This window comes from Bacillus sp. ISL-39 (assembly GCF_018613295.1).
GTDB lineage: Bacteria > Bacillota > Bacilli > Bacillales > Cytobacillaceae > Mesobacillus.
The window spans coordinates 1-57528 of sequence record NZ_JAGGQM010000011.1 but is presented as its reverse complement, the minus strand read 5'-3'; the positions used below and the strand labels follow the sequence as shown (position 1 = coordinate 57528).

The following is a 57528-nucleotide window of genomic DNA, read 5'->3' as shown; positions in this document are numbered from 1 at the left end:
GACTCACGGTATTTACCGCATTCCTGACAGCTGTCATTGTATCCGTATCCAAAATGCCCATTAAATCAAAGCGGAAGCCGTCAACATGATATTCATTCAGCCAATACATAACAGAATCAACAATGTATTTTCTCGCCATCAGCCTTTCGGAGGCAATATCGTTCCCCACTCCGGTCCCATTTGAAGGAAGGCCGTGTGCATCGTGGCGGAAATAATAGCCGGGAACGATTTTTTCAAAAGGTGACTCCTCGCGGATGTAGACGTGATTATAGACCACGTCCATAATGACGCCCATCCCCTGGAAATGTATGGCATTAATCAACTGTTTCAGCTCGGTGATCCTGTTATAGGGATCTTCGGGGTCAGACGCATAGCTCCCATCTGGTACATTATAATGAACCGGGTTATATCCCCAGTTATAGTCCCTGGCGCGGTCCAGTTCGTCTACTCCCTCAAAATCGTGAAAAGGCAGCAGTTCTATATGCGTGACTCCCAGGTTTTTAATGTAAGAAAGTCCAGTCTCCATTCCGTTAGCACTTTTTGTGTCTGCTTCCGCTGCACCCAGGTATGTCCCTTTCCTGATAGCTCCACTGTGCGGATGCATCGTCAGGTCCCTGATATGGACTTCATAGATGATGGCGTCAACTGGCTGGATTAATTTCGCGACGTCAATATGGGCTGCCTTGGCATTTTCCGTGTCGATGACCACGCCATATTCACCATTGACAGTTAAAGCAGTTGCATATGGGTCAACAGCTTCTCTCCATTCAAGGTTGATACAGACCATGAACGAGTACTTGTAAAGCTCCAGGTTCCGGTCTACCTCAATATGCCATACGCCCTTATCGGCCCGGTTCATATCAAAAAGCTCAGGGGTCTCGTCATCTTCCTTGAAAAGCCTCAGCTTTACTTTTGTAGCGGTCGGAGCCCATAGCTTGAAAATGGTCCTTTCAGCTGTATGGCTGACACCAAGGTCATCCCCGCCGTAAAAAAATAATGAATCAAATTCCTCCGTTCGGATGACTGCTCCGATTTGCAGATCCGTTTGTCCGCCATGCTCATCTAAAATCACATAAGTTTTACCTAACTCAGGCCTGATACTGCATAAGCAAATGTATTTTACTGCATCCTCCAGCAATACCTTCTCCTGGATTGCCAATGGCAAATCAACGCCTTCTCCTTTTAGGCGGAACTCATTGGAGGTTCCTTCAAAATATGAATAAGGAAGCAATACGGTAATAACATCCACTTGATCAAGATAGGCGTTAAATTCCCTTTCAATGGCAATCATTCATTTTCAACTCCTCGGTATGCCCTGGAATGCTTTTTCCAGATAGAATTTTCAAGGCTTTTGGACATGCCTGGATTTTCAGCGGTGTATGTCCGATTGCTTCACCATCTGCATGAGCTAAAACTTTGGCAGTGGATTCAATGGTGATCGATTTACCGGTAAACTGCTCGACCTCCCGGAATTTTGTATGCTTTCCACAGAAGACACTGATGAAAACCATTAACAGCTTCAATCTCGAGATCTGATGCACGACCGTTACGTCGAGAATCCCGTCATCCGGGAGAGCAGCTGGAGCGATCTTCATGCCCCCTCCGTAGTATGGCTGGTTCGAAACGGTGACAAACCAGGCTTTGCTATATTTATACACTTTGCCATCAACCGTCACTTCAACTGGAATCGTCCTGAAAGTGAGCAGTTTTTTAACAAGGATATAAACATAGACCAGCCTTCCTAATGAAAAACGGTTCAGGAGACCTTTCATCCGGGAGTCATTTGAATCCTTTGCGACAGCAGCATCAAAGCCTACTCCCATATTATTCATGAAATAGGTTTCCTGTAATTCATTATGCTGAATTTTTCCGATATCGATTTCCAAGGTGTGGCCATTACTTTTATCAACGATCAAATTTAAGGCATGTACTGACTTTTTCGGTATTTCAAAGCCTCTTGAAAAATCATTCCCTGAACCGCCTGGGATGAACCCGACAGTAATGTTCGAATAGGACGCCGCTCCGTTCACCACTTCATGCAATGTTCCGTCCCCTCCGACTGCCGCAATTACTGCGGGTGTGCCGTCAGTTTTTCGGGCTAAAGACTCTGCCAGCTCCTGCGCATGTCCCGGGTATTCAGTAAAAAAAGCAAGATACGGAATGTCCAGGTCCTCCAGCTCTATCTCTATGTTTCTCCAAATCTCCCGGCAGCTCCCATTTTTCGCATTGGGATTGACGATAAAATAGATCTTCTCCATACGATCAACCTTTATCTAATTAATAGGTCTTTTTATTGTTCGCTCTTCGAATTGTTTTCCCACTCAAGCCTTCTGACTGATGTTGTCTGGCCATATTGCAAAAGAACCTGTGCTGCTTTTAATTGCATATGCTTCAATGGAGATTTCATGCCTCTTAGGGCCATGAACCAGTCCTCGAAGTTTCGTTTTTCAATGAATTGTACGCCATATGGCGGCAGTGGATAGTCGATGAACCCATTCCTGCTGATCAGCAGCTTTTGCACCGGAAGCTCAACACCGTACATATCGAAAAGAGTCTTGACGATTTTCTCTGTCCGGTTTAGTGCAATCAGCGGATTCAGGATTTTCTTTTCCTTATTCCTCGTTTTCTTGATCCAGAAGCGGTCCTTGGACCCGACATAAGCAGCATTCTCTTCGGCTTCGATGAACGCAATGCACATGGCTGCAGCTGGAGTGATGATGATCAGCTCTGCCTCGACCGGCGCTTTTTTTAATAAAAATATAGGCTTATATAAAATGAGAAAGGTATCAGGAAATCGCTGCAGTAAAAATTTCAGGGTCGGATCGCTGACGAATTCTTTTGCAATGAATGACCTTTCCGTCAAGGTCGAGCTGGCCCATTTCAGCTGGAATGGAAGCAATCCGTCGAGGAAATGCTGTTTTAATTCCTCAATTGACTGTAAGTTGCTGATTGAATTCAACATACCGTCATCCATCAGCTGATCCTGATCTTCCCGGAAGCTCTCCTCCTTCATAGGCTCTGGCTGGCGCACCATGCTTTTGAGCTTATGAAGGAAATTATTTGGCTCCTCCTCCTGATGGATATCAAAGTGATTTCCAATAGTTTGTTCAGGACTGTTTTCCCATTTCTCCCTTATGCCCTCCCATTGTTTTTTCTTCAGACGGACATATCTTGAAGGATAAAGGTAAATGTCCTGGGCATATCGTGATACGTAGTCCTGGAGCTTGATTAATTGTGCCATTATTCGACCTGCCTTTAATCCGGCTTCCCATCGCATCAAGAACGGGAAGCAAGCGGGAATAGTGTAATTGGTTCATATTTTGGACTTTTCCCCAAATGAGTCTTGTACAAAACGACCCTCTCAGCTTGAAAAGTTAGTTCTTTCTTAAAAGGGTTGACTGCATCCAGCTGGTCAGCTTTAAAGGCTTCCTCGCCTGCCCACTTCCTTGCCATGGTGATATGTGGGCTGAATGGGCGTGTTTCAAGGGTAAAACCAGCGGCACTGCATGCAGAAAAAACCATTTCTCTTATTTGATTTAATTCGGTGGATTTTTCAAGACCTGCCCAAAAAATCCTTGGAGAATCCTTTCGTCCGAAGGTGCCTAAATGATTGATCTCCAGTTTAAAAGCTGGTGTATTATTCAAATCAAGCACTTCATTCGCTGCCTTTATCATTGCTTCAGGTGCATTTCCGAGGAAAGCAAGCGTAATGTGTAAATCCTGTGGATGAACCCAGGTTTTAAAAGGCATTTTTTCCTTCATGCTGTGGATTGTTTCCTCCAGTATTCCTTTTGTCTTCCCAGGAAGTTCGAGAGCATAGAAATAATGCGTATGCAATCAAATACACCCTTTCTTGTCCACTTGAATTTATTGTAGCAAATGGCATGTAATATTGGCAGAATTTCCTTATAAACATTTCTAATCCATACAAGTTGATAGGAATAGTCTTTTTTTATATGATAAAAAGAAGCTATAATTATTTTTCAGTTGATTATCATCAATTATTCACTTAATTGGAATACTAAAGCAGTCCATCACGATAAAGGAGGCTATCATATGAGAGTCGTTAATAATATCGCGTCATTAATTGGCGAAACGCCGCTTGTAAAATTGAACAAGTTGGCACCCGAGGGTGGAGCATCGGTTTACCTCAAGCTTGAAAACTTCAATCCTAGCAAAAGCGTAAAAGACAGGGCTGCATTCAACATGATTGTTTCAGCTGAAAATGAAGGAAAGCTGAAGCCCGGTTCTACAATCATTGAGCCCACAAGCGGCAACACAGGCATCGGCCTGGCAATGAATGCAGCGGCAAGAGGCTATAAAGCGATCCTGGTCATGCCGGACACGATGACCGAAGAGAGAATCAATTTGTTAAAAGCATATGGAGCAGAAGTCGTGTTAACGCCAGGCGACGACAAAATGCCAGGAGCAATCAAAAAGGCGGAAGAGTTGGTAAAGGAAATTCCCGATAGCTTCATGCCAATGCAGTTTGAAAATGGAGCGAATCCAGACGCCCACAGGCAAACAACAGCAAGAGAAATCGTCGAGGCGATGGAAGAACTGAAAAAGCCTCTCAGCGCGTTCGTCGCTACCGCTGGAACTGGCGGAACGATCACTGGAACTGGCGAAGCCCTGAAAGAAGAATTCCCTGGACTGGCAGTTCACGTTGTTGAACCTGCTGGGTCCCCAGTGCTATCAGGCGGCAAGCCCGGCAAGCACAAACTGGTCGGCACAAGCCCAGGTTTCATCCCTAAAATCCTCAATCAGGATGTTTATGAAAAAATCCATAAAATCGAGGATGAGGACGCCTATGAAACAGCTCGAAGACTGGCCAAAGAAGAAGGCATCCTTGTCGGTCCATCATCCGGAGCCGCCTGCTTTGCAGCCATCAATGTCGCTAAGGACCTAAATCCCGATGAAGTCGTCATCTGTATTGCCTGTGATACAGGAGAAAGGTACCTATCCAGTGACTTATTCAGGTTTGAGGAATAAACTTTAAGAGGACTCGCCATGTGATGGCGAGTTTTTTTATTATATAAGGGATTGGTGCCTTTTTGGAGGTTTCGTACCCTTATAATGCCGATTCCTCTTGCATAAGGGTACCATTCCTACGCCTTCGTACCCTTATGACGCTAATTCCTCTCGCATAAGGGCACCGTTCGGACGTTTTCGTACCCTTATGACGCCGGTTCCTCTTGCATAAGGGTACCGTTCCTACGCTTTCGTACCCTTATGACGCTAATTCCTCTTGCATAAGGGTACCGTTCGGACGTTTTCCTACCCTTATGACGCTAAGTTCTCTTGCATAAGGGTACCGTTCCGACGCTTTCGTACCCTTATGACGCCGGTTCCTCTTGCATAAGGGTACCTTTCTGGCCATCTCCATTCTTTTCTCAAACTATAAAAGACTGCAGACAAACCATGGGCCGTCTGCAGTCTTTGACTTTGAAGTCACACACCTTATTCGTGTTATTCTTCTGTTTCCTCGTCTTCATCTTCAAAGATCGTTCCCGAATGGAGCGTTACTCCGGAAACGATTTCTTCCATTTCTGCCTGGATTCTTTCCGTGATTTCTTCTCGTTCTTCTGGTGAAAGTGATTCCTTGGTATACCCGAAAAGATAATTATCCAAATCGAATTCTCTTAGCTTGCATTTTGTATGGAAGAGGTTTTCCTGATAGACATTGACGTCGACCATATCAAATTGATTTTTGATATTTTCAGGGATATAGTTTTGGATCGAACTGATGTCATGGTCAATGAACAGCTTGTTGCCATCTTTATCCCTCGTAAAGCCCCTGACCTTATAATCCATCGTCATGACATCTGTTTCGAAAGAATGGATCAGATAATTCAATGCTTTCAAAGGTGTAATCTCGCCGCAGGTTGAGACATCGATATCGGCACGGAACGTACTGATTCCTTCATCAGGATGGAACTCCGGGTACGTATGGACGGTGATATGGCTTTTATCTAGCTGCAAAACGACATTGTCAGGCAGCGGTCCCGGCGACTCATCATACGCTTCATCAGGCACCTCGACGACCGGGCCTTCGGAGACCAGGATGGTCACGCTGGCCCCCTGCGGCACATAGTCCTGCTTGGCCACATTCAAGACATGCGCCCCAATGATATCTGAAACATGAGTAAGTATTTTAGTCAGCCGGTCAGCATTATACTGTTCATCAATATAATCAAGATAAGCTTCACGCTCTTCTTTGGTTTTCGTATAACAGATGTCATACATATTAAAACTTAATGATTTCGTAAGATTATTGAATCCATGCAATTCAATATGCTGTTCAGAAGTGAATTTCATTACTGTTCCCCCTGTTCGGTACTCTGCTGTACTGTGTTTGCAATTGAACAAAAGCAGGTATACGGATGATTTAAATATTTTTATGATACCCATTCCCTGCCGAGAAAAAACAAAGCAAGTACGAACCTGGTTATACCTTGGGACAACTTTTCCTTCTCGAGGCTCCATTTTGTCCAAACCTTGCACAACTTTTCTTACTTTGTCCAAATCTGACAGCTCCTCAACTTTGCCCGCCTTTTTGTCCGAACCTGCCTCCTTCAGACTACAATAAGTGTCTTCACAACGAAAAAACCTGCAGCTTTGATAAAAGCTGCAGGTCGAGTATTAAAGCGTGCCGCACTGGCTTTCAATTTCTGCTTTAAAAAGGTTTTGCAGATTCTTTGTAACAGGTCCTGGCTCTCCGTTTCCAACAGGCTTACCATCAACTTCAACAATTGGCATGACTTCGACTGTCGTGCCAGATGAGAAGACTTCGTCGGCAGAGGACAACTCATCAAGCGTATATGCCCGCTCCTCAAAAGCAATGTTCTCATTTCTGCAAATCTCAAGAACCTTTTGTCTTGTGATTCCATTGAGAATCAAATTGTCTGCCTGATGCGTGATGATCACGCCGTCTTTTACGATTGAGATGTTGGAGTGGCTTCCCTCGGTGACTGTTTCTCCCCGATGGAGAATGGCCTCAAAACAGCCGGCCTCTGCTGCCTTTTGCTTCGACAGCAGATTCCCAAGCAAATTCAGGCTTTTGATGTCACAGCGAAGCCATCGGATGTCTTCATCAAGGATGGTACGAACACCTTTTTCCATTGGATCGACAGGGCGTGGAACCTTGCGTGTATAAGCGACGAAGGTTGGTGCCACATCTTCTCCTGGGAAAATATGGTTACGTGGTGAAGTTCCTCTTGTGAACTGCATATACACGATCCCAGTGTCCAATTCGTTTTTTGATATCAGCTCTTCCATTTTTGACTCAAGCTCCTCTGGGCCGTACGGAAGCTTCATCCTGATTTTTTCTGCACTTTCTACTAACCTGTTCAAATGCTCTTTTCCAGTGAACATTTTGCTGTTATAAACCCGGATCACCTCATATACACCATCACCAAATTGATACCCTCTGTCCTCGATGTCTACCTTGGCGACCGCTCTGTCAAGAATCTCGCCGTTAACATTTACATATTCCATTCACTTTTCCCTCCCTAATTTCTTCCTTTATTTTGCCAATTCATAAATTGCCTGCGCATAAATCGCTGTTGCTCTCAGGAGGTCCTCAATTATCATATATTCATCCTTCTGGTGAGCAATGTCAGGCCTTCCTGGGAAAAGCGGTCCAAATGCCACACCAGATTTCAATGACCTTGCATAGGTTCCTCCGCCAATAGAAATAAGTTCGGCTTTTTCACCAACCTGCTCTTCGTATACCTTTTTCAAGGTCTGTACGAGGAAATCTTTCTCATCGACATGATGCGGATTCGAATTTGAGAATTTCTCGATGGTTAGCCCTTCAGCCTCTAACACTTGATTTAAAATTCCCTTTGTCTTCTCAAGGTCGGTCGTTACTGGATAGCGCATGTTTAAACCAGCACGGCCTCCCTTAGCCTTTGAGTAAGATAGCTTGCCGACATTGATCGTCAAGTCTCCGGTAATGTCATCCGCAAAAGCGATGCCCAGCTCTCGGCCGCGTGAATCTTTGCCCAGGTACTTAGAGACGAATTGAAAGAACTTTTCACTGCTTCCATCCAGATTCAATTCAGACAGGAAGCTTGCCATGAGCAGACCTGCGTTCTTGCCATTGTCAGGCTCCATGCCGTGTGCTGATATACCTTCAAGCTCAAGGATTAACTTGCCGCTTTCTACGACAGCTCTGCCATCCAATTCATTGTTCCTTTTGAATTCCTCAAAGCGCTGGACAACATCTGTTTGCCCTTGCTGAACGGCCAGTTCTACCTTCGCAAAATCAGGTACCATATTATAGCGGCGTCCGGAAGAAAACTCGATTATCTCTGCATCAAAATCTTCCTTTGCAAGACCGTCTCCTTTTGATACCAAGTCATAATCGGCAATCCCTTTTTCAGCGTAAATGATCGGAAAATCGGCATCCGGCGCAAAGCCCATCGCTGGCATTTCCTCATGTTCAAAATAATGGTCTACACAGCGCCAGTCGCTTTCCTCATCTGTACCAATGATCATCCTGACACGCTTATTAAGGGGCAAACCCAATTCTTTAACGATTTTCATCGCATAATATGCTGCCATCGTTGGCCCTTTGTCGTCAATCGCTCCGCGGGCAAAGATTTTTCCGTCCCGGATTTCTGCACCGTAAGGATCACTTGTCCAGCCGTCTCCTTCTGGCACTACATCAACATGGCAGAGGACTCCGACGATTTCATCTCCTTGCCCGAATTCAAGGTGACCGGCCAGATTGCCGACATTTTTAGCTGTAAAGCCGTCCTTTTCTCCCAGCTGAAGCATGAAATCCAATGCTTCTCTGACACCCTCGCCAAGCGGTGCTTCAGGTGTGGCATTTTCCTCGTCCAGGACACTCTTGATTTTAAGCAGGTCCTGAGCATCCTTAATTAAATCTGTTTCTCTTTTTTCTACTTCCTTCGTCCAATTGATTGAAGTCATTTTTCCAAACCTCCATATCTAGTTCTATATGTATTTCCCTTAAGGTGTACACTTAAGCAAGCAATGTCATTATTGTACCTCAAAAGTTATGTTGAAAACTTGAATTTTATTTTACTCCTGTTAACCCCAATCCGTAAACAGCGTCATACTTCAGATTTATTCTTAATTTTCAAACATCTGTCATATTTAACCTGTTTAAGACCATATCGTTAAGTATATAAACGATTTGAAGGGAGGCAGTTATCTAATTAATTATTAATTTTTTATAAAAAACAGTGAATAATCTGGAATTTTACATTATTAAAGTGTAAAATAGTCCAAAAGGTAAGACATCTTATGATTGCCTTTTAAAATGGACTCAAAAGGAGCTGTCTGGAAAGAAGAAAACTACATACTTGGGGATTCGTCTTCAATCAATAGTCGGTTGCAGGAATATGACAAAGGGGTTTAAAAAAGGATAGGGAGTGGTTGTTTGAAACCTTCGACTAACCGGATGATAAACCGCATCAAATCCATCTACATGTATATATGTCAGAATGGTACTGTCACAACTCAAGATCTTGTAGAGGAATTCGGAATTACTCCTCGAACCATCCAGAGGGATTTGAATGTCCTGGCTTATAACGACTTAGTGAAAAGTCCGAGCCGAGGTAAATGGACAACGACCCAGAAAAAGGTAAAGATGTCGTCTTAATACGAAAAGCGCAAGCGCCTTGGTCAGCCCCGACATGCGCTGGAGGTCCGGACAGTGAAGTCGTTCTTTGACTTCATTGGCAGGACCGAAGCGTCTCGAGGGGCTAGGCGCTGGAGCTGGACAAGTCTCGAAGTAAATATATGCTTACTAATAATAAAAAAAAAGAAATCGCCTGAGGAGGATCCTCGGCGATTTTTTTATACCTCATAGGTTTGCAGCATTTCCACTTCTTCATCGGTAAGTTCCCTGTATTCGCCGAGCTCCAGCGTTTCATCAAGCTTCAGCGGACCCATCGATAAACGTTTCAGATAAATGACCCTTTTTCCGACAGCTTCGAACATCCGCTTCACCTGATGGAATTTCCCTTCGGTGATCGTCAGCTCAATATCAGACGTTAAGCCAGATTTTAAGATAACAAGTTCACCTGGTTTGGTTTCATAGCCATCATCGAGTGTGACGCCTTTTTTAAAAGCTGTGATATCTTCTTCCGTCACCTCACCCTCAATTACCGCGAAATATGTCTTGGGGACATGTTTTTTTGGCGATAAGAGCCTGTGGGAAAGCTGTCCATCATTTGTGATCAGCAAAAGGCCCTCCGTATCCTTATCAAGCCTCCCTACCGGAAATGGCTCAAATACCTGGTCTTCGATCACAAGCAGGTCGATGACTGTCTCATCATGGTTGTCCTCTGTCGCTGAAATGACACCAGGCGGCTTGTTCATCATTAAATAAATAAATTCTCTATAATGAATTTCTTCACCGTTTAATGTTATCGAATCGTTTTCAGGATCCACATGATGCTTTGCATCTTTGACAATTGCATTATTTACTTTTACATCACCGTCTTTTAAAAGTTTCTTCACGTCTTTCCTGCTTCCGTATCCAAGGTTGGAAAGCACTTTATCGATTCTCATTGCTGAACCTCCTTTATTCATATGGGCAGGTGCCCATTCCCTTTCTTGCTGCCTTACATAGACTAATATCATACTTTAACATGATTATGAGGAGATGACCTGAATGAACCATAGACAACAAGGACAAGGCTTGTACATCCCTATTCCCGGCCTGCCAGGCGGAGGCTTCCCGGGTGGTGGTTACCCTGGTGGAGGATATCCTGGTGGAGGATATCCCGGCGGCGGAGGCGGATTTGACCAAAGACTCGACCGGCTGGAAAGGCAGGTTCAAAGACTGAGCAACCAGATTGACCGGCTGGACCGCAGGGTTGACAGGATTGAACGCCGCCTCAATATCCGCGATAACGACCAGCAGTTCTATTAGGTTGCAGAACAAAAAGCGCAAGCGCCTCGTTAAGCCCCGACAAGCGCTGCCCGCCTATGACGCCACGTCCTCCCAAAAGCTACCGCTTTCGGTCGTGCGATGATTCGCTTCGAAGCTTTCCTTATCCTGTGGCTGGCGGGTCTAGCACATCGTGTGCCTCGGAGGGCCTGACAGTGAAGTTGTTCTTTGACTTCATTGGCAGGACCGAACTCGAAAAGTATAGCCGACTGCTTAGAAACGCAGAAACTGGAGACTCCGACAAAGAAGCGCTTTTTGCTTCTGCCGGCGGAGTTGAAGTTTCGGAGTTTCTAGGAGGCGACACTAGACAATTCGAAAGGAGGAGGCGACTGCCCAACTCCGACAAGCGCTGGAGGGCCTGACAGTGAAGTCGTTCTTTGACTTCATTGGCAGGAACGAAGCGTCTCGAGGAGTTAGGAGCCGCAGCTAGACAAGCGACTCGAGGGGCTAGGCGCTAGAGCTGGATTAAGAAAACTTCAGAGAGTTATCCACAACTCAATAACTTTTATAAATTCCTTAACCATTAAAAATGGCCTTCATAACCGAAGGCCATTTTCCTATTAAACCGGCAGCCTTAATTTGCGCTTGAATTTGGTGACTCGGTCTCCGAATAGCCTGTCTACCAACTTGGTCCGGAATCCAAGGTAAAAATAAACTGCAGCGCCTACCAGTGCTGAGATTCCGATAAGCACAATCGACTGGAACTTTGCAGCCGGTGAAAGAAATTGGACAAGCATTTCATAGAATGCCATCGTTACTCCAGCCATCAAACCGGAGAAAATCAATATCAAACTAATTCTTCTTGCCACAAAGCCCATTGGATATTTGGCATATTTTTTAATGACAATTATGTTAATGATAATTGCCGCTGTATACCCTAACGCTGTCGAAAGGACAGCTCCTTGTGTCTCGAGCAGCTTGATCAACGGGATGTTCAAGGATAGCTTCACCAATAATCCCGTCAGCAAACTCAAAATCGTGAATCGCTGCTCATTGATCCCCTGGAGGATGGCAGCGGTGACGGAGAAGAGTGCGAATAGAATGGCTACTGGAGCGTAAGTTCTTAACACTTCAGTTCCTAAAGGGTCATTTTCAAAGAATACGGTGAACATTGGCTGTGCAAGCAAAGAAATACCTAACGCTGCTGGAACAGTCAGATACATAAGTACCTGGAATGTTTGGTCCAGCTGGCGCCGCATTCCCTTTCGGTCATTATCAGTAAAGGCTTTTGTAATGCTTGGAACCAATGTTAAAGAAAATGCAGTAGCCAATGAAACTGGGATAATCACCAATTTATGCGTCTGGAAATTCAGTACACCAAAAGCTGCCTGGGCTTCTTTATGTACTACGCCAGCAGCACGCATTGCCCTTTCAAATGTCAGCATATCGACGAACTGGAATAATGGATTGGCGATTCCAACAAAAACAAACGGTGCTGCATAAATTAATATTTCCTTATATATTTCTTTCAAGGAAATATCCATTGTCCCCTTGTCTTCTTTAAGCAACTCATCAAGATGAGGTTTACGTTTGAACCAGTACCAGCCAAGTACACCTAAACTTCCAAGTGCCCCAATGAAAGCAGCAAAGGTCGCAACGCTGACAGCTGAAACCATGCTTCCTTTCATGATATAAAGGACAATATATGCACCCGACAGCAAAAAAACAATCCTGACGATCTGCTCAACAACCTGCGATACAGCAGATGGCCCCATCGATTGATGCCCCTGGAAGAAACCTCTGATCAAGCTCATGAATGGAACAACAATCAAGGCAAAACTGACAGCACGTATAACGGTTGTAGCATCCTGCGCACTGATGACAACATCTTCATCATCACCGCTGGAAATAACTATGTCCGCAAGGCCGGGTGCTGTAAAATACATAATCAAGAAGGAAACAAATCCTGTAGCAAGCATGACTATTACACCAGACTTAAATAGTTTCCTGCCGACAGCATATTCCCCTAGCGCGTTATACTTAGCAATGAATTTAGAGACTGCAAGTGGCACGCCCGCTGTTGCCACGCTAATAAAAATCGTATAAGGAATATAAGAATATGAATAAAGTACCGTCCCGTATTTATCGATAATTGCATAAAAAGGGATAATATAAAACAGTCCCAGCACTTTAGATAAAATCGTGCCAAGCGTCAGTATGAACGTCCCTCTTAAAAGCTTTGATGACATAAAATCCCTACTTTTCAATCTATAAGTTAAAAACAGATTACAAACTTGTATTTTACCATAAACACAATTAGACACTATGATATTTATCAATGGATGCAGATATTTCCTGCATCCCCGCTGCAGATATTTCCTGCATCCCCGCTGCAGATATTTCCTGCATCCCCGCTGCAGATATTTCCTGCATTCCCTAGTTTACTCCTTCTCCAGCCCGACTGCCAGTTTTCCGCCAGGGAATTCGTTTGAAGGACATCTTTCAAGGAAATGTTTTTACTGAAGAGTTGCATTATAATAATAAAGGTGTTGAAATGATTAAAAAAAGTGAAACGAAAAGTTGGTGAAGCAATGAACTATGATGTAATCGTCCTTGGCGGCGGTCCGTCTGGCTTGATGGCCGCGATTGCTGCTGGTGAGAAAGGCGCAAAGGTGCTGCTGATTGACAAAGGAGACAAGCTTGGCCGAAAGCTGGCGATATCTGGCGGGGGCCGCTGCAATGTGACCAATCGGCTGCCAGTGGATGAAATCATTAAACATATACCCGGAAATGGGCGCTTTTTATACAGCGCGCTCTCCATTTTTAGCAATGAAGATATCATTTCGTTTTTCGAAGGGCTTGGCATCCAGCTGAAAGAAGAGGATCACGGCCGGATGTTCCCGGTAACGGATAAAGCTCAATCTGTTGTTGATGCCCTTTTATCAAAGCTAAAAGAATTAAAGGTAGAAATCAAGACGAACACTCCTGTTGCCGATGTGCACTACAAGGATGGCAAGGCTGAGTCTGTTGAATTGAAAAATGGTGAAGTGTTTTATGCAGGCAGCGTCATCATTGCTGTCGGCGGAAAATCAGTTCCCCACACCGGATCCACTGGTGATGGGTATGCGTGGGCGGAAAAAGCGGGCCATACAATCACGCAACTATTCCCTACTGAAGTGCCACTTACGTCTGCTGAACCTTTTATAAAAGAAAAGGTCCTCCAGGGGCTTTCGCTGAGGGGAGTCGCACTCAGCGTCCTTAATCCAAAAGGGAAAGCACTGATCACTCACAAAATGGATATGATTTTTACCCATTTTGGCATCAGCGGTCCTGCGGTTCTGCGCTGCAGCCAGTTCGTCGTCAAAGCGATGCAAAAATGGAGTCTTCAAGAAGTCGTCATGTCCCTGGATGCCCTTCCTGATATGAAAGAGGAAGAATTGTTCCAGGAGATCAATAAACTGATCAAAGCCGAGCCGAAAAAAGCGGTGAAGAATTTATTGAAGGGTCTCCTGCCAGAACGGTATCTACTGTTCCTGCTTGAGCTGAATGAGATTGACCCGGCGATGCAGGGCGGACAGCTGGGCCATGAAAAAATCAGGAGTTTTGCCAAGTCAGTCAAACAGTTCGAATTCAAAGTCAACGGCACGCTGCCGCTTGATAAGGCTTTCGTTACTGGCGGAGGAGTGTCCGTCAAAGAAGTCGAACCGCAAACAATGGCGTCAAAAAAAGCAGAAGGCCTGTATTTTTGCGGAGAAATCCTCGATATCCATGGATATACGGGTGGCTACAATATTACCTCCGCTCTTGTGACTGGACGTCTCGCCGGGACAAATGCCGCAGGGTTTGCTCTGCAATAATAGTGTGGATGAATCAATGTCCGTCATAATTTTATGACGGACACTTTTGCGTTTTTTCCGCTGGTTTTTGTCCGTCATGCCTTTGATGACGGACACTTTTGCTCTTTTCATGACAGTTTCTGTCCGTCATCGCCCTGATGATGGACATTTTCTCTCGTTTTCCATCTATTTCTGTCCGTCATGCCTTTGATGACGGACACTTTTGCTCTTTTCACGGCAGTTTCTGTCCGTCATCGCCCTGATGATGGACATTTTCTCTCGTTTTCCATCTATTTCTGTCCATCTGCCTTTGATGCCCGCCACTTTTGCTCATCTTCCACCTGTTTCTGACCCTTACCCTAAACAAAACAGAGCCTGAGTGAAGTGACTCAGGCTCTGTACACAACCATGGCTGAAAAACAGTAGATCTGTTCTTCGTCCTCTTCTTCTGGTATGACCGCGACATTGTATTTAATGTCCAGGAGCTTTTTCTCATCAAGCTTCTCCAGAAAGCGGTTCATATCCTGTTCTAAATCTTTTTCATGTTCATGATCAAATACTCTGACCTGGATCAAGGTAAGTCGTCCTTCCTTTTTAACATCCATTCTGGCCAGATTTTCAGAATTTTATAATTATGGACGCTTAGTTTCTCCGCCCCAGCTCATCATGCCGCCAACCATGTTGCGGACTTTGAAGCCTTGTTCGTTCATGTAGTGGCAGACGTTGCCGCTGCGTGCGCTTGAACGGCAGATGAAGATGTATTCCTTGTCCTTGTCAAATTCGTTCAGTCTTTCAGGGATTTCGCCCATTGGCACGTGCTTAGCTCCCGGGATCATGCCAGATTCAACTTCATCTTGTTCGCGTACATCAACCATTTCCAGCTTTTCTCCAGCTTCCAGTTTCTTTTGAAGTTCTTCAGGAGTAATGTTTTCAACTTTATTCATCATCGTTTCCTCCATTTTTTCAGTAAGATTATCCTAAAAAAAGGATTACATACCTTAATGTATTTTCCCCTATTTATTATATAAAAACTCTTTTAATAATACAAAGAAAAAACCACATGGGGTATGTTCATATTAAAACAAAGGACCGCCATTGCGATCCTTTGCGTGTGCATATTAATTTGCAACAATATTGACAAGCTTTCCTGGTACAGCAATCACTTTACGAACTGTTTTACCGTCGATTTGTTCTTTCACGGTATCGTCGCCCATCGCGATCTGCTCTAGTGTTTCTCTGTTCGCGTCTGCCGGTACCATCATTTTCGCTTTGATTTTACCGTTTACCTGGACAACGATTTCTACTTCGTCGTCGACTAGCTTGGCTTCATCATATGCTGGCCATGCTGCATATGTGATTGACTCACTGTGGCCAAGCTTAGCCCAAAGCTCTTCTGCGATATGCGGTGTAATCGGCGCCAGCATTTTTACAAAGCCTTCAACGTATGCTTTTGGAAGTTCTTCGGCTTTATATGCTTCATTGATGAAGACCATCATTTGAGAAATCGCTGTATTGAAACGAAGCCCCTCATAATCTTCCGTCACCTTTTTAACAGTCTGATGGTAGACCTTCTCAAGGTTCGTGTTTTCAACATCCTTGATTTTCTCACTCAAGCTGCCGTTTTCATTGACAAACAGGCGCCAGATGCGGTCAAGGAAGCGTCGTGATCCATCCAGTCCATTTGTAGACCAGGCGATGGATGCTTCAAGCGGCCCCATGAACATTTCATAAAGACGAAGCGTATCCGCACCGTGGCTTTCAACAATTTCATCCGGGTTGACGACATTTCCTTTTGATTTGCTCATCTTTTCATTATTTTCACCAAGAATCATTCCCTGGTTGAAAAGCTTTTGGAAAGGCTCCTTCGTGTGGACAACTCCCACATCGTAAAGGACCTTGTGCCAGAAACGAGCGTAAAGCAGGTGCAATACGGCGTGCTCCGCTCCACCGATATAGATATCAACCGGAAGCCACTGCTTTAATTTTTCCTCATCGGCAAGTGCCTGGTTGTTCTTCGGATCGATATAGCGCAGATAGTACCAGCAGCTGCCAGCCCATTGCGGCATTGTGTTCGTTTCCCTGCGGCCTTTTTTGCCTGTTTCAGGGTCAACAACGTTCACCCAGTCATCAATATTGGCAAGTGGGGATTCACCTGTGCCTGATGGTTTGATTTCAGTTGTTTTTGGCAAGATCAGCGGCAGTTGGTCTTCAGGTACAGCGGACATCGTTCCATCTTCCCAGTGGATGATTGGAATCGGCTCGCCCCAGTAGCGCTGGCGGCTGAACAGCCAGTCACGAAGGCGGTAAGTGACCTTTTTCGTACCAATGCCTTTTTCCTCAAGCCATTCAATCATCTTGCTGATGCCCTCTTCTTTGTTCAAGCCGTTAAGGAATTCAGAGTTGATGTGCTCGCCATCGCCAGTGTAAGCTTCTTTTTCGATATTTCCGCCGGCAACGACTTCCTTGATTTCCAAATCGAATTTTTTGGCAAACTCATAGTCGCGCTCATCATGCCCTGGTACTGCCATGATTGCCCCTGTACCATATGAAGCAAGAACATAGTCAGCGATCCAGATTGGCATTTTTTCGCCGTTCGCTGGGTTGATTGCGTAAGCGCCAGTGAAGACGCCCGTTTTGTCCTTCGCAAGGTCCGTACGCTCAAGGTCGCTTTTGCTCTTGATTTCATCGATATATTTTTCGACTGCAGCCTTCTGGTCAGCTGTCGTGATTTTATCAACAAGCTGATGTTCTGGTGCAAGGACCGCATAAGTTGCGCCGAAAAGTGTATCAGGACGAGTTGTGAACACAGTGAAAGTTCCTTCATGTCCTTCGATGTTGAAAGTGACTTCTGCACCTTCTGAACGGCCGATCCAGTTGCGCTGCATATCCTTCAGGCTTTCGGGCCAATCAAGCAAATCCAGATCCTCAAGCAGGCGGTCCGCATAAGCAGTGATTTTAAGCATCCACTGCCTCATCGGACGGCGCTCTACCGGGTGGCCTCCGCGCTCACTTTTTCCGTCGATTACTTCTTCGTTCGCTAAAACAGTTCCTAGCGCAGGGCACCAGTTAACTGCTACTTCATCAATGTAGGCAAGGCCTTTTTCATAAAGCTTAAGGAAAATCCATTGCGTCCATTTGTAGTATTCAGGATCCGTCGTGTTGACTTCGCGATCCCAATCGTATGAAAAACCTAATGCCTTGATCTGGCGGCGGAACGTATTGATATTCTGCTCCGTGAATTCAGCCGGGTCATTTCCCGTATCAAGCGCATACTGTTCTGCAGGAAGGCCAAACGCATCCCAGCCCATTGGATGAAGGACGTTGAAGCCCTGCATCCTTTTCAAGCGTGAAAGGATGTCAGTCGCTGTGTAACCTTCCGGGTGTCCAACGTGAAGGCCGGCACCAGATGGATACGGGAACATATCAAGCGCGTAGAACTTCTCTTTCCCTTTATCTTCGGTTGTTTTGAACGTTTTGTTCTGTTCCCAATGCGATTGCCATTTTTTTTCGATTTCCTGATGGTTAAAACTCATCGTTTTTGTCCTCCTGTTTAGGTTCTATTTATTTTACGGATGGGATTTTCTTTAAAAAAATAAAAAACTCCCGTCCCTGTAAAAGGGACGAGAGGCTATGTATAATCTCCCGCGGTACCACCCAAATTAGTGTGCAACACTCGCTTCATTCAATCCTTAACGCGGAAAACGGCAAACGCTACTTATGTTCACGTCTGCGACTCAAAGGCGAGTTCATGATGGACCCGTCTGGCTTGCACCAACCGCCAGTTCTCTAGTACAGGTTTTACACCACTACTACTCCTTGTCGAAGTCTTTCGTTATGAATATAGAGATATTGTAATAAAATTCCCTCCCATATGCAAGCGGGGATGGAATATTTGATGGTAGTGAGTAGTATATGCTTGTTTTACCTGCTGGTGCAGGCTTTTACATAACCCAGCATGGACAGATAAGAAGCCCATCTGTAAATTCAGATGGGCCATCGATCTTTACTGATCCGTTAGTGCCGCTTCCATTAGGAGGTCGACAATATGCACGCCTCTTATTTTGCCAGAAAGTCCTTCCCGCTCAATCCCGAGCTTCATTTGAAGAAGACAGCCTGGATTAGCCGTTACAATCGTCGTTGCATGGGTGACCTTTGCCTCAACCATTTTGGAATCAAGGAGTTGCATGGACATCTCACTCTCAACTATATTGTAGATTCCTGCTGAACCACAGCAACGGTCAGCATTTTGCATTTCACGATATTCGCTTCCTTTGATCGACTGCAGCAACGTCCTCGGTGCTGAAGCTGTTTTCATTACATTGCGCAGATGGCATGAATCCTGATACGTAATGATTTGATGCGGCAGCTCCAGGTTCACTTTTTCATGAAAGCCCACTTCGACCAAAATTTGTGAGATATCCTTGATTTTACCGGCAAATCCCTGGGCCCTGAGCCTCCATTCTGGATCGTCCTTAAGCAAGTGGTCATAATCAACCAGGAAGGCACCACATCCCCCTGCATTGGTGATGATATAATTGACCCCGGTCTCTTCGAAGGCTTTAATATTGCGGCGAGCAAGTGATTTGGCATCTTCTTTTTCACCACTATGACCATGAAGAGCTCCGCAGCAGGCCTGCTCCTTCGGGATGACTATTTCACAGCCAGCGAGCTGCAAAAGCTTCATCGTCGCATTGTTAGTTTCCAGGAACATGGTATCCATCAGGCAGCCGCTGAAGAATGCAACCTTATGAGTCTTTGTCCCGATTGGTTCAAGATGCACAGGCCGATTTTTCAGCTCCTTCATTGTCGGTACCTTTGGAAGGACTTTCTCCATAGTGGCGAGCGATTCAGGGAACAGCTTCATCACACCTGTGCCGCGCGCCATTTTTTGCAGGCCAGAACGTTGATAGAATCCAATAAGTCCTGTCAGCCCCCTCATGCGTTCCTGATGCGGAAAAAGCCCTTTGAAGACTGCATTCCTGACCACTTTTACGGGCATTGAAAACTTCTTGTTTTGATTGACAATATCACGGGCATCTTCGAGAAGGTGTCCATAATTCACCCCGGATGGGCAGACAGGCTCACATGCACGGCAGCCAAGGCAAAGGTCCAGTGATCGTTCAAAATCCTCATCCGGTTCAATAATCCCATCGACGACCGCCTTCATTAAAGCAATCCGCCCGCGTGGTGAATGTGATTCCTGATAGCCCGATTCGATATAGGTAGGACAGGTAGGCAGGCAGAAACCGCAGCGCATGCAGTTCAATAGTTCGTCCTGGTCCATCTTTTCCTGGAATTCTGTCTGGATTCTCTGCTGTTCCTGGATCGTTGTCATTTTGAAACCACCACCCGTTTCCTGCTGTCCTTCGCGAAAACCTTACCAGGATTCATGATGTTGTTGGGATCAAGGGCCATTTTCACAGCTTTCATAGCCGCAACTCCTTCTTTGCCCAATTTCAACTCTAGGTACGGTGCTTTCATGACACCGACGCCGTGCTCACCCGTAATCGTTCCGCCGAATTCAATAGCCTTTTCAAAGATTTCAGCAAATGCCTTTTCGACTTTTTCCATTTCATCATGATTCCGTGAATCTGTCGGACAAGTAGGATGAAGGTTTCCATCTCCTGCATGGCCAAAGGTACAGATATTCAAGCCATACTTTTCCGCAATTTCATTGATTGCATTGACCATTCTCGCAATCTCCGACCTTGGAACAGTAGCATCCTCCAATATTGTCGTCGGCGCTAACCTCGCCAATGCAGACAATGCACTTCTGCGCGCAGTCCTCAGTGCTTCAGCTTCAGCTTCTGTTTGGGCCAGTTGCACAGATACAGCTTTTTCCTCTTTACAAACCTCGGCAATCCTCGCCATATCACGCTCGACCACTTCAACAGGACCGTCCTGTTCAATCAATAGCACAGCTTTAACATCTGTTGGCAGCCCGATTTTAGCAAAATCCTCCACAACCTTCAGGGTCGGCTGATCCAGGAATTCCAGCGTAGCCGGAATGATTTTGCTAGAGATAATCTTGGAAACTGATTTAGCTGCTGCTTCAAGATCTTGATATAAAGCCAGCATTGTTTGTTTTGTCTCTGGCATAGGTATCAGCTTTAGGGTTGCTTCGGTAATGATGGCCAATGTCCCCTCCGAGCCAACCAGCAGCCTGGTAAAATCATATCCGGCAACATCCTTAGCCAATTTCCCTCCTGTGCGGATGATATCCCCGTTTGGGAGCACAGCCTCAAGCCCGATCACGTAATCCCTTGTCACTCCATACTTCAATCCGCGGAGACCGCCAGAGTTTTCATTAATATTGCCGCCGATGGTTGATATTTTCATAGAGCTTGGATCCGGCGGATAAAACAGGCCTTTTGGCTCGACCGCTTGGATTAAATCAAGAGTCACAACACCAGGCTGTACAGTAACGGTTAAATTCTCTTCGTCCACCTCAAGGATCTTGTTCATGTGCTTAAAAAGAAGCACGATCCCTCCTTCTGTCGGACAAGTGCCTGCACACAGATTCGTGCCTGATCCGCGGGGGACAATAGGAACTTTATATTCATTGCACAACTTAACAATTTGCGATACTTCTTCTTTATTCCGCGGACTTACAACCGCATCCGGCATTGATTGAAAGTTAGGTGTTGCATCATATGAATAGACAAGCCTGCCCGTTTTTGAGTCATCAAAATCAGCGGCAGTTACGATGGAGATCAATTTATCTTTGACTATATTTGGAAGCATAATAGTTCCCCCTTCATTGGTAAAATAGAATCATTCATTTAGACCTGCAGTTTTTAATGTTTTTTGTAGACTTTGCAGTTCTCGCTGTTTAAAAAGTAAAGTCCAGTTTCTGGTTTTTCACGAGAGTATTAAGCAGATAGAAGAGTTCTCCGAAGCCAAAACTCAAATGGGAAATCGCTTTCAAAAGTGGTGATATGGTCATCAGATGACCATACCTTAAATTATAGGATGTTCATTAGGAAAATTTCAATATATATTTACATTTAGTAAAATATTGTTACGGTTGAGTATCGTTTTTTTATATGAAATTTCCCGCTTCTAAATGACGAGGATTATAATAGAGCTGAGATAAAACTGTATAATGAGAGTCTAGAGAACGAATTTTGGAGGTTTTACCTTGCAATATAATAAAATAAAACCTAAAAAGATATATGAAGAAGTGGCGGAAGCAATCCATGCCATGATCAGTTCTGGCCAATTGCAGCCAGGGGATAAACTGGATTCTGTCCAGCAGCTGGCGGAGAATTTTCAGGTGGGCCGCTCTGCGATCAGGGAAGCATTGACTGCATTGAGAGCAATAGGGCTCATTGAAATCAGGCAAGGCGAAGGAACATATGTGAAGCAGTTCGAGTCCGAGCAAATCAGCTTTCCGTTATCGACAGCCATCCTGATGAATGCTCAGGATACAGCACACCTGTTGGAAGTCAGGAAGATCCTTGAGGCAGGGACTGTTTTTTCCGCTGCAAATAAACGGACCGAACACCAGGTGCAGACAATAAAAGAGGCGCTCGAGGAAATGAAACGTGCGAGTGGTAATGAGGAGCTTGGTGAAAAAGCTGATTTACAGTTCCATCTGGCCATTGCGGAAAGCTCGCATAATCCATTATTGATCAGCTTGATGAACCATGTTTCCGGCCTGATGGGAGAAACAATGAAAGAAACCCGGCGGCTGTGGCTTTACTCAAAACAAACTACAACAGATCGCCTCTATGAAGAACACCATGCTATTTACGAGGCGATAAAAGAACAGAATGCTGAAAAAGCAAGAAGTATGATGCTCAGCCATATCGAGAATGTGGAAATTATTCTCCATAAATATATGAACCAGGCTAAAATTTAGTTTATATCAAAGGCTGTTTTCGTAACGATTGTTGTTAAAATCCTAAAGCCGATTTTAACGTGATAAAAAGCCGTTTTGTAGTTCGGTATTAAGTGTGCAGCTCTTTTCTCATAATAAGCTTTAATTTTGTGAAGAAACATAGATCATCCAATCCTATTTTGTAGTCAATAGCAACAAAGTTTGAGAAAAGAGCCATATCCTATAAATCAAGATAAGCTGGCTTCCCAAAGGGAGCCAGCTTATCTTGATTATTGTATCGTATACCCTCCGTCGATGACCGCCGCCTGGCCAGTGATTCCTTTCGCAGCATCACTGGCTAGGAACATAACATAGCTGGCGATTTCCTCGACAGCCAGCAGCCGCTTTTGCGGTATGAGCGGAAAGATGACTTCTTCAAGCACTTTTTCAAGCGGAACATTCCTTGTTTCAGCAAGGGGTGAAAGCTGGTTGCGCACAAGCGGTGTGTCGACATATCCCGGGCAGACAGCGTTCACTGTGATGCCATGCTCAGCCGCTTCGAGTGCAGCCACCTTTGTCAATCCAATGACCCCGTGCTTGGCACTGTTGTATGCTGCTTTACCGGCAAACCCGACAAGCCCATTGATGGATGCCATGTTGATCACCCGTCCCGAACCTTGCTTTTTCATGACTGGCAGCACATGCTTCAAGGCTATGAATGGAGCAGTCAACATCACTTTTATCAACAGTTCAAATTTTTCCGTCGGGAAGTCTTCGATCATGGATACAAATTGCAAGCCAGCATTGTTGATGAGAACATCGACACGACCAAAGTGCTCAATGCATTTTGCGACTGCCTCCTCAATTTCATTTTCGCTGGTTACATCACATTTCAAACCAGCGGCTTCAAGCCCTAATTCACGCAGACTGACAGCCGCCTTCTCCACAGCTTCTTCCTGTAAATCCGTCAGAAATACCTTTCCGCCCTGCTCAGCAAAGCTCTTGGCGATCTCGTACCCGATTCCCTAGGCGGCACCGGTAATCATCACAACTTTATCTTTTACCATTGGGAATCTCCTTTCGTTAGGGCTGTTTTCGTGAAGATTGTTGTTAAAATCCTAAAGCCGATTTTAACGTGATAAAAAGTCCTTTTATATGTCGGTACTAAGTTTGCAAGCTCTTTTCTCATAATAAGCGTTAATTTTTGTAAAGAAACTTAGGTAATACGATCCTATTTTGTAGTCAATAGCAACAAAGTTTGAGAAAAGAGCCTTCATTAAATACCTAATCCTAGAGAGAATAGAACAATCGCAATTGCTACACCAATCAACGGCACAATGACAGTAACAGCCGCCACTGGATTGTATGCATCCTGATGGGACTCGCCACAGATCGCCCGGACAGTCGTAACCACGTACCCGTTATGCGGCAGTGAATCAAGCGCTCCGGAGGAAATAGCCGCTACCCTGTGCAGTGCTTCAGTATTGACGCCCATATCCATGTAGTGAGGTGCAAGCAATGGAAGCGCAATTGCCTGGCCCCCGGATGCAGAACCAGTCATCCCGGCAATGACACTGACAGCAATCGCCGCACCAATCAACGGGCTGCCTGGAATATTCGTCATCGCATCAACCGCCGTCTGGAAAGCCGGCACTGCTTTTGCGACACCGCCAAAACCGACTACAGCAGCTGTGTTACCAATCGCAATCAAGGCACCCATCGTCCCTTCTGAAAGAGCTTCCCAGAAATTTTTAAAGTACTTGCGATTTAATAGATAGGCAGATACAACCCCGCCAAGCAGGGCGATGATCAAAGCTGACTGTTTTAATGAATCATGGAAAATGAATGAAATAACCAGTACCACGACCAAAGGAATAAGACCCATCAAAGGATGAGGCAGCTCCCGTTTTTCCAACATTGGATCTGCCTTCCTGGCTTCGAACTTCTCGCCTCTTGCAACCGCTTTTGTAATCATTCGTTTCAGCCACCAGTAGCCAAAAATCATCATGAAGACGGCAACGATGGCACTGACCTCCCAGCCTGCCCAAGGGGTAGTATCCAGGAATTGGATTGGGATCCAGTTCTGGATTTCCGGAGAACCGGCAGAAGTCATTGTAAAAGTGACCGACCCGAAGGCCAATGCAGCCGGAATGAATCTCCTAGGCAAATTTGCCTGCCTGAACAAACTCAATGCCATTGGATAAACAGAAAATGCGACAACAAACAAGCTGACGCCGCCATATGTCAACACGGCACAGGCAGCGATAATTGCAAGCACTGCATATTTCATCCCTAATGTATTAACAATTAACTCAGATACACTGTCAGCCGCGCCGCTATCCTCCATTACCTTTCCAAAAATCGCTCCCAGCAGGAACATCATGTACCAGGCAGTAACAAATCCAGAAAACCCAGACATATAGTTACCGACAAAGTTGGCTGCCCCTTCTTCAACCAGTTGCGGAAACAGCGGCATTCCGCTGAACACAGCAACAAACAACGCAGAAATCGGCCCGACAATCAGCAGGTTCATGCCCCTCATCGTCAGATAAATCAACAAAGCCAGACCGCCAATCAACCCAATCATACTCAGCATTCTTTTTCCCCCTTGTAATTTAAAGTGAAAACCAACGCACCCTGCCCTCCTTGCTCAAAATATGATAACGCTTACAAAAAATATTGAATAAAATTGCTGTATTATCTTATTGCAACTATCGTGCCAACTTTGCAGGGTACAATTATCAATGTTTATTCTTAATTTTCAGTTAGTTAATTCCGGATTTTCGGACTCTATCATGCTTCCATTGTTTTTATTTGATAGAATAAAAGTTATTCAAGCTGTCCTGTTCCCCGAAATTAATACCATTCATACAGTGAAAAACCTTTAAAATATTACTAGAAATAAAAGAAGTCCGGAAACTCGGACAGCATTCCGAATTCCCGGACTACAAGAGGCCGTATTTATTTAGCTTTTCATAAAGTGTCGACCTGCTGATCCCCAGTTCCCTCCCCACCCTTGCTTTATCGTCTTTATTCCTTTCCAGACTTTGCTTCAACACCCATTGTTCTGTTTCTTCAACAATATCCTTAAGCTTTTTGTTCTTGAATCGGTAAATGGCTGTTTGTGATTGCAGGTAATCCGGCAATGACTCCAGCGTAATCTGTTCTCCTTTTGTCAAATGAACCGCAGCTTCAATGACATTTTCAAGTTCTCGGATGTTTCCAGGCCAGCTGTATGATTTAAGAATTTCCATTACGTTACTATCAATTCCTGCAATCCGCTTGCCTAATCGATTCGTGACCTTGGCAATAAAATAGGCAATCAGCAGCGTTAAGTCCTCAGCGCGTTCTCTTAATGGAGGAACACTGAAAGGAACGACATTGATCCGATAAAATAAATCCTCCCTGAATCGTTTCTCCTCAATCATGTTCTCAAGAGGCCTGTTTGTGGCAGCAATAATCCGGACATTAACCGAAATCGATTTTGTTGAACCAATCGGTTCTATCTCCCCATCCTGTAAGGCACGCAAAAGTTTTACCTGCATGCTTAGCGGCATGTCTCCAATTTCATCCAGGAAAAGGGTCCCGCCATCAGCCAATTGGAACTTTCCCTTTTTGCCTCCTTTTTTCGCACCTGTAAACGCTCCTTCTTCATAACCAAACAACTCTGATTCAAGCAGGTTTTCAGGGATTGCTCCGCAGTTCACCTTAATGAACGGCTTCCGGCTTCTGCCGCTTAACTGGTGAATGCTGTGGGCGAACAATTCCTTGCCCGTTCCGCTCTCTCCCCTGATCAGAATGGAAATATCGCTGTTGGATACCATTTTTACTTTTTCTTTTAAACTGATAATCTGCTGGGACTCGCCAAGGATGTCATCAAGAGTATACTTCACGCCAGAATCAATCTTCTGGATGTATGGCTGCATCCTGGTCAGCAGGCTTTTTACATGGCTGTCCATTTTCATCCATTCTTGTGTATCCCTGAAAAACACCGTTCCAAATGCTGCAATTACTTCGCCATTTTTAATGATGGGCACCCGGTTGGCAATCATATAGTTGCCCTTGATGAATTGCAGGTCAGCCAGCTCCTCTTTTCCAGTCTGGGCCACAATATGCATCCTTGTATTCTCGATCACTTCAGTCACATGCCTGCCTATCGTCTCTTCACGATTGACTTCAAGGAATTCACAGTAATTATGATTGATATAGATAATCCTTCCTTCTCGATCAACAACAACAAGCCATTCAAACGCATTCTCGACAATGGTTTCAATAATATCTGCCGGGATATGTAAAAGATTCGTTTTCATAATCCGCCACCTGGTTTTTCTTTCGATTTTATCATATTTTTCTGAAAACTATAGATAACATAAAAAAAGCACCTGAAAATAGGTGCTTTAGTCTACATAAGCTGCATTGTGGTAATGCAAGTGGCGTCATTCTGAAAAGTGGATATTTCTGATTCAACCGTTTTGCCGTTATATCCAATCTTTGTATTGAACTTTTTATCACGCGGGAGCCACAAATCGATGAAACCATTCTGATGGGACGTCATTTTCTCATCAACGACCACGTTACCGTCTTCATCCTCAATATATACATCAAACTCTTTTTCTGCCAGTTCACCTTGACAACCTGTCAAGCTATGATTCGTTCAAGGATGGGTTTGATTTTCGTAAGGCGCGATTGAGACGAAGAAGTCTTCGTCTGATATGTCATAGACTTGCTTGTCCCCTTCACTGTCATCAATTGTCACTTCTTGTGAGGTGATGGAAGCTTTATGGCCCTTAATTTCGCCCGTGCTGTAATCACTCACCAATTCCTTGATGTTCTCTTGTTGTTTTTCAGGTTGAGCAGATTTTTCTTCTTCACCACTACAGCCAGTTAATATACCGGCAGCCAAAAACGCAATTCCGAGGAGTTTAAACTTCAACCCATTCACCCCCTTGTCTTTCAAAAATGATTATATCATAAACTCACAGTCCTATATTAGAAGTAAAATATGCATTTTCTATCGAGAAAAAATGCATATTTTGTGACTGATTGCAAAGGGGTACAGGCGTCTTGTTCAATCCAGAAAACTCTGGTACCGGACAATCTCCAAAGTTTAAAAAAAGAGCCGGGCACCCTGGCCCAGCTCTTTGCTGATTTTCTATGCTTGTGCAGCAACATTATGTGATTCCCTTATTTTCCGGTCGTAGATGACAGTAGTGAAAATACCGACAAACATGAGCGCAATCAGGATTGCGAATAACATTGGCATACCGTATAGGTCGACAAGAATCCCGCCCATAAGCGGGCCGATCATCCTGCCGCCAGTTGCGGTGCTGTTGACAATCCCCTGGTAAAAGCCTTCCCGGCCTTTTGGCGCCAGGTCATTTGCGATTGTCGGTACAGCCGGCCAGATTAGCATTTCCCCAATCGTCAGGATCACCATACCGGCCACGAAGCCTGAGAATGCATTGGCTCCTGCAGCAACTGCATAGGAAACCATGAAGATAACCATGCCGATGATGATTTGGAGCTTCAATTTATTCTGGAACGGCTTGATCAGCCTGTTCACAATTGGCTGGCCAAGAACGATCAAAGCACCGTTGATTGTCCAGAGGATGCTGTATTGATTCAGGGAAATGTTCAATTCCTGAGTATAAGCGGCAATCGTTGTTTGCCATTGGACGTAACCAACCCAGCAAAGCAAGTAGCCAACAGCAAGGATAAGAAGTGCATACAGCTTTGTATGGCTTTTGACCGCACCATTCTCCTGGAGTACATTCGTCTGCTTCGCTGCCCGGGTGTCGATGCTGCGATAGCCAAAAATAGCGATCATCATAAATATCAGGTACATGGCTGCGTTGGCCATGAAAATCAGCTGGAATGAATAAGATGCGACAAGCCCGCCAAGCGCGGCTCCCACTGCAACTCCGAGGTTCTGTGCCACATAAATGGCGTTGAACGCTTTACGGCCGCCTTCCTTCCACACCGAACCCGCCATTGCATACATAGCCGGAAAGACGATTCCAGATCCAAAACCAACCACTGTCAAAAAGAAAATATATTGCGGCCAGCCTGGCCATAGGGTTAGGCCAAGCAGCGCCAGGATGGTAATGCTGATTCCAAGAATGATAGACTTATATCCGCCAATTTTATCAAAAAGACTGCCGCCAAAAAGATTGCCAATAACGCTTGCTGCAGAATTAAGCATCAATACGATGCCGGCAACAGACAAGGATTTGCCAAGGTGCTCATGTATATAGATAGTGTTCAAAGGCCATAAAAAAGAGGAACCAGTAACATTGACTGCCATCCCGATAATTAAAAGCCATAAGGCTCTAGGCATCATTCAACGCCTTCTTTCACAAATAAATTTCGAATACCAAAGTAATTTTAGAGGTTTTCACAATTGGTTGCAATAGGAATTTAAGCAGGGATATGAAGTTGAAATTTTCTATTTTTTTCGGGGAGGTTTTTTAGGTTTAAATGGAAAAATTCCGCTGTTTTTCCTGTTGGCAAATTACCTTCGTTTCCGCGAATATAATTGTGATTGTTGAGCAAACATGTGCCCGAAATCAATCTTCCAATCGAATCACGGGCACAAGTTAAACAAACAGGTGCCCGAAGTCAATCTTTCTAACGAGGCACCGTCACAAGTCGTGGCAACATATGGCCTAAAACAATCTTCCTGGAACGCTATGATGATTTCTCCATCTCCCTCCTTGACACTTACAGAAATTTCTGCAAAACTAAAGAAAACACCGTACAAACTACCATTTGCACAGTGTTTTCGTATTTATCTTTTCTCTAAATTTACTATTCTCTATTTTTTTGGAGCTGGCTGTTGTGCCGGGAAGTAACTGTTCACTGCTTTCTCTTTCTTCTTGAAGTTATCTTTTTCGTCGAAAACAGCCTTCTTCACTTTTTCAATCTCTTCTTTGACCTCTTCCAGATTTACACCCTTCTTGATCAACTCTTCGATGGCAAGATTGATTGCCTCATTTGATTCTTCTATCGATACTCTCAGTGAATCCATTGCTCCCTGCGGATTATGGAATCCTGCAGCACTTTCAGCTGCAACAATATCCCAGAACCATTGACCTTTCCTGATATGCTCCTGAGCCTGCTTGATTTTCTCCTCGCTTACTCCAGAAGTGATCATCTTATTCACGTAATAGTGTGAGGTGATCGAAATATCCTCAGCTTTATGAAGTGCTTCCATATGTTTATCCTGGATACCGATTACTCGGTCCTTCAGCTCATCCATATCCCTGTTGGTATGGCAGGTTGCACATGACTGATCCATTGTCTTAAGCGGTGATGTCCACCAGTGTGAGCTGATTTTCTTTTTGCCGTCAACCCTGTCATATGGCATGTGGCAGTCTGAACATGTAACCCCTGCTTCACCATGCGGACCTTCGATATGAGTCTCAAAATCAGGGTGCTGCGCTTTTAGCATTGGCGTTCCTGAGACATTGTGGACCCAGTCCTTCTCAAAACCTTGCTCCTTAGCAGTAGTTTCGTAGTATTCGTACATATCTTCCGGCTCAAAGCCGTTTGCCCAAGGGTAAGTTACTTCTCCGTTGTCTGCGGCAAAATAGTACTCTACGTGGCACTGTCCGCAAACATAGTTTCTCATGTCATTCTTCGTTGGGTTGGACATGTCGATTCCCTGTGACTCCATTGCCTTAATGAAGCTAGGACGTGTGACGCGCAAATCCATTGTCTGCGGGTCATGGCAGTCCGAGCAGCCGATCGGTGAATGGCCCATTGCTTCTGCCTTTGGCCAAATGTCTTCGTTAAAATTGCCGCCCCAGTAATCGTCGCCCATTTCCTCAATCATGTGAGGAACAGCAGTCGACTTACAGGTTAAGCATGATCCGATTGATTTGTCAGTGATACGCGCAATCGCCCGAACATCCTCATTTGCATAGATATGGCCGCGGTCCTCATTATACTCAGTCGCAAAGCCATAGCCGTTAAAAAGGACTGGCAGATAAGGTTCCTTATCATGGTCGAACTTGCTTCGTTTGACGGAACCGCTGTACTTCGTATCCTCCATTTTTTCATTTTGCTTGTAGCTGTCATATTGCAGCGGGAAAAGGTCCTTGAAGGCCTCATTGCTGATTTCGTCTTTGCTCAGCCCCGTTTTCAGCTCGCTTGCGGAAGTTGCTTCTTCTTCCGAGCTGGAGCAGCCTGTTATGATGAGCATGACAGCCGCAAGGAGCAAAAATGCCCAGCGGAAATTTCTAGCCATTGTTCATCGTACCTCCTTTATTTTCTAAAAGCTCGCCTGGTTTCGGCGGTTTAAAATAATCCTCTGTTTTGAAGCCTTTGCCGTGCGGCACTGCCTGGTGGCAGCTTGAACAGCTGTCTTTCGCATCATGTGAAACGTTGTCCAGTGTATTCTCATGGCAACTGATGCAGTTCTCATTTATGACTTCTTCAGAACCTTCCGTTGCATGCAGTACCTTTGGGATTTTTGCCTCGCCCAGTGTATTGAAATACACATGCGTCATCCCGGCCTTTGCCTTATAGGTGTATTTATTAACCATACTATCGTGCGGTAAATGGCAGTCGCCGCAGGACAGACCGGCGTGGTTGGAATCAGAGAACGAGTCATGGACCTCTGTCATGATATGGCAGCTCGAGCAAAATTCAGGTGAATCCGTATAAGCAAGCGTTTTGACAGTGACGACAGAAACAATGATTCCAGCAAATACGCCAATGAATAACAGCATCTTTTTGTCTATTCCCAGTAGCTTTTTCAGCATCTTTTTCACCTCCCTTAAAGCGGATTCTCGCTATCTACTAAAAGCTGTATTCGCATGGTTCAACCGAAAACAGCTTTATTAAAACACGGATGTGCTTTAACCAAGGTTATGGTGAAACTTTTTCCTGGATCATTTTGATTAAATCGTCTTTCGTTGTCGGGCCGGAGAAACGTTCAACAATGACGCCGTTTCCGTCGATGATGATGGTTTCAGGCTGGCCGATGACATTGTAATCCTTTGATATGTCTTCTTTTGTGTCTAAAAGATACGTAAGCTCAGAGCCGCTTTTCGAGATGTATTTTTCCATCCGTTTCTTCGATTCGCCTTTAGCAAGGATCAGCAGCTTTGCATCCTTATACTCTTTGCCGAACGCTTCCAGTTCAGGAGCTTCGTCAATGCACGGTGCGCACCAGGTTGCGAAAAAGTTAAGGACCACTGGCTGGCCTTTAAAATCCGATAATTTATAAGTGTTGCCTTCGATATCCTGCAGCTCAAACTCGATGGACTGGTCACCAGGCTGGGCCGATGCTTTCCCTCCCAGTCCGCTGACCAAAAAGCCGAGAACTCCGATGACGGCAGCGATGACAATGACCGGAACTATCTTTTTGCCCATTCTATTCACCCGCTTTTAAAAATCTGAGTTCCATTCTTCAAGTAGTTCGAGCTCTTTCTTCAGCTGCTTCTGGCGGCGCCCAAGCACTATTACATAACCAGCGATCAACGTCCAAATAACTGAGTAAGCCATGAATAAGTAAGTCATTTTAAACTCCTCCTTAGTGATTATCCTGCAAGCTTTTCAATTGCTTTTGACTTTGCCTTTTTGACGATATGCCGCATTTTTTCAATTTCGATTCCTTTGCGCATCAAGAACGCGTACAGCACGGTAATCGTAAAAATAGAGAACAGCAATGCGACCAGCATATCTGGTTCGATTCCGCCGCCCGACTGGTTTTTGCCTTCACCGAAGACAACTGGATGAAGCTTCGTGTTCCACCAGCGGATGGCCATGAAGACGATCGGGACATTGATGACGCCAATAATGCCAAAAACAGCTGACAGCCTTGCGATTTTGTCCATCGACCCATCCATCTTGCGGACGAACAGATAAGCAACATAGATGAACCATAGAATAAGGGTTGTCGCGAGGCGCGGCTCCCATGTCCACCATGTATTCCAGCTTGATTTTCCCCAGATCATCCCGGTGATCAGTGTGATTGTTGTAAAAAGAACGCCAATTTCTGCGGAGATTCCCGCATTGATATGATGCTGGAGTCTCGGCTTGATCAGCACTCTCACGCTGTAATAACCCACGACACCGAATGCGAGGAAGGCGACCCAGGCACTGCCAACATGGAAGTAGAATATTTTTTGTGCAGCGCCCATCACCTTTTCAACCGGAGACCAAATAAAAATAAGATATAGTGCTATGAAAAATGATGGAATTAACGTGAATAGCAACAACCGGTCGATAATGCCAGTATTCTTTCTCATCATGACCCCTCCATAATAAATTCGAATAAGAAAAAGCATGCAGCCAGGAACAATAAATCGTAAGCAGCCATCAATCTGATCCAGGAAGATGCATCCGCAATCATTTCATTTTCAAGAATGATTCTTGTCGCCTGGACCCCGGCGATCAGCAGCGGGCTTAGAAGCGGCAGCAGCAACACCGGCAAAAGCATCTCGCTGTTCTTTGCGTTCGCCGATAGCGCAGCCAGGAAGGTCCCGACTATGATGAAACCGAGCGTACCAATGATGACCACAAGGATGAACCAGCTTACTTTTCCAAAAAAGCGATAGTCGAACAGCAGAAACAAAACAGGGATGCTGACAAGCTGTACTGCCGTTACGAGGATGAAGTTCGCCAGCACCTTGCCAAGATAGATGCTCGAAGGATCGATTGGTGCCGAACGCAAACCTGTCAGTGCATCGTTTTCGTGCTCAGAAAGAAAGGAACGATTTAGTCCCAGAATTCCGGAAAACACGGTGATCAGCCAGACAAGCCCTGGAATGACCGCTTTGACCATATTATTTGTCGGATCGAACGCAAAGCTGAAGATCAGGACGACGAGACTCGAGAAAATGACCATCATCCCGATTGTCTGCTTAGTTTTGATCTCATTGCTCAGGTCTTTGCTGGCAATCCTCCACGCATCTTTAAGGATTGAAATCATGAGCTCTTCACCTCTGCTTCGTACCAGGTTTTCATCTCTGCCAGAGTTACTTCCTCTCCAAGATGCTTTGTTGAGACAATCTTTCCTTTTTTCAATACGGCCGCCCTGTCAGCTAGTGCATGAACCTGCTCAAAATCATGCGAGATGATCAGGATTGACGTCCCGCTGTCCCGTTTCTGTTTAATGATTTGATTCAAAAGCCCAACAGCCTCCTGATCAAGGCCGGTGTGCGGCTCATCGAGCATCAGGATATCAGGGTTCGGGAGCAGTACCCTGGCAATCGCGAGTCTTTGCATCATCCCTCTTGAAAAAGACCGGATCGGCATATTCCTGAAAAGGTAAAGCCCTACTTCCTTTAAAAGTTCATTTGCTTTCCTGTCAAGTTCCGTCACCTTGTAAAGCTTTCCGTAAAATTTGAGATTTTCGAGCGGGGACAGATTATTGTACAAAAAGGATTCATGACCTAAAAAGCCAATCCGCTGCTTAATCTCAGCCGTATTTTTTTTAACAAGCTTTCCATCCAGGAGAATCTCTCCGCTCGTTGGCTGCAGGAGTCCGACTGTGCATTTAAAGAAGGTGCTCTTCCCTGCTCCATTCGGGCCAATCACCGCTAAGATCTCCCCTTTTTCCAATGAAAGGGTGATGTTCCTTAATACGAGCTTATCTCCCAGCATTTTGGTCATTTTCCTCAGTTCCAGCATGGTCCCCAACTCTTTCGTTAAGTGTATTGTTCCAGTTCCTTGTTTACCTCAGCGAGATGGCTCTGGTAATCAAACTTCATCTTGTTAAAATTCTCCTCGGTGATTTCCGCTGCCGACAGCCTTGCTTCAAGGCCAGCCAGCTCAGCTTCAATCACTTTTTTTCTTGCCAACAGGTGTTTGAACAACTGATCTTCCTCATTCACGATGTCTTCAGCAGCCTTTCTCCGCTTTCGCCGAAACCAGACAACAGCCATGACAGCAGCTAAAACAATCAGTAAATAGTGTGGGTTCACCATGTTCAACCCCGGTGTTGTCAGCCAGAAGTTCACAAGCCATTCAGGATGGTAGGCTGGCGCCATACTGATCACCCCTTCTGCTGGCGAAGCTTCTTAATCTCTCTAAGAATATCTGCTTCTGCTTCGGCATCCTTTTTCTTCTTTTTGCTCTCTGGAAGTTGTTTTGACTTTCCTTGCTTGAGTCCCTCTGTTTCTTCCTTTAACATTTCAGCCGCGAGCAAATGATAATTCTCTTTCAATTTCTCGAAATCCTCACGGGTGATTTTCTTCATTAAAAAGTCCATTTCCAGTTCATTCACAGCGCTGTAGACCTGCTCAAGAGTCAGCTTTTCACTTTCTGTCTCCACTCCCGAGGCAGGCACCTCGCCAGCCGAGAAGAAAGGAGAGATGATGAAGTAAAAGCAAGTAATGATCACGAGTGTGCCTATTATTAAGAATACATAATCCATTTTGATCAGCTCCTAGAAAAGCTTCCGGCGCTCTTCGTCAAATGTTTTTGCCGCAATTTCTTTTTCCACTTCCGAATTCCATGCAGCCTTCGTCTCAAGCTTTGATTCTGCCTTTTTGACCGTTAACTTCCTTAGCCAGACACCGACAATCACACTGCCGATTCCGACTCCGGCAGCTGGCATTCCCCAGGCAATCCAGCCACTTGTGCCCCCGCCCGGAGTTCTCAAAGCCGCCTGCCCGTATTCATCAACATAGGACTGGATGATTTCCGGTTCTGTTTTGCCGCCGTTCAGCATTTCAACCACTTCATCGTAATAAATCTTCTTTACTGAACAGGTGGACAATTCATGATCCGCATGGCCCTGCATATCAAGCTGTCCGATGATTTGCTTGAATTCCTTTGAGTTGTAAGTGAAAGCTGTTGTCATGCCAGGTATCAGGATAAGCAAAAGGAGTGTTGTTAAAAGAATTTTCCTGTTCAATTTTTTCACCCTCCCACTCTCGAAATGCCTTTATTGATCTGGTAGCGGAATGTTGCCGGCCTGCCGCCTATGAGGGCGAATGCTGTGCCGATCACCATGATGATGCCGCCCATCCAAATCCAGCTTACGAATGGATTCACTTTTACCATGAATGTCACTTTGTCTTTGTTCTCCCAGGAGCTTAATACTACGTACAAATCCTGGCTCCAGTTCGTCTTGATCGCTACCTCTGTTGACGGTTCAGGCCAGGTTTCGTAAAAGATCTTTTCCGGCTTGATTTTGCCGATATCCTTGCCCTTATATGTCACATCAATATCAGCCACCACTATTCCATTGCCGTTTTTCGTATGTTCAGTCAGTTCATTGAATTTAAGGCTGTAATCACCGGTCTTGATGCTGTTGCCTGCATCTACCGTTTTAAGCACTTCGGTTGAGTAAGTGTGCGAAGAAATGACACCTACCGCGATGACCGCAATCCCGATATGGACGATATAACCGCCATAGCGCCGCTGGTTTTTTACCGTCAGCTTGAACGCCGCCTTCAGTAAATTTTCTTTCGTCGCTTTCTGTCGGGCCCTGATGCCTCTGGCGAATTCCTGCAAGTGCGTTCCAAACATGAAGCTTGTTGCCGATAAGCCGATAATCGCGTAAATTCCCTTGACGCCAAAAGCGAGCAGGATGATGGCTGTGGCGACACCCATTGCCAGCGGCCAAAGCATGTTCTTCATGAACTTTTCAAACACCGCTTTTTGCCAGGCGATCAGCGGACAGATGCCCATCAATACAATCAGCACCAACAGGATCGGAGCCATCACTTTATTGAAATACGGTGCGCCGACATTGACCTTTGTACCTGTAAAAGTTTCCGAAATCAGCGGATACATCGTCCCCCAGAAAACGGCGAAAGCAGCAGCCACGAGAATCAGGTTGTTCAGCAGGAAGCTGCTTTCTTTTGAAAAATAAGCCTCTATTGGACTGCTGTCCTTTTTTATCAGTCCGTACCTTGTCATGACGATATAAAGAGAAAACAGCATCATGAACGCCATGAAAACAAGGAAGTAGGTGCCTAAATTGCTGTCCCCGAACGCATGGACACTCGTCAGGATTCCGCTCCTGACAAGGAAGGTTCCAAACAGTGTCAGGATGTAAGAAAGAATAATCAAGCTTACATTCCACGTCTTCAGCATGTTTTTCCGTTCCTGGATCATCACAGAGTGCAGGAATGCCGATACGGTCAGCCATGGCAGAAACGAGGCATTTTCAACCGGGTCCCATGCCCAGTAGCCGCCCCAGCCTAACTCCAGGTAGGCCCACCAGCCGCCAATCACATTGCCGAGTGTCAGGAACAGCCATGCAAGCAAGGTCCATCTTCTCGTCAGCTTGATCCACTCTGAATCCAGTCTCTTCAGGATCAGAGCCGCAATTCCGAACGCGAATGGGACTGCCAGCCCGACATAACCCATATAGAGTGTGACAGGGTGCAGGATCATTCCCGGATTTTGCAGCATCGGGTTAAGCCCTTTTCCGTCTGCGGGAATTTTATCGGTCATTTCAAACGGGTTGGCATTGAGAGCCATCACTGTGAAAAAGAACAGGATGTTGACCATCAGAATGCTGGATACATACGGCATCATCGGGTTCTTTTTTTCTTTTGAAAAAACGACCATTGCTGCATATAGCGCTAAAAGGAAAGCCCACAGCAAAAGGGATCCTGCATTACCCGCCCAAAAGGCTGTAAGCTTATAGGCCATGGGCAGGCTTTCATTTGTATAGGAAGCCACATATTTATATTGGAACTGGCTTGTGCCGAGCAAGTAGAGCAGCATGAAGGATGCAATGCTCGCTACGAAAGCAAGTGAAAGAACTGCCCCCCTTGCGCTTTCAATCCACTTGCTGCTTTTCTTCTTTATCCCGACGATATTGGTAATGATTCCATAAAGTGAAATCACGATTCCAAGGTAGATTGAGATGTTCCCAATTAGATACATACAGATAACCACCCATCTGTTTTATTCCTGCTTGTCATTTTTGTACATTTCCTTATGCATTTCAGTATCATAGTTCTCCATGTCTTCGCCTTCATATTTGGTCGGGCATTTCGTCTGGACTTTTTCCGCTTCGAACACTCCGTCTTTTTGGATAAAACCTTCTACGAGGACGATGACATCCTCTGAGAAGTTATCCGGCTTAATGCCTTTATGGAATACCTGAAGCGTTCCCTGGCCTTCCTCGTAAAGTTCAAAACGAAGCTCCAGATTGTCGGCATCCCATTTCACCGATTCTTTATTGAGCAATCCCTGCGTCATAATATAATCGCCTTCATATTTCGAACCATTTTTGCTGAGGTCGGCAATCGTAATTTCCTTGCTCCCTGCGCTCGGCATTGTTGAAAACATCATAATCACGAATGCCACTGCTGCCAGGCTCAGCCCCACTGCGATTTTTTTATTTTTGGACATTACTTTCTACCTCCCAGCTTTTTGATCAATTCGTTGTATTCTGCTTCCGTTATACTTTCTTCCACAAGCATTGCGCGGAGCCTTGCCTTTTTCGCATCAAATTCATTTGACGCACCGCTTTTTACCGGCTGAACTTTCTTTTTCCTCATGATGAAAATTAAAAGGATCGCTGCCAATACTGTCATACTGCCAACGACTGTAATGACAAGCCACAGAGGCATTTTTTCATCATTTTGTTTTACAGTGCCGGCCTTCTTTGCATCCCCGGCCATCGCTTCCATGATTTCTGCTGTAGTCCTCTCATCAGTCCGTTTGTATTCAAGTGAGATATTCTTTTTATCACCAGGCTTCATTCCCTGGCTTTGATACAAGAACATGTTCATGTTGTAAGAGTTTTTCTGGTGCTGCTCGGAAGCTGGCTCCAGCTTGAAACTTTCCGTATTGAGCGGCTCGACGAAAATAAGGTTAAATAATCCGATATCAGCGAAGTTTTTAAAATCATAGGTCATCGACTTCTTCCCGTCTTTTTCCTTGATGCTGTCGGTATAATACTCAACCACAAACTTGTAGATCTCCTGCGGCTGGATTTCTTCGCTCGTTTCCCAGGAAATCGTTCCTTTTTCTTTATCCAGCTCATATTCAATTTCATTCATTTCTGTAAGGTCCCGGGAATAATCGGCCACAAAGCCAATTCTGAAGTTCTTCTCATCCATTGGCAGCGGAATGACTACCTGGCCTTTTTGGGCCTCTTCGGCATTGTTTTTCAAGGCCCCATGATAGCCCACCAAAAGCGGGGCATTCTTCTTCTTATCTTTTGGGTGATAAGAATATTCCGGCATCACCTGGATTGTAAGCTCCTCCATATTCAGGACATTGGATTTTGCCTCAGCGTTACCCTTATCCGGAAGCTGGAAAATGAATAATAAAATGATGGCCGATACTAACTTCATAATTTTCATTTGATTGACTCCTTTCTATATGTGACAAATTCGTGAATGTTTTCACAAGACAACTTAGATGAAAAAAACGATTTATTTTCTAATAGGATTTTAAAACTTAATCATTTTCCTGACCCTTTTGGTCTACCTTATTTAAACCATTTCTAAATGGCCCCAATCTGTGATTTACATCACGGAATTTTCATCAGTTTTATCCGATTTGTGAACGGGGGGTATTGGTTGAATAAACAAGGCTGTTGATTTTCGTTCCAGGCGCTTCGCTTTCCACGGGTGGCCCGGGAAGCCTCCTCGTCGTTTAACCCCCTGCGGGGTCTCCCCTGCTCCATGCTCCGTAGGAGTCTTCGCGCCTTCCACTACAATCAACAGGTGCAAAAACAAAATTGACTTTTCCAATACCAATAAAAAAACCTCACTTCCCTTTTGGAAGTGAGGGTGTTACAAATTTATGAAGATTGCTCTGGTTCAGGATGGAATTTGGATTTTACAGGCTGCCCGCCGCTTTTTTCATATTTTTTCTTCGCTTCTTTTACCGGATCATGATCCATTCCAAGCTCGAGATCCTGGTTATTAATACCGTTCCTTGTTTTTTGTTCAGGATTATTCTGCTTTGAGCGCTTTTTCAAGATGCTTTCCCTCCTGTATTTAGTGATCAAGCAAAATCATGTTGTTTTGGACTTGCTGCAGTTGAAGCCTCATTCTGTGCAATTGCTCGCGCTGCTGGGAATTAGCGCTGAAGGAAAGCTTGGCAAGATCATTGTATGCGTCTTCAAGCGCTTGCAGAGCATTAGTAAAATTGCCATCATTATAATGCTGCTGTGTGGCAGCATCCTTGTATTGATCCTGGGCAAGATTGATTGCATCCTCACATTGCTGAAGTAACTGGTCAACCGATTGACGTGTTGCCAATAGTAGCCCCTCCTTTACTTGATGCTGAAGCAAAGTCTGCTTCTTCTTTATTTTGTTCACAATACATTTTCCTATCACGATTTTGCGAATGTTTAATGATGGCAATTGCGTTGGGGACATATTGTAATCTTTTTGCAATTGGATTCACGTTCTCTAAATGGTACAATTTTTATTATTCATTTTTTTGACAGACAGGCTATTAGGAGGTTTCTGGCATGATTCAGATCAACCCTTTTCACTACGCAACAGACGATAAACGATACCATACATGGAATTACCATTTACGTAACCATTTTGGCCATAAGGTTTTTAAAGTGGCGCTTGATGGCGGATTTGATTGTCCGAACCGTGACGGCACGGTAGCCCACGGCGGCTGCACTTTTTGCAGCGCAGCTGGTTCAGGAGATTTTGCCGGAGACAGAGTAGAGGATCTCGGTACACAGTTCACGAAGATAAAAGAAAAAATGCATTCAAAATGGAAAGATGGCAAGTACATGGCCTATTTCCAGGCTTTCACGAATACCCATGCACCGGTTGAAGTACTGAGGGAAAAATACGAAACGGTACTGAAAGAGGAAGGTGTCGTAGGGCTATCAATCGCAACAAGGCCAGATTGCCTGCCTGATGACGTTGTTGAATATCTGGCTGAACTCAATGAGCGAACGTATTTATGGGTTGAGCTTGGACTTCAGACGGTTCACGAAAAAACAGCCAATCTGATCAACCGTGCTCATGATTATGAAACGTACAAAGAAGGTGTGGACAAGCTCCGGAAGCACGGCATCAGAGTTTGCTCACATATTATTAACGGGCTGCCTCAGGAAACACCCGAAATGATGATGGAAACTGCACAAGAAGTCGCGAAGCTCGATGTGCAGGGAATCAAGATCCACCTTCTCCACTTGCTGAAAGGAACTCCGATGGTCAAGCAATATGAAAAAGGGCTGCTGGAATTCCTTAGCTTTGAGGACTATGTAAAATTGGTCTGCGACCAGCTCGAAATCCTCCCCCCTGAAATGATCATCCACCGAATTACCGGGGATGGACCGATTGAGCTGATGGTCGGACCGATGTGGAGCGTCAATAAATGGGAAGTGCTTAATGCGATTGACAAAGAGATGAAGCGCCGCGACAGCTGGCAGGGAAAATTTTATACTGGGAACAAAGTGGTGATTGAAAATGAAGCTTGAACGGATTCTCCCTTTTGCCAGGAACCTTCTTGAACTGGCAGTGAAACCCGGTGACATCGCAGTTGATGCCACCGTCGGCAACGGGCATGATACCATATTTTTAGCCAACCTGGTTGGCCCTGCCGGCAGGATTTACGGCTTTGATATTCAGGATGAAGCATTAATGTCATGCAAAACGAAGCTTCGTGAACATGAACTGCAGGATCAGGTGACCCTGTTTCATACTGGACATGAAAACATCACAGAGTGCATTCCCCCGCTGCATTTTGGAAAAATAACCGGCGCCGTTTTCAACCTCGGCTATCTGCCAGGCGGCAATAAGGACATTGTCACAGTTCCGGAAACGACCATCCAGGCCATCGACCAGCTCCTGGAAATCATGGTGCCAGAGGGTATCATTGTGATTGTGATATACCATGGACACCCCGAAGGCAAGGTTGAACGAGAATATTTATTGCGTTATGTAAAATCACTGGATCAAAATATAGCACATGTATTGGAATATAAATTCTTGAACCAGAAAAATAATCCGCCATTTATTATTGCGATTGAGAAGAGATAGGAAGCCTTCCCGGAATCGGGAGGCTTTTTTCTTTGGACAAGAAGGGAGATCCTTGCCCATGTCGGCCATACATTTCGCTTTTATGTTCCCGGTTTCTCCCTCTTGGACAAAAACCGGGCACATATTTATTATCCAAACCCTAAAAAGCAGCCAGGGAATCTAACTCCTGGCTGTACTTTACTTTATAAACGCCTTCACCACTCCTGCAGGAATCCACCTCTGCAATGATCGATATGCTCGTCCATTTATATAAAAGAAGTAGCTGACGGGGCCGGCTGTTTTGATCATTTCCCTGGCCAGCTTCCTGATTCTCTCCTGGCGCCTTACTTTTTCATCGGACAGGTAAACGCCGAGCAGTCCGCGATTAATTAGTTTGTGGAAGTTCCGATGCGGCAATCGTGCCGTGTGATGATCGGCATTTTCCACGAAATGCCGGAGCCGCTCGAATAATGCTTCTTCATTTTCATAATAGAAGCAGAAGTTCAAATCCCCGCCTTCAAGGTCCTCTTCCTGGTCAATGAAATAATCGAGCAGGATGTGCAGCCCTTGTATGTATGGAAAATAGCCATTCCGGATGCTGTCAGCATACTCCGGTTTGAAATCCTCGCGAAGCGCGTAGCTCACCAGGCAAAAGATTCCGAGCGTCGAGCCGGTACAGGCAGAGAATTCGTACCACTCCATGTCCGGAATATTTTCACGGTGACCGTCGAACCATGTTTGCAGTCTCGGGACTCGCTCTTTGACCTCAACGTGCTTGTGAATCTGCAAATCACAGTAATAGTCACATAGCTCCTGCAAATGCTGCTGGATCTCATGATAATGATCCAGTTCTCCAAGGACTTCTCGGCAAACGGTCACCAGCTCGATCAGATATCCGCCATCATTCTGGTCTTCCCGTTCGCGATAGTAATTTTTCAGCTGGCTGTTAAGAGTAAGGGCATCTGACATTGATTCATGCAGCGCTGAGAAGTCCTTGGGATCCATTGACGTGCTGCGATCACAGAGATTATCAAGATAATCGCTGATTGTCTGGTATGCGACAATGAACCGGATCGCCTGCTTATATTGTTTTTTCGCAGTCAGGCTTAATATCGAGCCACCCTCACAATGAAATGTCTTATGCTTGATACTGGCCAGCGCCTGTTTCCTTAATTCCGGATTGGGAATCTCCTCTGCCCTGCTTTTCCAGTATGCAAGCTCACGGTGTACCTGAGGCAGGACTTGCCTGTACACACGATACATCAAACTGATGGGCATTGATGGGATCATCATGCTGCAGCTTCATCCTCTCCATAGCTAATACACATAACCAATCGCCTTCAGCTGACTGATGACAAAATCATGTGCATAATCAAAAACCTCTTCTCGTTCAGGTTCGTTGAAAACTTCATGATAGCACTTCGGCCATTCTTTATATCTTTTTTCCGACAATGGCGCATTATTGAACCATTCCTTGACAGAACGTTTATCTACAATATGATCATCGCCGCCTTGAATTAGCAAAGTCGGGACGTCCTGTACTTTATCTATATTTTCAAACGCCTGCTCCATTGCTGCCACCAGCTCACGGTACCAGCGCACCGACACCTTGGTGATATAGAGTGAATCATTTGCGTCGACTGCCCTGACATCCTCATTCCTGGTGGCCATCTCGACTGACAGGCCAGGAGAAATCCTGAAAGTCGGCACAGTGACATTCAAGCCGTGCGACAGCATATCCAGCATTTTCGAAGGATAATTCACCAATCCGAGGCAAGGCGATGACAAAATCAGGCCGGCAATTTCGACCCGCTCCTCCTGCAGCATACGGATGGCAACGAGCCCGCCCATGCTGTGGCCCAGTAAAAATACTGGGAGATCAAAGTCATACGCAGCTTCAACCCATTCTTTCACTTCCATGATATATTCGTCAAATGAATCAATATGGCCACGGTTCGCCCTTGTCGTCATGCCCTGCCCAGGCAAATCACCCATTATGACATGAAATCCGGATGAGCGCCAGGCTTCAATCAGCCAGCCATACCGGCGATGATGCTCCAACGCACCATGAATCATCACGATTACAGCCTTAGCATCCCCATCAGCTTCCCATTTCCACATGACCATTCCCCCACTCAAATACTTTTTCTTTCTTTAAAAGAACTATAATATATAATTAGTGAATTAGAAAAGCGGAAGCGCCTCGGTCAGCCCCGAAAAGCGCTGGAGGGCCGAACAGTGAAGTCGCTCTTTGACTTCATTGGGCGGACCGAAACCGAAAAGTATAGCCGACTGCCCAGAAACGCAGAAACTGGAGACTCCGACAAAGAAGCGCTTTTTGCTTCTGCCGGCGGAGTTGAAGTTTCGGAGTTTCTAGGAGGCGGCACTAGACAAACGACTCGAGGGGCTAGGCGCTGGAGCTGGACAATTCTCAAAGTTAATTTTATACTTTCTAATTCTAAATTAAAAACGAAAGCATCAATAAATTACAGGAGTGTGCGCAATGATTTACCCTTACAAAGGAAAAACACCTAAAATAGTGGATTCTGCTTTTATTGCGGATTATGTAACAATTACCGGAGACGTCGAAATCGGCGAGGAATCGAGTGTCTGGTTCAATACCTCGATCCGCGGCGATGTAGCTCCGACGGTCATTGGCAATAAAGTCAATATCCAGGATAACTCAGTCCTGCACCAGAGTCCGAACAATCCATTAATCCTCGAAGATGAAGTGACGGTCGGACATCAGGTCATCCTTCACAGCTGCATCATCAGGAAAAAAGCCTTGATCGGGATGGGCTCGATTATCCTTGACCAGGCTGAAATCGGAGAAGGTGCGTTTATCGGTGCCGGCAGCCTTGTTCCGCAGGGAAAGAAAATCCCGCCCAACACACTGGCTTTTGGTCGCCCGGCAAAGGTCATCCGTGAATTGAATGAAGACGATATCCGCGACATGGAACGGATCTCCAGAGAATACGCTGAAAAAGGACAATACTATAAAAGTTTGCAACAAAGGTGAATGATCCGCTAAAAAAACTCCCTCACCAGTCCGATACTAAATAATATAATATACCCTTTTATTTTTGAAATATGCGGACGTGGTGATGGATGTGGACAAACTGTATTTACCGCTTGCGGCGATTATCCCGCTGGTGTTCTTGTTTTTTCTGTTGATCCGAAAACAAAATAGCATGATGAAATCTATCCTGATGTTCCTGTTTGTTTTTACATCGATCCTCGGGGCTTTCCTGATGGAAAATGTGCAGGCTTCCCATGTTGCCAAGGCCGTACAATCGGTGAAAAACTGGCTTGAAGAGCCTGAACCGGCTTCCGAAAGGGCACCTGTGATCATAGAAAATTATGAACCTGATATCATCCCGATTAAAAAACAGGTACTCCTGGACGCGCCGATCATCTGGCAAATGCCTGAGCTCCCAAGAGGATGTGAGGTCACAAGCCTGGCCATGCTTCTGCAGCATCAAGGGGTGGAGGCTGACAAGCTGACACTCGCAAGAGAAGTGAAGAAAAACCCTGCCGAATATCGTCTTAGTGATGGCAAAATCTATTTTGGCGATCCGAATAAAGGGTTTGTCGGCAATATGTACACCTACACAGAACCAGGACTTGGAGTCTATCACAAGCCGATTGCCGAACTGGCAGAACAGTATCTTCCCGGCAAAATAAAAGATTTGACGGGCGCAGAATTACAGGAGCTGAAAATCCACCTGTCAGATGGCCGGCCGGTTTGGATCATCACGAACACCGAATACAGAAAACTGGACGATAGCTTTTTCCAGACATGGTATACGCCTGATGGACCCGTGAAAGTAACCATGAAGGAGCATTCAGTCCTGATTACAGGCTATGATGAACACTTCATTTACTTCAATGACCCATTAACGGGCGAAAAAAATAAAAAAGCACCCATGAAGGACTTCGTGGAAGCCTGGGTGCAAATGGGAAGGCAGGCCATTACCTACCTTCCCTGATTATTAAGACTGCAATACTTTTTGAGCCTCATACTCCTTTTGGTAGGAGTATTTTTTTTCGACATACACATCATGCCACATCATGAACATCAATACCGTCCAGATTTTGCGGCTGTTATCCGCCTTGTTCTGGCAGTGGTCATCCAGCAGCTTCAAAAGGTATGACTTATTGATGAGATGCTCTGTGTTGCTTTCCTTGATGATATTCTTTGCCCATTCATTCATTTCATTCTTCAGCCAGTGGCGGATCGGCACCGGGAAGCCCAGCTTCTTGCGGGTTAACACATGCTCAGGAACCACACCTTCAGCCGCTTTACGTAAGATATACTTCGTTGTATTATTAGCCGTCTTCAGGCTTGTAGGAATCTTCGAAGCTGTTTCGAAAACAATCTTATCCAGGAACGGAACACGAAGCTCCAGTGAATGAGCCATCGTCATTTTATCAGCTTTTAATAAAATGTCGCCGCGCATCCATGTATGAATGTCGATATATTGCATCGTATCAACCGGGTCATATCCTCTGCTCTCCCTGTAAAGAGGTTTCGTGATATCCCTGTAATCGTATTGGCCGTTATATACGTGCAGCAGCTCGCTCTTCTCTTTTTCAGTGAACATCTTCGCATTTCCGATATAACGTTCTTCCATTGGCGTCACGCCGCGTTCAATGAAGCTTTTCCCCTTCATTCCCTCTGGCATCATTTTCGCGATGCCTTTTAGCATGACCTTCCCTGCCTGTGGGATTTTTTTGAACATCTCAAGATCCTGCGGTTCACGGTAGATATTGTATCCGCCGAACAGTTCATCCGCTCCTTCACCTGAAAGGACAACCGTTACATGCTTCCGTGCTTCACGGGCAACAAAATACAAAGGGATCGCTGCCGGGTCGGCAAGCGGGTCATCCATATGCCACATGATTTTCGGCAGTTCATCCATGTATTCCTGCGGACTGATTACATAGCTGATGTTTTCGACACCGAGTCGATCGGCTGTTTCCTTCGCGACGTCAATTTCGCTGAAGCCATTCTGTTCAAAACCAACAGAGAATGTCTTGATTCCAGGATGGTACTGCTTCGCAATCGACGCGATGATCGAAGAATCAATTCCGCCAGAAAGGAATGATCCAACCGGCACATCACTGCGCATGTGGATTTTTACGGATTCAAACAGGACGTCCCTGATCTCCTTCGTGAATTCATCCTCCGTTTTGTGGATTGGCGAAAAGCTCGCTTTCCAGTAACGCTTGATTTCCATCGGTGAACCGATTTTCTTTGTAAAATAATGCCCCGGTTCAAGCTTGTAAATGCCTTCGGACATTGTATTCGGCTCTGGTACGAACTGATATGTCAAATAATGCTGGAGAGCCTTGTAATCAAGGACATCGTTTTCCAGTGCAAGCAGGATACTCTTTTTCTCAGAACCAAAGAACGTGCGGTCGCCATCTTCAAAGTAGAAAAATGGCTTGATGCCAAAATGGTCACGGGCACCGTAAAGAACCTGCTCCTGCTTATCCCAGATGACAAACGCGAACATTCCGCGCAGCTTGTCGACAGCCTGCTCTTTAAGATGGCTGTATAGAGCAATGATGACTTCAGTATCCGAGTGAGTTTCGAAGCTAAGCCCTTCTTCAATCAACTCTTCACGAAGCTCAAGATAGTTGTAGATTTCCCCGTTGAAAATGATCCAGTAACGCTCATTTTCATAGGTCAAGGGCTGATGGCCAGCCTCAAGGTCGATGATGCTCAGACGGCGGAAGCCGAATTGGATATGCTCATCATAGAAATATCCATCATCATCAGGCCCGCGATGGGTAATGATATTATTCATATTTTTAAACAGCTGCTTATTATATCCGCTGAATTCCTGTGCATTCTCATGTACACAACCGATAAAACCACACATTATGTACTTCACCTTCTCCATTTCAGAAAAAATTTAGTTTTTCATTTCAGAAAAAATTTAGTTTTGCGCTGATTTCCGCTCAAGGCGCGATTTTTATAACAAAGAACCTAAAGAAATGCATCTTTCTAAAAACATACCATCTAATACTATCATTAAACGCAAAATTTTTGCAGTAAAATCTAAGGGAAATTTAAGGTAATACTCTATTTTACACCTTTTGAACCAGGTGCAAACCAGGCGAGTTTTTGAGTGTTCCCTGATTAGACGGCAAATAATAAAGGGAGTTACATATTCCTATGCAACTCCCTTTGTACTTTTTTATTTATCTAGTGCTTGGGTGCGAAGCGTCTCTGCCTTGTCTGTACGCTCCCATGGAAGGTCAACGTCAGAACGGCCAAAGTGTCCATAAGCAGCTGTCTGCTTGTAAATTGGCTTGCGCAGGTCAAGCATATTGATGATTCCAGCAGGACGAAGGTCGAAGTTGCTTTCTACAACGTCGATCAATACATCTTCGCTTACTTTGCCTGTTCCGAAAGTATCGATTGAGATGGATACCGGACGAGCAACACCGATTGCGTATGCAAGCTGAACTTCAACTTTTTCAGCAAGGCCGGCAGCTACAATGTTCTTCGCAACGTAACGTGCAGCGTATGCAGCTGAACGGTCAACTTTTGTAGGATCCTTACCAGAGAATGCGCCTCCGCCATGGCGAGCGTATCCGCCGTAAGTATCTACGATGATCTTGCGGCCAGTAAGACCTGCATCACCCTGTGGTCCGCCGATTACGAAACGGCCAGTTGGATTGATGAAGTATTTTGTGTTTTCGTCGATCAATTCCGCTGGTACAACAGGCTTGATGACATGTTCTTTAAGGTTGCGCTGGATTTGCTCGAGCGAAACTTCCGGGTGGTGCTGAGTGGAGATAACAATTGTATCGATGCGGACTGGCTTGTCGTTCTCATCGTACTCTACTGTTACCTGAGTTTTTCCGTCTGGACGAAGGTATGGAAGGATTTCTTCCTTGCGCACTTCAGTCAGGCGGCGGGAAATCTTATGTGCCAATGAAATCGGAAGCGGCATTAGCTCTTTCGTTTCGTTGCAGGCAAACCCGAACATTAAGCCCTGGTCTCCTGCTCCGATTGCTTCGATTTCTGCATCGGACATTTGGCCTTCACGTGCTTCAAGCGCCTGGTCAACACCCATTGCGATGTCAGCAGACTGCTCGTCAATTGAAGTCAATACAGCGCATGTTTCAGAGTCGAAACCGTACTTCGCGCGAGTATAGCCAATTTCCTTGACTGTTTCACGAACGATTTTCGGAATGTCTACGTATGTAGATGTAGTGATTTCCCCTGCAACAAGTACAAGTCCTGTTGTAACTGATGTTTCAGCAGCAACACGTGCATTAGCATCTTTTGCAAGGATCGCATCCAAAATCGCGTCAGAAATCTGGTCGCAGATTTTATCCGGATGGCCTTCTGTTACTGATTCAGAAGTGAACAAACGGCGTTTGTTTGACATCTGAGTTCCTCCCTTATTTATAAAAATTGATCGAGGCTGTCCCAATACAGACCCCGGGTTGATACGGTACTCATTCCCTATGTAGTATGAAATAAACGCTGAGTTTTTATTAGAAAAATTTGTTTAGGATTCATGGTGAATGTCTTTTTTTCCTAATTTCACCCACGGGAGCAATGACACCTAAGAAGGCAGTCCAGCAGCATTTCCATGCATCGGACAGAAAAAAGCAATATAAAAAACCTCTCCATTTACGAGGAAAGGTTTTTGCTTAAATCCGCGCCTTTCGCTCTTATCGTTCAAGGGCAGTTCCCTTGCGTCAGGTTAGCACCTTTGCCCGGAAAAAGATCAGCATTCCAAAGGCTGTTTTTTCACGTTTGCAGGTTGCTGGGTTTCATTGGGCCTGTCCCTCCACCAGCTCGGGATAAGAGAGTATCCGTTCAAGGACAAATCATATCGAAACTATAATTGCATGTCAATGATTTTCTCGGTAATTTTGTCGATTGTTGTTGAAAGTTTTTTTGTATAATAAAAAGGTACTTAAATGAACCCTTTTTGCTTGACTATATAAAGAAAGAATTATATAACGCAAGTGAGGTACAAGGTAATTTTCCGAATCATTAGTATAGATTAATTGAACCAATGTGTTATACTAATAACGAGATGTAAACACTTACAAATTATTAATCTTTTAAAAAAGGAAGGTATTCTCCGATGAATGTTGTAGGAATATCAAATGAACTTTCAGCATTATTAAAAGGAAGCAATGTACAGGTGCAGTTATCCGTTCCCCAGCTTGTTGAAAAGGTCCTGAACCGGAACGAAGGGCTCCTGACTTCAACTGGTGCAGTCAGAGCGACTACTGGTAAATATACTGGCCGTTCACCTAAAGATAAATTCATTGTCGAAGAAGAGTCAGTGAAGGATAAAATTGACTGGGGTTCTGTCAACCAGCCGATTTCCGAGGAATCTTTTACAAAGCTATATAATAAGGTATTGAATTTCCTTAAAGAAAAAGAAGAAGTTTTTGTATTCAAAGGATTCGCTGGCGCTGACAAGAAATACCGCCTTCCGATCCAGGTCATCAACGAATACGCCTGGCACAACCTTTTCGCACATCAATTGTTCATCCGTCCAACTGAGGAAGAGCTTGCAGACCATGAATCTGAATTCACGGTCATATCTGCACCGACTTTCAAAGCGGATCCAGAGGTTGATGGAACGAATTCCGAGACATTCATCATCGTTTCCTTTGAACAGCGCGTCGTGTTGATCGGCGGAACAGAATATGCGGGCGAAATGAAGAAATCGATTTTCTCCGTGATGAACTACCTGCTTCCTGAAAACGGCATCCTTTCCATGCACTGCTCTGCAAATGTGGGACGCGAAGGAGATGTTGCATTGTTCTTCGGCTTGTCCGGAACCGGAAAAACAACTCTGTCAGCTGATAACAATCGCCGCCTGATTGGTGATGATGAGCATGGCTGGTCAGCTAACGGTGTCTTCAACATCGAAGGCGGCTGCTACGCGAAGTGCATCAACTTATCGAAGGAAAAAGAACCGCAGATTTATGATGCAATCCGCTTCGGATCTGTTCTTGAAAATGTCGTGGTCGATGATGAGACCCGAGTTGCGGATTATGATGACGGCAGCCTGACTGAAAACACTCGTGCAGCTTATCCGATCCAGGCAATCGATAACATCGTAGACCCTAGCATTGCCGGTCATCCGAACGCGATCGTCTTCCTGACTGCTGATGCTTTCGGAGTCTTGCCTCCAATCGCCAGGCTGACGAAGGAACAGGCAATGTACCATTTCTTGAGCGGATATACATCAAAGCTCGCTGGAACTGAGCGCGGGATCACTTCACCGCAGGCAACGTTCTCGACTTGCTTTGGTTCACCTTTCCTTCCGCTTGCAGCAACAAGATATGCGGAAATGCTCGGTGAAAAAATTGACGAGCACAATGCGAAGGTCTTCCTCGTGAACACAGGCTGGACAGGCGGGGAGTATGGCACAGGAAGCCGCATGAAGCTGGCCTACACACGCGCAATGGTCCAGGCAGCACTTGAGGGCGAACTGAACAATGTCGAAACCGTCAAAGACGAAATCTTCGGCCTGGATATTCCGGCACATGTACCTGGTGTACCTGACGATGTCCTCCAGCCCGTCAAAACATGGAGCGACAAAGAATCATACTACGCAAAAGCAAACGAACTCGCAGGCAAGTTCCGTGAAAACTTCAAAAAGTTCACAAACGTACCATCCGTGATCGAAGAAAAAGGCGGACCTACAGCGAAATAGACATAAAGGCCATTTCCAAACGGAAATGGCCTTTTCTTTTCTCCAATCTATTGGTTAACGTGAAAAAACAAAGCTAACTATGGCAATTCATACTAATTACTTCTGTTTCTTAATGCTTCCCTATCGACATTTTGCGGAGGCTGTTCCATCCATCTGTTATTAATCATTATTTTAATCCCGTCATTTGCATATTGAAGGATTTCAGTCACAAGTCTTGTATAATCTCCGCCTAAATCTTTTCTTAGGCTTGCTCCCATTGCTGTTCCGTAACCACCAACACTGATAGCATTCAAACTGTTGGTTTGAAACATCATCAGCTTATCGGAAAAAGGCGGAACAATTGATTGTGAAATCGCTGAATCCCAGGTACTTGGAAGCGGGACCCCATCTTGTATTAGAATTTCTCTAAATACCGATTCATGCTTAGCAGCTATTTCAGAACCTCTTTCCATAAACGTTCGAACCTCTGGTGATTTGGCTGTCTGAGAAAAACCTGCTAAAAAGGTTCTGCCAATGGAATTTGTCTCTGTATTTTTAGATATATGAGCCAGTTCCACAGCGGTAAGCGGACGGTGTCTTCCAATTAAACTCGATAAAAATGATTCATCCTGAAGATATTCCGCTTTCTCCATTGGAGGTATTGTTGGTGAGCGTACGAATGTACCTTTTTTTAGAAGCAAGTCACAGGAATCATTATAAAGTTTCATAAATGTCTCAGAAGTCTTCGAAAATAATTGTCTTACATCATTCCTGGCCAATACTTCCAGAAAAGCTGCTGATGCAACTGTTCCAGCCGAAGCCATATATTTAATATATCGCAATGCAAAAAGGTCTGAATACACTCGGCTTGCCTCTAGATTGACGTCCTCCTGAGTGAAACCGATAGGCAGTGCATGTTGATCTTTTTCGAAAATCGATTTGACTTGATCCACTACAAATTTGCAGTTTGATAATGCAGTATTGATGATTTCCGTCATTGAGGTATCTTCATTTACCTTTGCAAAATGCTGAACAATACAGTGAGCCATTGAATTCTGCATATACGCTCCCCACATTGCGGCAACCTCTGATGAAGTCAATTGAGGGTTATGTTCCATTGTCATTCATAACTCCTTTTTTTCTTATTTTTCGCCAAAAAAGAGATAATATTCGTTCTTTAATGTTGTCAAGAGATAATCAAAAACATAAATTTAAAATTTATATACAAAAAAACAGAGCACAATATGTGCCCTGCCTTAGTTCGTAGAATTTAAGGAAACTAATTGGTAAGTAATTGTTGTCTCATTTTCGGTCCACTCGACTTTTGAAATGACGCCTGTTCCTGTGAGGTCACCTTCGATTGTTTTCTTGACTTCTAGTGGAATGTCAATTGGATAAAGCCTGTAGCCTTCCTTTTTCAGAGAGAAGAAATTGTCTTCGAGCCTCTTTTCCCGGCCCTTTGTTACGATCATTGTATTCAACTCTAATGGCATCCCCATCGTACTCGCTCCTCTGTTGTTCATCATTGATTTCATATTCATTTTATCATTGTTATTCGTGTGATTTCATCCAATTCGTTAAATCGGTGACCACTTTCCGGTTCATCACCGGGGGAAAGTAGTGCGTATACTCATCAAAGTACCAGCTTTCCACAGGCTTGTCCAACTCTTTTAACCGCTTTTCTAGCCGGTATGAATGCTCAGCTGATACATTGCGGTCATTGCGGCCGTGGATGAGCAGCACTGGTGCCTGCAGGTTTTCAATTTCGTACAAAGGTGTCCTGAATTTATATCTGCTTGGCACTTTTTTCGGTGACCCGCCGATTACCCTTTTCATCATCCTGCGCAAATCCTTTCTTTCCACATACGTTAAAACCATATCCGTAACCCCGCCCCAGGTAACGACGGAGGCTGTTTCGGGAAACTGAATGGCCGTCAGCAAGGCCATCAGACCTCCGCGGGAAAACCCGAAGATATGAACCCTCTCCACCCCTGGCAAGGATCGAAGAAACTGGAAACCGGCGAATGCATCAACCCGATCGTCACCGCCGAAATCTTCATCCCCTTCACCCCCCTGGTTCCCCCGGTAAAAAGGAGCGAAAACCGTGAATCCTTCGGACGCAAATTGTGCAATCCGGGCAGGACGTACCTTGCCTACATTTTTGATTCCGCCGCGCAGATACAAAAATCCTTCTGTACCACTTCCATCAGCAGGCCTGGCCAGAAGACCCTTGACCCGCAATCCGCCTGCATAATAAGTGATCATTTCGAGCTCGATGGCAGGATTAGGGGAAGGAAATTTATAAGCTGAGATTATTTGCCCGTCATTTTCCAAAGTAAACACTCCTCTTATATGAATTTTTTCAATTTTGGTTCCTAGGCTTTCACACATTTTTAGGTGATTCATACGATACTGTAAGCCCAAATTAAGACAGATTTTTAGGAGGCATCATGATGAAAAAATGGTTCAAAGCTGGTTTTGCTTTATTTTTGGTTGCTGTACTTATTATACCTCTAGCTGCCTGCGGTCAAGACAAGGTACAGACTGTCAAAGTTGCAGAGGTAACCCGTTCCATCTTCTATGCTCCTCAATATGTTGCCCTTGAAAAAGGATTTTTTGAGGAAGAGGGATTGAAAGTTGAATTAACGACAACATGGGGCGGCGACAAGACCATGACAGCCGTACTCTCGAATGCAGCAGATATCGGCCTCGTCGGTTCTGAGACATCCATCTATGTTTATGCCCAGGGATCAAATGATCCGGTCATCAACTTTGCCCAGCTGACGCAAACCGATGGCACCTTCCTCGTTTCCCGAGAAAAAATCGATGATTTTTCATGGGATCAGTTAAAAGGAGCTACCTATCTTGGCCAGCGTACAGGCGGGATGCCGCAAATGGTCGGTGAATTCGTCCTCAAGAAACACGGCATCGATCCAAAGGCAGATTTAGAGATGATCCAAAATATTGATTACGCGAACATACCTAATGCCTTCGCTTCAGGAACTGGTGACTTCGTCCAGCTTTTCGAGCCGCAGGCCAGCATGTTTGAATTAGAAGGCATAGGCCATATCGTCGCTTCTTTCGGAACTGAGTCCGGTCATGTACCATATACCACATTTATGGCCAAACAAAGCTACATGAAGAAAAACCCGGAGACAATCGAAAAATTCACCCGCGCAGTCCATAAGGCACAGAAGTGGGTGGAATCACACAGTGCCAAAGAAACAGCGGAGGTTATCCAGCCCTTCTTTAAAGATACAGATTTGTCGCTGATCGAAACAGTTGTTGATCGTTACAAGAGTCAGGGTTCATTCGCAACTGACCCGATTCTCGATGAAGAAGAATGGAAAAACCTGCAGGACATTATGGATGAGGCAGGGGAACTTCCTGAGGAAGTCAGCCATGACACATTAGTCAATACTGAGGTGGCAGAAGAAATCATGAAATAACAGGAGGTTGCAGCCAATGGACTTTTTGACATTAACAGGGATCCATCACACTTATTTCACAAAAACATCCGCTGTCACTGCTCTGAATGATATTTCACTCGATGTCCGGGAAGGAGAATTCGTTTCCTTCCTGGGTCCGAGCGGCTGCGGCAAAACAACACTGCTTTCGATTATAGCAGGGCTGATTGAGCCCACCGATGGACAGGTAAAACTGGAAGGAAAGTCTGTCAAGGATGCTGCGAACCAAACCGGATACATGCTGCAGCAGGATTATTTGTTTCCCTGGAAAACGATTGAGGAAAATATCTTCCTAGGCTTGAAGATTAGCGGAACTTTGCAAGCATCAAAAAAGGATGAAGTTTTATCGCTGCTAAGGCAAATGGGATTGGAGAATGTTGAAAAGCTTTACCCAAAACAGCTGTCCGGCGGAATGCGCCAGCGAGTCGCACTCGTTCGGACACTGGCAACAGAACCGAAGCTGCTCATGCTTGACGAACCTTTTTCCGCATTGGACTATCAAACGAAATTGAAACTCGAAGACCTGGTTTCTAATACCTTCAAGACTTTCGGAAAAACCGCGATTCTCGTCACTCATGATATCGGAGAAGCAATCGCAATGAGCGACCGGATCTTCCTGTTTTCGCCAAGACCTGGCCGTTTGCATAGAACTTTCACTATTCCGGAGGAGCTGAGGAACCTGAGTCCCTTCGAGGCAAGAAACCACCCTTTGTACAATGAACTGTTCCAGAAGATATGGAAGGAGTTGGAATACATTGAACCAGAAGAACACTGAACTCCTCCATCAACAATACCTGAAGAAGCTAAGCCGCGAGCGGAAAATTGTCCGTATCTATCAATTGCTGATTTTCATTGTTTTTTTTGCCCTTTGGGAAATCTCAAGCCATCAAAAATGGATTGACCCGCTGCTATTCAGTTCACCATCAAAAATCTGGAATATGTTAATTGAAAAAACGATGGATGGGTCTTTAGCAGTTAACCTTGGAGTGACGCTGGCGGAAACCGTAATGGGATTTATACTCGGTACACTGGCCGGCACGATATTGGCCGCACTTTTATGGTGGTCACCGATACTGTCAAAAATCCTGGACCCATATCTTGTCATCCTGAATTCAATGCCAAAAGTTGCGCTGGGCCCGATCCTGATTGTAGCCCTTGGTACCAATATGACGTCAATCATAGCAATGGGCGCAATCATCTCCGTGATCATCACGACGATCGTGGTGTACACGGCATTTAAAGAGGTTGATCCCAACTACCTGAAAGTGCTGCAGACATTCGGAGCAACAAGGACCCAGTGTTTTCGGGAGGCCATCCTTCCAGCCTCCTTCCCGACCATTATTTCTACGTTGAAAGTGAATGTAGGACTGAGCTGGGTAGGTGTTATTGTCGGAGAATTCCTCGTTTCGGCACGTGGCCTTGGATATATGATCATCTATGGATTCCAGGTTTTCAACTTCACGCTCGTCTTTTTGTCACTGCTCGTCATCGCCGTGTTTGCCACCGTGATGTATCAGCTCGTCGAACTGCTTGAAAAGAAACTGATCAAAAGCAATCAATAAAGCTTTTTTCGCAACTTTATTGCCTTTTCACCATTCAAAGCACTTCGAAAAGAACCACGAAACCCTGGATAATGCGGATACCATAGGTGTTCTGATAGCAACTACCATTGCCAAAGCAGCGATTAGGAAAGAAGCCGGGATGATTTGATATCCGGCTTCTTTTCATTTCTTCAAAAAGCGCTTATTTAGAATAAGTAGCGGCTGCGCCAATAAATCTGAATTTTCGCCAGTAAAATTGTGAACTCCGCGAATAAAACGAGATTTTCGCCAATAAAGTTGTGAACTTCGCCAATAAAAGCGGATAATCGCCAATATCCAGTTTCAGGGACTAAACCTACAGTTGTTTCCTATGCAAATTTACCACACTAAACCAAAAAAAGGCGGCAAATCCGCCACTTTTACAGCTTTTTCTCCAAAAACTCCAGACTATGCTTGATCACATCGTCCTGCATGATAAAACTGTACTCGTCCTTCATTCTTTCCACCAGCATATCGCCACTTACAAGCAGCGGGCCGGCAGTTTCCAGGTAATCATCTTTTGACTCGAGTTTTTCAACTTCACCGTAAAAAATTCTTTTAACAAACGAACCCTCTTTGCCATTCACCTGATATTCCCCGATGCTCACAAGTTTGCCTAAAATTGCGCCAGTCTCCTCCATGGCCTCACGGCGAGCTGCGTCCTCCAGAGTTTCGCCTTTCTCCACCTTGCCGCCGGGAAACTCAAGACCTCTGACACTATGTTTGGTCAAAAGCCATTGGCCTTGATATTTACAGATAACCAGCACGTGGCGCGCACTTTTTTCAAAGGCATTTTCCTGAAAGGATAAGGTCACTTCAACTCCGTTCATATCTTTAAACTTCATAATGAAAACTCCCTGCCTAATTCATAACCTAATTATATAGAAAACCAGAAAAGAACAAAAAGCGCAAGCGCCTCGTTAAGCCCCGACAAGCGCTGCCCGCCTATGACGCCACGACCTGTGGCTGGCGGGTCTAGCACATCGTGTGCCTCGGAGGGCCTGACAGTGAAGTCGTTCTTTGACTTCATTGGCAGGACCGAACTCGAAAAGTATAGCCGACTGCTTAGAAACGCAGAAACTGGAGACTCCGACAAAGAAGCGCTTTTTGCTTCTGCCGGCGGAGTTGAAGTTTCGGAGATTCTAGGAGGCGACACTAGACAATTCGAAAAGAGGAGGCGACTGCCCAACTCCGACAAGCGCTGGAGGGCCTGACAGTGAAGTCGTTCTTTGACTTCATTGGCAGGAACGAAGCGTCTCGAGGAGTTAGGAGCCGCAGCTAGACAAGCGACTCGAGGGGCTAGGCGCTGGAGCTGGATTAAGAAAACTTCAGAGAGTTACC

Annotated in this window: 58 protein-coding genes, 1 riboswitch and 1 other annotated feature (1 of these 60 only partly in view); of the genes, 15 read left to right on the top strand and 43 right to left on the bottom strand. The window is 45.1% G+C overall.

Annotated elements, in window-relative coordinates:
- The 4 genes in view from pulA to thpR are tightly spaced (at most 35 nt apart) and all read right to left on the bottom strand, a layout consistent with a single transcriptional unit that may run on beyond the window.
- A protein-coding gene (pulA, locus tag J7E37_RS10725) for a type I pullulanase (protein ID WP_215023891.1) crosses the window boundary here: on the bottom strand, positions 1-1291 show its 5' portion. 860 nt of this gene lie to the left of the window's left edge; the window shows 1291 of its 2151 coding nt (coding positions 1-1291); the start codon lies at positions 1289-1291; the stop codon falls past the left edge of the window.
- On the bottom strand, positions 1278-2258 hold the full coding sequence (locus tag J7E37_RS10720; protein ID WP_215023889.1) for a diacylglycerol/lipid kinase family protein: 981 nt from the start codon (positions 2256-2258) through the stop codon (positions 1278-1280). The genes pulA and J7E37_RS10720 overlap by 14 nt, the downstream gene beginning before the upstream one ends.
- Positions 2259-2290: 32 nt before the next feature.
- On the bottom strand, positions 2291-3241 hold the full coding sequence (locus J7E37_RS10715; RefSeq protein ID WP_214780792.1) for an NERD domain-containing protein: 951 nt from the start codon (positions 3239-3241) through the stop codon (positions 2291-2293).
- Positions 3242-3276: 35 nt separating this feature from the next.
- On the bottom strand, positions 3277-3837 hold the full coding sequence (gene thpR / locus J7E37_RS10710) for an RNA 2',3'-cyclic phosphodiesterase (protein ID WP_215023887.1): 561 nt from the start codon (positions 3835-3837) through the stop codon (positions 3277-3279).
- A gap of 219 nt (positions 3838-4056) precedes the next feature.
- Between thpR and cysK the strand changes: the two genes are divergently transcribed.
- Positions 4057-4992, top strand: coding sequence for a cysteine synthase A (cysK, locus tag J7E37_RS10705; protein WP_214780796.1), 936 nt, complete (start codon positions 4057-4059; stop codon positions 4990-4992).
- A 477-nt stretch (positions 4993-5469) separates the two neighbouring features.
- On the opposite strand, the gene speD is transcribed toward cysK, so the two are convergent.
- From speD to pepV, 3 genes are all read right to left on the bottom strand, one after another.
- Positions 5470-6318 (bottom strand): adenosylmethionine decarboxylase, encoded by an 849-nt coding sequence (speD, locus tag J7E37_RS10700; protein ID WP_214780798.1) that lies wholly within the window; start codon positions 6316-6318, stop codon positions 5470-5472.
- 324 nt (positions 6319-6642) lie between these two features.
- The gene (gene dat, locus J7E37_RS10695; RefSeq protein WP_215023885.1) at positions 6643-7497 is read right to left on the bottom strand and encodes a D-amino-acid transaminase; all 855 of its coding nucleotides are present in this window, start codon (positions 7495-7497) and stop codon (positions 6643-6645) included.
- A 27-nt stretch (positions 7498-7524) separates the two neighbouring features.
- A complete protein-coding gene (gene pepV / locus J7E37_RS10690; protein ID WP_214780802.1) occupies positions 7525-8940 on the bottom strand; it encodes a dipeptidase PepV in 1416 nt (471 codons plus the stop codon).
- A 472-nt stretch (positions 8941-9412) separates the two neighbouring features.
- Between pepV and J7E37_RS10685 the strand changes: the two genes are divergently transcribed.
- Complete coding sequence (locus J7E37_RS10685) at positions 9413-9634, top strand: DeoR family transcriptional regulator (RefSeq protein ID WP_023626930.1); 222 nt, start codon at positions 9413-9415, stop codon at positions 9632-9634.
- Positions 9635-9831: 197 nt separating this feature from the next.
- On the opposite strand, the gene J7E37_RS10680 is transcribed toward J7E37_RS10685, so the two are convergent.
- A complete protein-coding gene (locus tag J7E37_RS10680; RefSeq protein ID WP_215023883.1) occupies positions 9832-10548 on the bottom strand; it encodes a pseudouridine synthase in 717 nt (238 codons plus the stop codon).
- Positions 10549-10651: 103 nt separating this feature from the next.
- Here J7E37_RS10680 and J7E37_RS10675 point away from each other — a divergent pair, with 103 nt between their 5' ends.
- Together J7E37_RS10675 and J7E37_RS10670 are read left to right on the top strand one after the other, a co-directional pair.
- Positions 10652-10912: a hypothetical protein gene (locus J7E37_RS10675; protein WP_215023881.1), complete on the top strand. Its 261-nt coding sequence runs from the start codon at positions 10652-10654 to the stop codon at positions 10910-10912.
- Between the two features lie 173 nt (positions 10913-11085).
- The gene (locus tag J7E37_RS10670) at positions 11086-11292 is read left to right on the top strand and encodes a hypothetical protein (protein ID WP_215023879.1); all 207 of its coding nucleotides are present in this window, start codon (positions 11086-11088) and stop codon (positions 11290-11292) included.
- 198 nt (positions 11293-11490) lie between these two features.
- Here J7E37_RS10670 and J7E37_RS10665 read toward each other — a convergent pair whose 3' ends face one another.
- Entirely contained in the window at positions 11491-13119 is a 1629-nt protein-coding gene (locus tag J7E37_RS10665; RefSeq protein ID WP_214780811.1) for a putative polysaccharide biosynthesis protein, read from the bottom strand.
- A gap of 342 nt (positions 13120-13461) precedes the next feature.
- Here J7E37_RS10665 and J7E37_RS10660 point away from each other — a divergent pair, with 342 nt between their 5' ends.
- Positions 13462-14727 (top strand): BaiN/RdsA family NAD(P)/FAD-dependent oxidoreductase, encoded by a 1266-nt coding sequence (locus J7E37_RS10660; protein ID WP_215023964.1) that lies wholly within the window; start codon positions 13462-13464, stop codon positions 14725-14727.
- A gap of 165 nt (positions 14728-14892) precedes the next feature.
- Here J7E37_RS10660 and J7E37_RS10655 read toward each other — a convergent pair whose 3' ends face one another.
- The 6 genes from J7E37_RS10655 to glcD all read right to left on the bottom strand — a co-directional run bounded on the left by J7E37_RS10655 (position 14893) and on the right by glcD (position 21450).
- Complete coding sequence (locus J7E37_RS10655; protein ID WP_215023877.1) at positions 14893-15030, bottom strand: hypothetical protein; 138 nt, start codon at positions 15028-15030, stop codon at positions 14893-14895.
- 65 nt (positions 15031-15095) lie between these two features.
- Entirely contained in the window at positions 15096-15281 is a 186-nt protein-coding gene (locus tag J7E37_RS10650) for a sporulation protein Cse60 (RefSeq protein ID WP_192472493.1), read from the bottom strand.
- 57 nt (positions 15282-15338) lie between these two features.
- The gene (locus J7E37_RS10645; protein ID WP_214780813.1) at positions 15339-15650 is read right to left on the bottom strand and encodes a rhodanese-like domain-containing protein; all 312 of its coding nucleotides are present in this window, start codon (positions 15648-15650) and stop codon (positions 15339-15341) included.
- Positions 15651-15824: 174 nt separating this feature from the next.
- Positions 15825-18239, bottom strand: coding sequence for a leucine--tRNA ligase (gene leuS, locus J7E37_RS10640; RefSeq protein WP_214780815.1), 2415 nt, complete (start codon positions 18237-18239; stop codon positions 15825-15827).
- An 80-nt stretch (positions 18240-18319) separates the two neighbouring features.
- Positions 18320-18538: a binding site (T-box leader), on the bottom strand.
- Between the two features lie 171 nt (positions 18539-18709).
- Entirely contained in the window at positions 18710-20041 is a 1332-nt protein-coding gene (locus J7E37_RS10635) for a (Fe-S)-binding protein (RefSeq protein WP_214780817.1), read from the bottom strand.
- Complete coding sequence (gene glcD, locus J7E37_RS10630; protein WP_214780819.1) at positions 20038-21450, bottom strand: glycolate oxidase subunit GlcD; 1413 nt, start codon at positions 21448-21450, stop codon at positions 20038-20040. The genes J7E37_RS10635 and glcD overlap by 4 nt, the downstream gene beginning before the upstream one ends.
- Before the next feature lie 397 nt (positions 21451-21847).
- On the opposite strand from glcD, the gene J7E37_RS10625 reads away from it, so the two are divergent.
- The gene (locus tag J7E37_RS10625; protein ID WP_215023875.1) at positions 21848-22570 is read left to right on the top strand and encodes a FadR/GntR family transcriptional regulator; all 723 of its coding nucleotides are present in this window, start codon (positions 21848-21850) and stop codon (positions 22568-22570) included.
- A 248-nt stretch (positions 22571-22818) separates the two neighbouring features.
- Here J7E37_RS10625 and J7E37_RS10620 read toward each other — a convergent pair whose 3' ends face one another.
- The 20 genes from J7E37_RS10620 to J7E37_RS10525 form a co-directional block, all read right to left on the bottom strand.
- Positions 22819-23550, bottom strand: a complete 732-nt coding sequence (locus tag J7E37_RS10620) for a 3-hydroxybutyrate dehydrogenase (RefSeq protein WP_353050012.1) — start codon at positions 23548-23550, stop codon at positions 22819-22821.
- A 254-nt stretch (positions 23551-23804) separates the two neighbouring features.
- Positions 23805-25124, bottom strand: a complete 1320-nt coding sequence (locus J7E37_RS10615; RefSeq protein WP_214780824.1) for a GntP family permease — start codon at positions 25122-25124, stop codon at positions 23805-23807.
- A gap of 349 nt (positions 25125-25473) precedes the next feature.
- The gene (locus J7E37_RS10610) at positions 25474-26838 is read right to left on the bottom strand and encodes a sigma-54 interaction domain-containing protein (RefSeq protein ID WP_214780825.1); all 1365 of its coding nucleotides are present in this window, start codon (positions 26836-26838) and stop codon (positions 25474-25476) included.
- Between the two features lie 92 nt (positions 26839-26930).
- Positions 26931-27461 (bottom strand): CueP family metal-binding protein, encoded by a 531-nt coding sequence (locus tag J7E37_RS10605; RefSeq protein ID WP_215023873.1) that lies wholly within the window; start codon positions 27459-27461, stop codon positions 26931-26933.
- Positions 27462-27680: 219 nt separating this feature from the next.
- On the bottom strand, positions 27681-28865 hold the full coding sequence (locus J7E37_RS10600) for an MDR family MFS transporter (protein WP_214780918.1): 1185 nt from the start codon (positions 28863-28865) through the stop codon (positions 27681-27683).
- 477 nt (positions 28866-29342) lie between these two features.
- Positions 29343-30776 (bottom strand): ammonia-forming cytochrome c nitrite reductase subunit c552, encoded by a 1434-nt coding sequence (locus J7E37_RS10595; protein ID WP_214780827.1) that lies wholly within the window; start codon positions 30774-30776, stop codon positions 29343-29345.
- Positions 30769-31293 carry a cytochrome c3 family protein gene (locus J7E37_RS10590; RefSeq protein ID WP_214739880.1) on the bottom strand — a complete coding sequence of 175 codons (525 nt, stop codon included), beginning with the start codon at positions 31291-31293 and terminating at the stop codon, positions 30769-30771. Before J7E37_RS10590 ends, J7E37_RS10595 begins: the two co-directional genes overlap by 8 nt.
- 106 nt (positions 31294-31399) lie before the next feature.
- Positions 31400-31906, bottom strand: a complete 507-nt coding sequence (locus J7E37_RS10585) for a TlpA family protein disulfide reductase (protein ID WP_214780828.1) — start codon at positions 31904-31906, stop codon at positions 31400-31402.
- Positions 31907-31921: 15 nt separating this feature from the next.
- Positions 31922-32053: a CcmD family protein gene (locus J7E37_RS10580; protein WP_215023871.1), complete on the bottom strand. Its 132-nt coding sequence runs from the start codon at positions 32051-32053 to the stop codon at positions 31922-31924.
- 20 nt (positions 32054-32073) lie between these two features.
- Positions 32074-32784 carry a cytochrome c biogenesis protein gene (locus tag J7E37_RS10575; protein ID WP_251009612.1) on the bottom strand — a complete coding sequence of 237 codons (711 nt, stop codon included), beginning with the start codon at positions 32782-32784 and terminating at the stop codon, positions 32074-32076.
- Positions 32784-33467, bottom strand: coding sequence for a heme exporter protein CcmB (locus J7E37_RS10570; RefSeq protein ID WP_215023869.1), 684 nt, complete (start codon positions 33465-33467; stop codon positions 32784-32786). Before J7E37_RS10570 ends, J7E37_RS10575 begins: the two co-directional genes overlap by 1 nt.
- Entirely contained in the window at positions 33464-34168 is a 705-nt protein-coding gene (gene ccmA, locus J7E37_RS10565) for a heme ABC exporter ATP-binding protein CcmA (RefSeq protein WP_215023867.1), read from the bottom strand. Before ccmA ends, J7E37_RS10570 begins: the two co-directional genes overlap by 4 nt.
- A 17-nt stretch (positions 34169-34185) precedes the next feature.
- Positions 34186-34527: a hypothetical protein gene (locus tag J7E37_RS10560; RefSeq protein WP_215023865.1), complete on the bottom strand. Its 342-nt coding sequence runs from the start codon at positions 34525-34527 to the stop codon at positions 34186-34188.
- A gap of 5 nt (positions 34528-34532) precedes the next feature.
- On the bottom strand, positions 34533-34913 hold the full coding sequence (locus tag J7E37_RS10555) for a hypothetical protein (protein ID WP_215023863.1): 381 nt from the start codon (positions 34911-34913) through the stop codon (positions 34533-34535).
- Between the two features lie 12 nt (positions 34914-34925).
- A complete protein-coding gene (locus tag J7E37_RS10550) occupies positions 34926-35396 on the bottom strand; it encodes a cytochrome c-type biogenesis protein CcmH (protein WP_214780837.1) in 471 nt (156 codons plus the stop codon).
- 5 nt (positions 35397-35401) lie between these two features.
- On the bottom strand, positions 35402-37384 hold the full coding sequence (locus J7E37_RS10545; protein WP_215023861.1) for a heme lyase CcmF/NrfE family subunit: 1983 nt from the start codon (positions 37382-37384) through the stop codon (positions 35402-35404).
- Positions 37385-37405: 21 nt separating this feature from the next.
- Complete coding sequence (locus J7E37_RS10540) at positions 37406-37855, bottom strand: cytochrome c maturation protein CcmE (protein ID WP_215023859.1); 450 nt, start codon at positions 37853-37855, stop codon at positions 37406-37408.
- On the bottom strand, positions 37855-38814 hold the full coding sequence (locus tag J7E37_RS10535; protein ID WP_215023857.1) for a hypothetical protein: 960 nt from the start codon (positions 38812-38814) through the stop codon (positions 37855-37857). The genes J7E37_RS10540 and J7E37_RS10535 overlap by 1 nt, the downstream gene beginning before the upstream one ends.
- A 443-nt stretch (positions 38815-39257) precedes the next feature.
- Complete coding sequence (locus J7E37_RS10530) at positions 39258-39437, bottom strand: glycogen biosynthesis protein GlgD (protein ID WP_192473436.1); 180 nt, start codon at positions 39435-39437, stop codon at positions 39258-39260.
- A gap of 19 nt (positions 39438-39456) precedes the next feature.
- Positions 39457-39720 carry a YtzC family protein gene (locus J7E37_RS10525; protein ID WP_192473435.1) on the bottom strand — a complete coding sequence of 88 codons (264 nt, stop codon included), beginning with the start codon at positions 39718-39720 and terminating at the stop codon, positions 39457-39459.
- Between the two features lie 215 nt (positions 39721-39935).
- Here J7E37_RS10525 and mnmL point away from each other — a divergent pair, with 215 nt between their 5' ends.
- Positions 39936-40910 (top strand): tRNA modification radical SAM protein MnmL/YtqA, encoded by a 975-nt coding sequence (gene mnmL, locus J7E37_RS10520; protein WP_214780841.1) that lies wholly within the window; start codon positions 39936-39938, stop codon positions 40908-40910.
- Positions 40900-41472: a tRNA 5-(aminomethyl)-2-thiouridylate-methyltransferase MnmM gene (gene mnmM / locus J7E37_RS10515; protein ID WP_214780842.1), complete on the top strand. Its 573-nt coding sequence runs from the start codon at positions 40900-40902 to the stop codon at positions 41470-41472. The genes mnmL and mnmM overlap by 11 nt, the downstream gene beginning before the upstream one ends.
- 177 nt (positions 41473-41649) lie before the next feature.
- On the opposite strand, the gene J7E37_RS10510 is transcribed toward mnmM, so the two are convergent.
- Together J7E37_RS10510 and J7E37_RS10505 are read right to left on the bottom strand one after the other, a co-directional pair.
- Entirely contained in the window at positions 41650-42744 is a 1095-nt protein-coding gene (locus J7E37_RS10510) for a tetraprenyl-beta-curcumene synthase family protein (RefSeq protein ID WP_214780844.1), read from the bottom strand.
- Positions 42745-42768: 24 nt separating this feature from the next.
- Entirely contained in the window at positions 42769-43572 is an 804-nt protein-coding gene (locus J7E37_RS10505) for an alpha/beta hydrolase (RefSeq protein WP_215023854.1), read from the bottom strand.
- A 382-nt stretch (positions 43573-43954) separates the two neighbouring features.
- Between J7E37_RS10505 and J7E37_RS10500 the strand changes: the two genes are divergently transcribed.
- Positions 43955-44470 (top strand): gamma carbonic anhydrase, encoded by a 516-nt coding sequence (locus J7E37_RS10500; protein ID WP_215023852.1) that lies wholly within the window; start codon positions 43955-43957, stop codon positions 44468-44470.
- A gap of 85 nt (positions 44471-44555) precedes the next feature.
- Complete coding sequence (locus J7E37_RS10495) at positions 44556-45440, top strand: C39 family peptidase (RefSeq protein WP_214780852.1); 885 nt, start codon at positions 44556-44558, stop codon at positions 45438-45440.
- Positions 45441-45443: 3 nt separating this feature from the next.
- Here J7E37_RS10495 and asnB read toward each other — a convergent pair whose 3' ends face one another.
- Together asnB and metK are read right to left on the bottom strand one after the other, a co-directional pair.
- Entirely contained in the window at positions 45444-47339 is a 1896-nt protein-coding gene (asnB, locus tag J7E37_RS10490; protein WP_214780920.1) for an asparagine synthase (glutamine-hydrolyzing), read from the bottom strand.
- Positions 47340-47657: 318 nt separating this feature from the next.
- Positions 47658-48860, bottom strand: a complete 1203-nt coding sequence (gene metK / locus J7E37_RS10485) for a methionine adenosyltransferase (protein ID WP_214780854.1) — start codon at positions 48858-48860, stop codon at positions 47658-47660.
- Between the two features lie 286 nt (positions 48861-49146).
- Positions 49147-49288: riboswitch (SAM riboswitch) on the bottom strand.
- Between the two features lie 283 nt (positions 49289-49571).
- Between metK and pckA the strand changes: the two genes are divergently transcribed.
- Complete coding sequence (gene pckA / locus J7E37_RS10480; protein WP_214780856.1) at positions 49572-51161, top strand: phosphoenolpyruvate carboxykinase (ATP); 1590 nt, start codon at positions 49572-49574, stop codon at positions 51159-51161.
- A gap of 92 nt (positions 51162-51253) precedes the next feature.
- Here the strand turns inward: pckA and J7E37_RS10475 are convergent, their stop codons facing one another.
- The 3 genes from J7E37_RS10475 to J7E37_RS10465 all read right to left on the bottom strand — a co-directional run bounded on the left by J7E37_RS10475 (position 51254) and on the right by J7E37_RS10465 (position 53405).
- Positions 51254-52264: a DUF3231 family protein gene (locus J7E37_RS10475; protein ID WP_251009611.1), complete on the bottom strand. Its 1011-nt coding sequence runs from the start codon at positions 52262-52264 to the stop codon at positions 51254-51256.
- Between the two features lie 132 nt (positions 52265-52396).
- Complete coding sequence (locus J7E37_RS10470; RefSeq protein WP_192473425.1) at positions 52397-52639, bottom strand: DUF2584 domain-containing protein; 243 nt, start codon at positions 52637-52639, stop codon at positions 52397-52399.
- 52 nt (positions 52640-52691) lie between these two features.
- Positions 52692-53405 (bottom strand): alpha/beta hydrolase family protein, encoded by a 714-nt coding sequence (locus tag J7E37_RS10465; protein ID WP_483297207.1) that lies wholly within the window; start codon positions 53403-53405, stop codon positions 52692-52694.
- Between the two features lie 188 nt (positions 53406-53593).
- Between J7E37_RS10465 and J7E37_RS10460 the strand changes: the two genes are divergently transcribed.
- From J7E37_RS10460 to J7E37_RS10450, 3 genes are read left to right on the top strand one after another with little or no spacing between them, the layout of a single operon-like run.
- The gene (locus J7E37_RS10460) at positions 53594-54589 is read left to right on the top strand and encodes an ABC transporter substrate-binding protein (protein WP_214780858.1); all 996 of its coding nucleotides are present in this window, start codon (positions 53594-53596) and stop codon (positions 54587-54589) included.
- Positions 54590-54605: 16 nt separating this feature from the next.
- Positions 54606-55382 (top strand): ABC transporter ATP-binding protein, encoded by a 777-nt coding sequence (locus tag J7E37_RS10455; RefSeq protein ID WP_215023850.1) that lies wholly within the window; start codon positions 54606-54608, stop codon positions 55380-55382.
- Complete coding sequence (locus J7E37_RS10450) at positions 55363-56169, top strand: ABC transporter permease (protein ID WP_251009609.1); 807 nt, start codon at positions 55363-55365, stop codon at positions 56167-56169. The genes J7E37_RS10455 and J7E37_RS10450 overlap by 20 nt, the downstream gene beginning before the upstream one ends.
- 398 nt (positions 56170-56567) lie before the next feature.
- Here J7E37_RS10450 and ytkD read toward each other — a convergent pair whose 3' ends face one another.
- Positions 56568-57032, bottom strand: a complete 465-nt coding sequence (gene ytkD / locus J7E37_RS10445; RefSeq protein ID WP_251009608.1) for an RNA deprotection pyrophosphohydrolase — start codon at positions 57030-57032, stop codon at positions 56568-56570.
- 162 nt (positions 57033-57194) lie between these two features.
- On the opposite strand from ytkD, the gene J7E37_RS10440 reads away from it, so the two are divergent.
- Positions 57195-57401 carry a hypothetical protein gene (locus J7E37_RS10440; RefSeq protein ID WP_214780861.1) on the top strand — a complete coding sequence of 69 codons (207 nt, stop codon included), beginning with the start codon at positions 57195-57197 and terminating at the stop codon, positions 57399-57401.
- Positions 57402-57528: the final 127 nt, after the last annotated feature.

Excerpts from the sequence above, each read along its gene's own strand:
- J7E37_RS10575 (WP_251009612.1), bottom strand. The coding sequence starts at position 32,784 with ATGAGAAAGAATACTGGCATTATCGACCGGTTGTTGCTATTCACGTTA.
- leuS (WP_214780815.1), bottom strand. The coding sequence starts at position 18,239 with ATGAGTTTTAACCATCAGGAAATCGAAAAAAAATGGCAATCGCATTGG.
- J7E37_RS10555 (WP_215023863.1), bottom strand. The coding sequence starts at position 34,913 with ATGGATTATGTATTCTTAATAATAGGCACACTCGTGATCATTACTTGC.
- J7E37_RS10580 (WP_215023871.1), bottom strand. The coding sequence starts at position 32,053 with ATGACTTACTTATTCATGGCTTACTCAGTTATTTGGACGTTGATCGCT.
- J7E37_RS10510 (WP_214780844.1), bottom strand. The coding sequence starts at position 42,744 with ATGATGATCCCATCAATGCCCATCAGTTTGATGTATCGTGTGTACAGG.
- J7E37_RS10465 (WP_483297207.1), bottom strand. The coding sequence starts at position 53,405 with ATGATCACTTATTATGCAGGCGGATTGCGGGTCAAGGGTCTTCTGGCC.
- dat (WP_215023885.1), bottom strand. The coding sequence starts at position 7,497 with ATGGAATATGTAAATGTTAACGGCGAGATTCTTGACAGAGCGGTCGCC.
- J7E37_RS10570 (WP_215023869.1), bottom strand. The coding sequence starts at position 33,467 with ATGATTTCAATCCTTAAAGATGCGTGGAGGATTGCCAGCAAAGACCTG.
- mnmL (WP_214780841.1), top strand. The coding sequence starts at position 39,936 with ATGATTCAGATCAACCCTTTTCACTACGCAACAGACGATAAACGATAC.
- J7E37_RS10615 (WP_214780824.1), bottom strand. The coding sequence starts at position 25,124 with ATGCTGAGTATGATTGGGTTGATTGGCGGTCTGGCTTTGTTGATTTAT.
- J7E37_RS10635 (WP_214780817.1), bottom strand. The coding sequence starts at position 20,041 with ATGACAACGATCCAGGAACAGCAGAGAATCCAGACAGAATTCCAGGAA.
- J7E37_RS10460 (WP_214780858.1), top strand. The coding sequence starts at position 53,594 with ATGAAAAAATGGTTCAAAGCTGGTTTTGCTTTATTTTTGGTTGCTGTA.
- J7E37_RS10610 (WP_214780825.1), bottom strand. The coding sequence starts at position 26,838 with ATGAAAACGAATCTTTTACATATCCCGGCAGATATTATTGAAACCATT.
- J7E37_RS10585 (WP_214780828.1), bottom strand. The coding sequence starts at position 31,906 with ATGGGCAAAAAGATAGTTCCGGTCATTGTCATCGCTGCCGTCATCGGA.
- J7E37_RS10505 (WP_215023854.1), bottom strand. The coding sequence starts at position 43,572 with ATGTGGAAATGGGAAGCTGATGGGGATGCTAAGGCTGTAATCGTGATG.
- J7E37_RS10475 (WP_251009611.1), bottom strand. The coding sequence starts at position 52,264 with ATGACAATGGAACATAACCCTCAATTGACTTCATCAGAGGTTGCCGCA.
- speD (WP_214780798.1), bottom strand. The coding sequence starts at position 6,318 with ATGAAATTCACTTCTGAACAGCATATTGAATTGCATGGATTCAATAAT.
- metK (WP_214780854.1), bottom strand. The coding sequence starts at position 48,860 with ATGTCAAACAAACGCCGTTTGTTCACTTCTGAATCAGTAACAGAAGGC.
- cysK (WP_214780796.1), top strand. The coding sequence starts at position 4,057 with ATGAGAGTCGTTAATAATATCGCGTCATTAATTGGCGAAACGCCGCTT.
- J7E37_RS10720 (WP_215023889.1), bottom strand. The coding sequence starts at position 2,258 with ATGGAGAAGATCTATTTTATCGTCAATCCCAATGCGAAAAATGGGAGC.
- J7E37_RS10600 (WP_214780918.1), bottom strand. The coding sequence starts at position 28,865 with ATGCCTAGAGCCTTATGGCTTTTAATTATCGGGATGGCAGTCAATGTT.
- J7E37_RS10595 (WP_214780827.1), bottom strand. The coding sequence starts at position 30,776 with ATGGCTAGAAATTTCCGCTGGGCATTTTTGCTCCTTGCGGCTGTCATG.
- J7E37_RS10540 (WP_215023859.1), bottom strand. The coding sequence starts at position 37,855 with ATGTCCAAAAATAAAAAAATCGCAGTGGGGCTGAGCCTGGCAGCAGTG.
- J7E37_RS10495 (WP_214780852.1), top strand. The coding sequence starts at position 44,556 with ATGGATGTGGACAAACTGTATTTACCGCTTGCGGCGATTATCCCGCTG.
- J7E37_RS10535 (WP_215023857.1), bottom strand. The coding sequence starts at position 38,814 with ATGAAAATTATGAAGTTAGTATCGGCCATCATTTTATTATTCATTTTC.
- J7E37_RS10675 (WP_215023881.1), top strand. The coding sequence starts at position 10,652 with ATGAACCATAGACAACAAGGACAAGGCTTGTACATCCCTATTCCCGGC.
- J7E37_RS10715 (WP_214780792.1), bottom strand. The coding sequence starts at position 3,241 with ATGGCACAATTAATCAAGCTCCAGGACTACGTATCACGATATGCCCAG.
- asnB (WP_214780920.1), bottom strand. The coding sequence starts at position 47,339 with ATGTGTGGTTTTATCGGTTGTGTACATGAGAATGCACAGGAATTCAGC.
- pepV (WP_214780802.1), bottom strand. The coding sequence starts at position 8,940 with ATGACTTCAATCAATTGGACGAAGGAAGTAGAAAAAAGAGAAACAGAT.
- ccmA (WP_215023867.1), bottom strand. The coding sequence starts at position 34,168 with ATGCTGGAACTGAGGAAAATGACCAAAATGCTGGGAGATAAGCTCGTA.
- pckA (WP_214780856.1), top strand. The coding sequence starts at position 49,572 with ATGAATGTTGTAGGAATATCAAATGAACTTTCAGCATTATTAAAAGGA.
- J7E37_RS10455 (WP_215023850.1), top strand. The coding sequence starts at position 54,606 with ATGGACTTTTTGACATTAACAGGGATCCATCACACTTATTTCACAAAA.
- J7E37_RS10645 (WP_214780813.1), bottom strand. The coding sequence starts at position 15,650 with ATGAATAAAGTTGAAAACATTACTCCTGAAGAACTTCAAAAGAAACTG.
- J7E37_RS10470 (WP_192473425.1), bottom strand. The coding sequence starts at position 52,639 with ATGGGGATGCCATTAGAGTTGAATACAATGATCGTAACAAAGGGCCGG.
- J7E37_RS10590 (WP_214739880.1), bottom strand. The coding sequence starts at position 31,293 with ATGCTGAAAAAGCTACTGGGAATAGACAAAAAGATGCTGTTATTCATT.
- glcD (WP_214780819.1), bottom strand. The coding sequence starts at position 21,450 with ATGCTTCCAAATATAGTCAAAGATAAATTGATCTCCATCGTAACTGCC.
- J7E37_RS10500 (WP_215023852.1), top strand. The coding sequence starts at position 43,955 with ATGATTTACCCTTACAAAGGAAAAACACCTAAAATAGTGGATTCTGCT.
- mnmM (WP_214780842.1), top strand. The coding sequence starts at position 40,900 with ATGAAGCTTGAACGGATTCTCCCTTTTGCCAGGAACCTTCTTGAACTG.
- J7E37_RS10660 (WP_215023964.1), top strand. The coding sequence starts at position 13,462 with ATGAACTATGATGTAATCGTCCTTGGCGGCGGTCCGTCTGGCTTGATG.
- J7E37_RS10680 (WP_215023883.1), bottom strand. The coding sequence starts at position 10,548 with ATGAGAATCGATAAAGTGCTTTCCAACCTTGGATACGGAAGCAGGAAA.
- J7E37_RS10560 (WP_215023865.1), bottom strand. The coding sequence starts at position 34,527 with ATGGCGCCAGCCTACCATCCTGAATGGCTTGTGAACTTCTGGCTGACA.
- J7E37_RS10665 (WP_214780811.1), bottom strand. The coding sequence starts at position 13,119 with ATGTCATCAAAGCTTTTAAGAGGGACGTTCATACTGACGCTTGGCACG.
- ytkD (WP_251009608.1), bottom strand. The coding sequence starts at position 57,032 with ATGAAGTTTAAAGATATGAACGGAGTTGAAGTGACCTTATCCTTTCAG.
- J7E37_RS10545 (WP_215023861.1), bottom strand. The coding sequence starts at position 37,384 with ATGTATCTAATTGGGAACATCTCAATCTACCTTGGAATCGTGATTTCA.